Here is a 57,671-nt window from a genome sequence, read left to right as displayed (position 1 = left end):
CCTCAATATCTCGGGGATCGAAGAGGTCGTTCCGAAACCGATCTAACCTCGGCCCGGCCCGGACTTCCTGCTGTGCACGGCCGGACGGGTGTGCCCGACACACGAACGCTGAGAGCAGGCCCGTCTCCACGACATCGTGGACGGCCACTTCCGGTTCAACCTGGATACGGTCGACCTCCTCCCGCAGCCCGCCCACGCGACGAGCGACGAGCGACGAGATCGCACTGTTCCAGCATCCCCACGACCGGACGGCATCCATGATCTCCTCAGCAGCGGCGACACGACAGACCGCCGCTCCCACAGCCTCGTCGACCCTGGGCACGACCAGCGGAACCCCATCCGCAGGCGCGGAGAGACAACAGCTTCTGAGTGCGCTGGTCAGGCGCAACCCGTGAGCTCTGCCACCGGCGCTCCGGCCGGATTGCTCATGGGTTTCGTGAACCCTTCTGTCTCGAATGGCGACTGTCTCTGTGACGGATGGCGCAGAGCAGGGAGGTGCGGTGAGCAAGGACGGGTTGCTGGTCGTGCGCTGTCAGCTTGGGGAACGGGAGGCGTTCCGCGAGCTGGTGGCCATCTGGCACAGGCCGCTGCGGCGCTACCTCCAGGGCATGGTGGACTCTGTGCACCTCGCGGACGATCTCGCTCAGGAGGCCTGGGTCGCCGTGATACGCGGCCTGCCGCGCCTGCGGCAGCCTGAGCGGTTCGCTCCGTGGTTGTTCACCATTGCCCGGCGCACCATCACCGACCATCTGCGGCAGGCGTACAAGGCGCCTGAGACGGCCTTGGACGAATCCGCCACGACAGTCGTTGCCGACGACGAGCTCGGCGGCGTGCTCACCACGATCCAGATCGAGGCAGGTCTGGCCGCTCTGCCGCCCTTTGAGCGCGAGGTGCTGATCCTCTTTTACCTGCAGGATCTGCCACTGACCGCCTGTGCGGAGGTGCTCTCCGTACCGGCCGGCACGGTGAAGAGCAGGCTGCACCGTGCCCGACGCATGCTGCGCAACCACTTTGCCGAGAAGGGATACCAGGCATGAGCGAGCAGAGCCGAGCAGCAGTGGGGGCCGTGCCCGAGCAACTGGAGCGAGTGCTAGCTGCTGAGGTGTCGTGGCACGCCCGACTGCGCCATGTGGCTGTGGGCCTGGTCGGGGGATGCGGCGCGGCACTGATCGCGGTGCTGTGGGCCACCGAGCCGGATGCGCTGCCCGGGCGTACCCAGGCCGCCTTCGCCGGACTGATCACGATAGGGCTGGCCTGGGCCGTCTTCGCCGGCTGGGTGCTGAGCAGGCGCCGGCCGCTGTTCGCCCGGGACCGGGTGCTGTCGGCCAGGATCGCACTCGCGGCCACCATGGTGACCGCTCTGGCGGGGGTGGCATTGGCCGCGGTCCGCGGCAGCGCCGCCGACCTGGTGGCCACCGCCGCGGGCGGGGGCGTCTTCACCGTCGCCGCGGTGCTCGCCCTGGTGCGGGCGCGCCGCCGGCGCCGCGAACTACTGCGACTGTGGGAGGTCTTCCAGCACGACACCCCCTGAGCAACCGCATACCACCGAAGTCATCCGGATCATCAAGGAGACAGCGATCGCGTCGCGTCTCCCAATGAGCGGTCGAGTCGTCGCGGGGCCCCGGGCGGCCAAGTCTCCTGAGCCATCCAACGGCGACGACATGACAGCCATACCCGGGACCCTCGGGCCCCACCGATCTTACGAATGACCAGTTCAGGCCCACATCAAGAAGGTAGGACAGGCATGAACGACAAGAACGCTCCCGTCGGACCGCTGGCCCTCGCCCTGCGCCTCTGCGGTGCAAGCAACCGCACCGTCCTCCTCGTCGCAGGACTGGCCTGCACCGTCATGCTGATCGGCGTCGGCCTGCTACTGACCTGAGACGCCATCCGCTTTCCGCACGTGATCGTTCGGTTCGGGCCGAGTGAGCATGAGCTCTGGTTGATGGCCAGAGAGACGGTGTGATGGTGCCGGGGCCGCCCTTGGCGAAGGTGGCCAGACCGTAGCGCTTGTCCGTGCCCCACTTTCCGCACCCGTCCGTGGATGCAAGCGTCGCGCCCCAGACCGAGTCGTACCTGTTGCCGCTGGAACGGCCCTGCAGCGAGTCACGCAGCAACTGCCACTGCCCGTAACACATCTCCTGCAGCATGACCAGGTCAGCCTCCCAGTAGTCCATGGCACCCGTGATCGAGTCACGCCAGGCAGTCTTGGACCCTGCGTAGATGTCGCACGAAGCGCCGCAAACGTTGTAGGTGACGAATCTCGGCTTCGGCCAGTTGACCGGGTCGGGGGTGTCCGCCTGCGCGGGATTCGAGGCGAAAAACAGGCTCATGGAGAAGAGTGTCGCGAAGAACACTCTGATGGCAGAGCGCATGAATCTGCATCCCGTTTCATGGCTTGAGTGCGGGTGGCGAGAATCTTCCCACAATGGCGGGAAGTGCGGCCCAGCCCGGTGTGTCAACTCAATGGCTGATCCTGGTTGTTGAGCTGTCCGTTGTTGCTCGGGGTCAGGCGCCCTCGAAGGCGATCTGGAACGCGTTCAGGGGTGTCCAAGCCGCGACTCGTTTCCCGGCAGGCCTCATATGAACCGTCCCTGCCGCACAGAATCCGAGGCTGTAGCGCGACCGGCCACGTATGGCCGGTGCGTTGACCTGTGCGGTGAGCGGCATCGGTTCCATGATCGGTGGCTACGCCCGGTCCTTGAGCGACCGGCTCGGGTCGTCCCGCAGGACGCCCGCGACCGAGGCTGCGTCACCGTCACTGCCCGACCGCCCCCCTTATGTCGATGAGGCGGGAGACGGCCCGGGCTGCCGCGATATCCGCGGACCAACTACAGCAACGGAGTCGACATCATGGGAATCGCCATGCCGCTCGCGGTCAGGAGGTTGGCGGCGCTCTGCGCGTTGGCCCTCGCCCTGTCCGTGTTCTGCTTACCCGGCACCGCGCACGCGTCCGAGGTGAACGGACCGATAGGGAGGGGCGAGGCGATGGACCGCTCCTGGTCCTGGATCGCTGAGCGGGTGCCCTACAGCATGGACTCGAACAGTCCTCACACCAACAAGTTCGGCACATACCGAAGGGATTGCTCGGGCTACGTGTCCATGGCCTGGCATCTCGACCGGTCCCGCACGACCTGGTCCCTGTGGGACGTCACCCATGAGATACCAGCGAGCGACCTCCAGCCGGCCGACGCACTTCTCCGCGACTCCGGCGGCGTCGACCACGTCGCGTTGTTCGTGCGGTGGGCCGACGCTGCACACACCCAGCCGGTCGTCCGTGAGGAGTACGACTACGGACATGTCGCAGAGGAACGCGTCTGGAGCAATGGCCTGCGAGGGTTCACCCCGGTCCGGTACGACTCCATCGACGACCTCGTGCCCTACGGCACCATCGGCGCCAAGTACGCGAGTTTGGGCGGGCAGGGCAGCCTCCTCGGTCTGCCGACCACGGGTGAACGCGACGCGTCACTCGGTGGACGCTTCCAGGTGTTCCAGAACGGGATGATCATCTGGCATCCGGATGTGGCCTACGCGGTCCACGGCGACATCCTTGCCAAGTTCTGGGCCACCGATGCCGAGCGCGCCTGGGGATTCCCGGTCATGGACGAGAGCCAGGGCGGGACGGCACAGAACGGCACCACCGGCCGATACCAGAAATTCGAGAACGCGCTCTTCCTCTGGTCGCCCGTCACGGGCACCCACATCGTCCATGGCGCGATCCGGCAGTCGTTCGAGGCAAACGGCAACGAGCGAAAGCTGGGATACCCAACAAGTGACGAGATCCCTTCCGGGGACGGCGGCAGGTACCAGACCTTCCAGAACGCGGTCATCCACTGGCACCCCGACCAGGGCACCTGGATCACCCGTTGAGTGAAACCGATCCAAACCCATTCCCCCAAGCCCCGACACCCCATGCCCATGGAGGATTGACCATGTCCACCGCATCACCCTCGCCTCGTCCCGGAATCACTCGCCGGAACGCACTCAAGACAGGCATCGGCCTGGCCGTCGGAACCGGTGTGCTCGCCAACGCCACTCCCGCCGTCGCCGTCGCGGGAGCCTCGCTGTGCGACCGGCCCGGCGACTCGGCGAGCCACTGGGGAGTGGGCTCCAGCGACCTGGCAATCCCGTACTACCGGGAGCACGACGGCAACTGGGGCTACGTCTTCGGCGACTCATGGACCGGCATCCAGCAGTACGGCGACTACATCGGGTCCCCCGTGATGCTCACCCAGGCACGGTTCGACCCCACCGGCGCGACGCCGATCACCTTCACCGGGACGCAGCCGGCCTCAGGCCCGGCCGGTCAACTGTTCGACTATGTGCCGAGGAGCAACAACGGCCATGGCTACGAGGTCAGCCGGATTCCCAACGACTGTATCGAGTTCGGCGGCCGCACGTACATCCAGTACACCTCCGTCGCGACCTGGACGCCGCCCTCCGGATACGACGGCTCGCTGATGTCCGGCGTCGCGTACTCCGACGACTACGGAGCCACCTGGTACGACTACCCCTACCACTGGGCGGGCGATACCCAGGGGAACAACCAGTCCATGTACGGGATGTGGTCGTTCGCGGGCATCGACGACGGCTGGCTCTACATCTTCTCCAAGCGCTGGAACGGCAGCCACCGCAACACCGCCGACGGCGGAGCCATCCAGTTGTTCCGCATCCGGCCCGACGACTTCCGCGCCGGAAACTTCGGCGCACAGGAGAACTGGGCGTACCTCAACAGCGCCTGGCAATGGACCGGGTCCGTCCCCCCGTCTCCCATCCTGTCCGGGAACAGCATCGGAGAGTTCTCCGTCAAGCGGATCGGCAGCACCTACTGCATGAGCTACTTCGACGTGAGCGACTACTCGATTCGCACCCGCACCGCCGACCGGCCGGACGCCGTGTGGACCTCGCCCAAGACGCAGATCGTCGGCGACAACACATGGCCGATAGGCCACTGGGGAAAGCCCCAGGTCGCCAATCTGTATGGTGGATACATCCACCCGGGCAGCGCCGGCCCCAGCTCCCTGACCCTGATCGTGTCGCAGTGGGACGGCAAGGAGCACTCGGCACCCTACTGGGCCCTGCAGTACGACGGAATCAGGCCGTGATCGGCATCGCCTGATTGAGCAGCGACGGGCTCCGGGGCCCGCGGCCCGACCCGAGCGAGAAGTCCCGGGAACGGCCAGGAGCCCCGGAGCGAGCAGGGCCGAGGACCCGAGCAGTGGCGTGTGACGCTCCTTTCCCAGTCCTCGCCGCATCAACTCGGCGCGGCAGGCCCGGCCGAGTCGCAGGAGGGAGTCAGTGGCGTACGCCCGGCACCGGCGCGCACAGGGCTCCGTCGTTCCCGCGATCGGCCCTCCAAAGCCGGTACGGGCCTGATGACCCAACCGGGCCGTCAGGGTGATGGATCGGCAGACGGACGCGCAGGCTCCGCTCCTGGTGATCACGGAGTGTCGAGTTCGCTGATCACCTCACCAGAAGCCCGTGCCTGCTGCGCCGTCACCGCCCCTCCCCCCGGAACTGGGCCAACTCGCCGGCCCTACCCGTTCCCAGCCGGGTCACCGCAAGATCGCCAATGCAGACTGGAGAACACGACGCACGGTGGCGTGAAGACGCCTATAGGCCATGGCTCGTCGATGGATCAAGTCTCAAAGCTTGAACACAAATTACCTACACACCCTCTCCATAACTGCTGCCAATGGTCTAGATTGACGGTGCTTCAGCCGTTCGAACGCGACACGACCGCTAATGATCTATTGGTGCGGCGCTACGGAAAGCCGGCGTGCGCATCCCCGGCGCCAGACGTGGGGTGATCGTTTCTCGGAGCCCGAGAGTGGGCCTTGGGTGCGGGGAGCACCCGAGGGTTCGACGGTTCCCCGCGCACCTCGAGAGTCTGGCAGGACGTGCGAGCCCGCTGCCGCCAGGTTGGATTGTTCAAACAGCTCTCCATAGCGGTGACGTGCGCGGGGTTGGGGCCCGGGGGGAGGAACAGCGCGACGCGGGGGCGGGGGGCCTCCGGGGGGAGGAGCAGCGCAGTACGGGGGGCGGGGGCCTCCCGAGGGGGGAGGAACAGTGTTAGGCGAGCACGTCGAACCACTGGGGAACCTGGGGGGTCTGTGCAGCAAGGGGGACTAGTCAGACCGTTACCTTCTGCGCGCGGGCGTCTGACGAATGGGGCGATCAGCCAGCCCGCCAACGTCTGGGAGCAGCGGTACCGCCGTACCGTGATCACCAGCGATACCGTGACCACCGCCTTCGTCGTGGCGGCGATCGGCGCGTTCTTCGGGGCACGGGACGCAGCCAACTGGCACGAGAAATGGGGAATTCTCGCATTCGGCACCGAGTTGCTGGTGCTGGGGGCACTGGCGGTGAGCAGGTCGTGGGCTCCGGCCGTACTCGGCCAGGGTGCCGAGGAATTCCGTCGGCTCGGGCGCGCACTGTTCACGGCGACCGTCGCCCTGGCGCTCGGCGGAATCGCCCTGACCTCGCGCAACATCAAGCTCTGGATCTTCGTCGCGATTCCCGCGATCGCGCTCACCACCATGACGGAGCGGTATCTGCTCCGCCTCCGGCTGCACAAGCAACGCAAGGAAGGCCAGTGCCTGAGACCGGTGCTCGCTGCCGGGAGCCCAGCCACCGTGCGCGACCTGATCACCCGAACCCGCAAGTTGCCGCACCTCGGCTGGCGGGTGGAGGCAGTGTGCACCACGGACGGTCGCGGGCCCGACGGCGACCAACTGGACGGAGTGCCGGTCGTCGGCCGGCTGACGGACGTCGCCAAGCACGTCCGCCACGACGGCTACCGTGTCGTTGCGGTCACACCGGACCCGCACTGGTCACCGGACCGGCTGCAACGGCTGGCCTGGAATCTCGAAGGCAGCGATGCCGAGATGGTCGTGGCCCCCGTGCTGATGGAGGTGGCCGGCCCGCGGCTGCACGTCGACGCTGTGCTCGGGATCCCGCTGCTGCGGGTCAGCATGCCGACCTTCACCGGGGGTCGCCGGGCGGTCAAGGAGGTCGTCGACCGGACCGGCGCAGCGATCCTGCTGATGCTGTTCGCGCCGCTGATGGTGTTCGTCGGGCTGCTCGTGCTGGTGGACAGTCGGGGCGGGGCGTTCTACCGCCAGCGCAGGGTCGGCAAGGACGGCCGCGAGTTCACCATCCTCAAGTTCCGGACCATGGTCGCCGGGGCCGACACGGCACGTGCCCAGCTGGCTCACCGCAACGAGGGCGCTGGTCCGCTGTTCAAGCTCCGCCGGGATCCGCGGGTGACCCGGGTCGGAGCGGTGCTGCGCCGGTACTCGATCGACGAGCTCCCGCAGCTGTTCAACGTCCTCACCGGATCGATGTCGCTCGTCGGTCCGCGGCCCCCGCTGCCAGAGGAGTCCGCCGCGTACGGCCCGGACATCCGGCGGCGGTTGCTCGTCAAGCCCGGGCTCACCGGTCTGTGGCAGATAAGCGGACGCAGCGACCTGCCATGGGAGGAGGCGGTCCGCCTCGACCTGCGGTACGTGGAGGACTGGTCGCTCGCCCTGGACACAGTGATCTTGTGGAAGACACTGCGTGCGGTGCTCCACGGGCAGGGGGCGTACTGATGCGCGGGGGCCGTCGTCCGGCCGACGCGTGGACCGCAGGCCACAAGGGCCTGCCTGGGGGGAGGGACGCGTCATGAGAGTCAGCGTTTTCGGGCTGGGCTACGTGGGCTGCGTGTCGGCCGCGTGCCTGGCCAGCATGGGTCACGAGGTCATCGGGGTCGACGTGAACCAGGTGAAGGTCGACCTGGTCAACGACGGCAGGGCCCCGGTGGTCGAGGAGCGGATCGGCGAGCTCATCGCCGAGGTCGTGCGGAGCGGGGCGCTCCGCGCCACCGGCGACGTCCGCAAGGCGATCGTGGACAGCGAGGTGTCACTGGTCTGCGTGGGCACGCCGTCGGAGCCCAACGGCAGTCTGTGCACCGCGTACTTGGAGCGGGTCACCGAAGAGATCGGCGCCGCGCTGGCCGAGCGGGGTGGGCGGCACACCGTCGTGTTCCGCAGCACCATGCTCCCGGGCACCTGCCTGAATCTGCTGGTGCCGATCCTGGAGAAGTACGTCGGCGGGACGGCCGGGGTGGACATCGGGGTCGCGGTCAATCCGGAGTTCCTGCGCGAGGGCACGAGCGTGCGGGACTTCTTCGACCCGCCCAAGACCGTCATCGGCGAGCTCGACCGGGCAAGCGGCGATGCGGTGTTGGCGCTCTACGACGGCTTGCCCGGAGAGGTGTTCCGGGTGCCGGTTCCGACGGCCGAGGCGATCAAGTACGCGGACAACGCGTTCCACGGCCTCAAGATCGGCTTCGCGAACGAGCTGGGCGCGGTGTGCCAGGCGCTCGGGGTGGACTCGCACCAGGTGATGGACGTGTTCCTGGCCGACCGCAAGCTGAACATCAGCCCCGCCTACCTGCGGCCCGGCTTCGCCTTCGGCGGTTCCTGCCTGCCCAAGGATCTGCGCAGCCTGGTCCACGCGGCGCAGCGGGCCGACGTCTCGGTGCCCATCCTCGCCCACGTGCTGCCCTCCAACTCCGACCATCTGCAGCGCGCGGTAGAGCTGGTCGAACGCACCGGCAAGCGCCGGGTGGGTCTGTTCGGGCTGTCCTTCAAACCCGGCACCGACGACCTGCGCGAGAGCCCGCTCGTCGAGTTGGCGGAGAGGCTCTTCGGCAAGGGCTACGACCTGCGGATCCACGACGCCAACGTGGCCCTTTCCCGGCTGGTCGGTGCGAACCGCGAGTACATCGAGACCCGGCTTCCGCACCTCGCGCAGTTACTCGCGGACTCCGTCGACGAGGTGCTCGAGCACGCCGAGGTGTGCCTGGTCGGGACGAGGGATCCGGCCGTGCTGGCGGCGCTGCCCCATGGCGACGCCCCCGTGATCGTCGACCTCATCCGCCTTCCCGACGCCGAGACACGTCGGGCCGAACCGGGGTACATGGGCCTTGCCTGGTGACACGACCAACGGCGACCGGCCGGACCGGCGCGCGCTGATCCTGGTGGAGAACCTGTCGGTGCCGTTCGATCGGCGGGTGTGGCAGGAGTGCACGACGCTGCGCGACGCGGGCTGGGAGGTGCACGTCATCTGCCCGCAGGGGAGCAAACGCGACACGGAGCCGGAGGCGGAGGTCGACGGGGTGCGGATCCACCGCTACCCGTTGCGCGCGGCCACCGGAGGACCGGCCGGCTACCTGCGAGAATACGGATCGGCGTTGTGGCACACGGTCCGGCTGGCCCGCAAAGTCGGCTCGGTCGATGTGGTCCACGCCTGCAACCCGCCCGATCTGCTGTTCCTACCGGCCATGTGGCTGAAGCGGCGCGGGGCTCGGTTCGTCTTCGACCAGCACGACCTGGTACCCGAGCTGTACCTCTCCCGGTTCGGCCGCGGCAAGGATCTGCTCTATCGCGCCGTGTGCGCGCTGGAGCGTCGGACCTACCGGGCCGCGGACATCGTGCTCGCCACGAACGAGAGCTACCGGGACGTCGCCGTATGCCGTGGCGGTCGGCGGCCGGAGGACGTCTTCGTGGTGCGCAGCGCGCCCGCGATCGACCGCTTCCAACCGGTGCCTCCCGAGCCTGAGTTGAAGCGCAGCAAGCCTCATCTACTGTGCTACCTGGGCGTCATGGGCCCTCAGGACGGCGTTGACTACGCCTTGCGGGCCCTTGCGAAGCTGCGTGACGAGCTCGGGCGGACCGACTGGCACGCGGTGTTCGTCGGCTCCGGCGACGCCTTCGACGCGATGGTGGAGCTGTCCCGGAAGCTCGGGCTCTCGGAGCAGGTTCAGTTCACCGGACGGATCACGGACGCCGACCTGGTGCGCTACCTGTCCACCGCTGACGTGTGCCTCTCCCCCGACCCGCGCAATCCGCTCAACGACGTGTCGACCATGAACAAGGTCCTGGAATACATGGCGATGGGCCGACCGATCGTCTCGTTCGACCTCCGGGAGGCGCGCGTCTCCGCCGGCGAGGCCGCCGTCTACGCACCCGCCAACGACGAGGCCGAATTCGCGGGGCTCATCGCGCTGCTCCTGGACGATCCGGAGAAGCGGGCCCGGATGGGCAAGATCGGCCAAGAGCGGATCAGCGGGCCGCTCTCCTGGCGGCACTCGCAAGCGTCGCTGCTCGCCGCCTACGCCGCCGCCTGCCATGACCCTGCTCCGCCGTCGGCGGGCGACTCGGTTCGCACAGGGAAGAGGCAGCACAGTTGAGCGATGACACCATCCGCTTGGTCACGATCGGCCGGATTCTCCGTCAGCGGTGGCGGCTTCTCGCCGCCCTCGCCCTCGCGGGCGCGCTCGTCGGCTGCGGCGCCTCCTTGCTGTTCCCACCGAGATACACGACGTCGGCATCGGTACTGCTGCCGGGGCAGTGGGAGGAACGCGAGCTGTTGACCCAGGTGGACATCGCGACCAGTTCGGCGGTGGTGGACCGCGCGGCCGCCGCGCTCGGCTGGCCCGGCGTCAGCGGCGCGGACCTGCGGGATCGTGTCGACGCCAAGGCCGCCGGCGGGAACATCATCAAGATCTCGGGTACGGCCGACACCCCGGAGCGTGCGCAGCGGCTCTCCGACCAGGCCACCAAGGAGTTCGTCACCTTCGCCGCGCGGATCGCGGGCGGCAGCACCGACCTCGGAGCGGCGACGGGGCCCGAGACGCTGCGGAAGCAGGTGGAGGAGACCAACCGCCGCATCACCGACCTGGCCAACGCGGCCGATCCGGGGCAGACCGTGGAGAGCGTGCAGGCCCGCACCGAGCTCGAGAAACTGCGCACCGCGCTACATGATGCCATGAAGAAACTGGACGAGGCCGACCCGGCCACCACCAAGGCCAGCATGGTCGTCATGGGGCCGTCGGCCCGGCCGACGGGCGAGGCACCACCGACGAGGATGCAGCTCATCGTCGCCGGGGCACTGCTGTTCTTCCTGCTCACGATCGTCGGCCATCTCGCCGCCGCACGGATGAATCGGCGGCTGCGCACCGAACGGGAGATCGCCGCGGCGCTCGGCGCGGCGCTCCTCGGCACCGTCGACGTACCGGTCGAGCAGCCGGCCCACGGGCCGAATGTCCGTGGCTCGCGGGCCGGAATCCGCCGGCTCCTCGGGCTCGACAGACGGTGGGACATACCGACGCCGCGGATGTCCAGCGACGAGGACGGCAGGCGGATCGGCTACCGGCGCGTGTGCGCTCAACTCCGGGACCGAGTGCCGGACCCCCGGCGGCTGCTGGTTGTCGTTCCGGACGGAGACGAGATCGCCCGCCGGGCCGCCGGGCAGCTCTGCACCGAGGCCGGGAGCGATCCTTCCCCAAGCTCTTCGAGCAGGGGATGCCCCGTGCTGCGGCTCGTGGGCGTCTCGGTGGACCGGCCGGTGGTGCCGGACCGCGACACCGAGTCCGGAGTCCTGGTCGTCCTCAGCGCGGGCAGCCGGACCGCGGAGGAACTCGTCGGCATCGCCGGGGCGTGTGCCGACGGCAGGCACGAGGTCGTCGGCATCGTCGTCGCCGACACGGTCCGGTCCCGTCCGAAGCGGTCTGCCGGCCGTCGCCCGGATGAGGCCACCCTGGCGCTCGCGGTGCGCGGCCACGCGACGGGAGGTTCGGAGTGACGACGAGCCCGACGTCCCAGTCGCCGGTTGCCGTTCCGCTCCTGGACCTGCAGGCGCTGGTGGTGGCAGTACGCAGACGTCGCCGGCTCTGGTGCTCCATGGCGCTGCTCGGGCTGCTGATCGGCGCGGCGGTGGCGGTCCTGCTGCCGCCGCCGCCGAGCGCAGTGACCAAGGTGCTGGTCGCCCATCAGCAGGATCAGCCGAACGACACCGGAACGCTGATGCGCACCGATGTCCAGCTGCTGGGGACCACGCGGATCGCCGAACAGGCCCTGCGGTCGCTCAAGTCCGCGGAGAAGCCGGAAGACTTCATGCGGGACTACCGGGGTACCGGCCTGACCAACAACGTGTTGCAGATCGATGTGACAGGTGACACCGACGCGGAAGCGGTGGCCCGGGCCAAGGCACTGGCCGATGCGTTCGTCGCGGACCATGTGAAGCGGATACGGGACACCGCGAACGCCGAGGCCAAGGCCCTGCTCGACCAGCGTGCCCGCATGCAGAACGAACTCACCGACGTCAACAAGGAGATCGGCGGCCGACCGCCGGACAGTGACCCGAGGGCGTCGGCGAGCATCGAGTCGCTCTTCGCCCGCCGGGCCGACCTCACGTCGAGGATCGCCGATTTCGGTCAGCGCGCCGAGGAGGCGCGCATCGGCACGCCCCAGCTCATCGTCGGCACACAGATCGTGGACGCTCCGCGCGCGGTGCGGCACTCCCTGCCCAAGACCGCCGTCATCAACGCCGTGATCGGACTCGTCCTCGGGCTCGTCCTCGGGCTCTCGCTGGCCGCGGTCGGCGCAGTGGTGGCGGACCGCCCTGTGCTGCGCCGGGACGTCGCGGCGAACCTCGGCGCCTCGGTCATCGCCGAGCTGCCCCGCCGGTCGGGCAGGCTGTGGCAGCGCCGACGGACCCGGAGGGCACGGATGAGGCTCATCTCGACTCTGGCCCGCATCGTTCGCGGCTCCGCGGAACCGCTGTCGCTGCTGGAACTGGGTGCCGCGCGCAGCACGAGCGCACTCGCCCTGAACCTGGCCCGGGAACTGGCGGCGGACGGGCCGGTGGTCGTCATCGACGGCCTGCCCGACGCCCAGCTCGCAAAACGCCGTCAGAAACCCGGAGATCCGACCGTGGTCAGTGGTGAACGTGCCGGAGGCGTGTCGCCTCAGGAGCATCGGATCGGCGTCGGCTCGGTCGCGCCCGGCACGGCATGGACCGACCTCCAGTACCTCGGTACCGAGACCGTGCTCGTTGTGCGTGCCGGGCACGGCAGCGCCGCATGGCTGCACACGGTGGCGCGCCGGCTCGCGGACCAGCGCATAGCGGTGATCGGTGTGGTGCTGATCGACCCCGATCCGCGTGACCGGACCGACGGAACGCTGTGGGACGGGCTGCACATCGCGCTGCGCGGCCGGAGCGAGCGCCCGGCCCGGCAGAAGGGGACGGGTCGGCGGCTGACGGCAGAGCTGCCGATGTGGGCCGCACGGGTCCCGGACAACGACCAGGAGGCGCGGTAGGACATGTGTGGCATCGCAGGCGCATACCGCTGGCCGGACGGCAGGACCGTGACCGACCGGCTCACCGACGCCCTCACCCACCGCGGTCCGGACGGAGCGGGCCGGTACAGCCACTCCGTTGGTGACGGCGAAGTGCACCTGGGGCACCGTCGGCTGGCCATCATCGACCTGTCCGAGACCGGCGCCCAGCCGATGGTCTCGGACGGCCTCGTCCTGACGTACAACGGCGAGCTGTACAACGCGCCCGATCTGCGTGCCGAGCTGACAGCCGCCGGGGTGCGCTTCCGCGGTACCTCCGACACCGAGGTGCTGCTCGAGGCCTGGCGGCGCTGGGGCACGGACTGCCTGCCCCGGCTGCGCGGCATGTTCGCGTTCGGCGTCTTCGACGAGCGAACCGGCGAACTGGTCCTCGTCCGGGACCAGTTGGGCATCAAGCCGCTGTTCCTGCTCCGGCGCGGGGAGGGCCTGGTGTTCGCCTCCGAGCTCAAGGCGCTCACCGCCGCGACCGACGGGGCGTTGGAGGTGGACCACGCGGCGCTGGTGGCCTCGCTCCTGTACTACTGGGTGCCGGACTCACGGTGCGCGTTCCGCGAGGCGGAGAAGCTGCCGCCGGGGAGTTGGCTGAGGTGCCGGCCCAACGGGCAGGTGGAGCGCGGCCGGTTCTGGAACCTGCGGGACGTCGCCGCCGAGGGCCGGGAGCGGGCCCGGAGCGGCGCGCGGCCGGACCTGGCTGCCATCGTCGAGGAGGCGACGCGGCAGCACCTGCTCTCCGACGTGCCCGTGGCGACCTTTCTCTCCGGCGGTCTCGACTCCAGCTGGCTGACCGCGCTGGCGGCCCGCCACCGGCCCGGAATCTCCGCTTACACGATCGGGTTCCGCGCCGAGGACGCCAAGTTCGAAGCGATGCCGGACGACCTGCGCTATGCCCGGAAGGTGGCCGAGCGGTTCGACGTCGACCTGCGGGAGATCGAAATCTCCCCGAACGTGCTCGACCTGCTGCCACAGATGACTTACCACCTGGACGAGCCGATCGGCGACCCCGCCGCGATCAACACGTTCCTGATCTGCTCGGCCGCCCGGGAGGCCGGAGTCAAGGTGATGCTCTCGGGGATGGGCGCCGACGAACTGTTCGCCGGGTACCGCAAGCACCTGGCCAACCTGATGGCGGTGCGCTACCAGCGCGTCCCGCGACCGCTGCGGCGCGGCCTGTCCGGGGCGGTGGACCGGCTGCCGGTCGCCACGTCCCGCCGGGGGTACCGGTCGGTGCGCTTCGCGAAGCGGTTCCTCTCCTTCGCCGATCTACCGGAGGAGACCGCGTTCCGACGCAGTTACACCATGTACGACCGGGGCGAGCTGCTCGACCTGATCGATCCGGACCTGGCCGGTTCGGTGGACGACGTGCTGACCGAACACGCGGACGTCTACCGGGACAACGACCTCGACGACTTCGTCAACCGCATGTGCCTGGGTGACGCCCGGATGTTCCTGCCGGGCCTGAACCTCACCTACACGGACCGCTCGAGCATGGCGGCGTCGACCGAGGTGCGCGTGCCGTACGTGGACGTCGAAGTGGTCAAGGCGGCATTCGCCGTGCCCGGCGAGCGCAAGATCGTCGGACGGCAGGGCAAGGCCGTGCTCAAGGAGGCGGCCACGTCGATCCTGCCCGGCGAGATCGTGTACCGGCCCAAGGGCCTGTTCAGCGCCCCGCTGCGCGCCTGGATGAGCCGGGATCTGGCACCGCTGGTGCGCGAGGTGGTCAACGACGGCGAACTGGTCCGTTCCGGGTTCCTGCGCCGTGACGCGCTGGCCCGGATGGTCGCCGAGGACGCCGCCGGGCAGCAGGACTTCTCCAAACATCTGTGGCATGTCCTGACCCTCGAGTACTGGTATCGCAGCGCGACCTCCCGGTCCGGCCAGAGCACTCGGATAACAGCTTAGGAATCAGAGGAGTTCGGGTGAAGCAGGTTGTACAGAACTACAAGCGCGGCGAGCTGGCGGTGCTCGATGTTCCGGTGCCGGGGTGCAAGCCGGGCGGTGTGCTGGTCCGGAGCGCCTACTCGCTGATATCCACCGGGACCGAGCTCATGAAGGTGTCCGAGGCCGGCATGTCGATGCTGGGCAAGGCCCGCTCCCGGCCGGACCAGGTGGCCAAGGTCATGCAGAGCGTCACCACCAACGGAGTACCCGCCACCTACCGCAAGGTGATGGGCAAGCTGGACTCCTACACACCCCTGGGCTACTCGCTGTGCGGGGTGGTCGAGCAGGTCGGCACCGGGATCGATGACGTGGCGGTCGGCGACCTCGTGGCCTGCGCCGGCAACGAGCATGCGTTGCACGCCGAGCTGAACTGGGTGCCGAAGAACCTCTACGCCCCGGTGCCGGACGGCCTCCCTGCGCAGCACGCCGCCTTCGGCACGGTCGGGTCGATCGCGTTGCAGGGCGTGCGTCGAGGCGAGCCGCTGCTGGGCGACGTGGCCTTGGTCATCGGCCTCGGACTGATCGGGCAGTTGGTCGTGCAGCTCCTCACCGCCTCGGGAGTCCGTGTCGTCGGCGTCGACCCCGATCCCGTGCGCTGCGAGCTTGCCGAGCGGCTGGGCGCCGCGGCCTGCGGCGATCCCGCGTCCACCGCCGTGGAAGCCGCCGTCGCCGAACTCAGCGGCGGTCACGGCGTCGACCAGGTGTACCTGGCCGCCGGCGGCGGCAGCAACGAACCCGTCGAGCTGGCCGCCCGGCTCTGCAGGGACCGCGGCCGGGTCGTCGACATCGGGAAGTGCCGCCTGGACCTGCCGTGGAACGCGTACTACGAGAAGGAGCTCGACGTCCGGTTCTCCCGCAGTTACGGCCCCGGTCGATACGACCCGGAGTACGAACTCGAGGGGCGGGACTACCCGATCGGCTACGTGCGCTGGACCGAACGCCGCAACCTGGCGTGCTTCCTCGATCTCGCGGCCCGTGGCCGCGTCGACGTGGAACCGCTGGTCTCCCACATCGCCGATTTCGATGACGCGGTCGACACGTACCAGCGCCTGCAGGACGGGGACCTGAAGGCCGTGGCCGTGCTGTTCCGCTACCCCGGCCACGCGGGAGAAGCGGAGGAAGCTGGGGAAGCGGGGCAAGCGGCGGCGCCGACGATGGCCGTGCCCGCGGTGAACGTGGGGCGGAGTCCCGCCAGGGCCGCCCAGACACCGGTACGCCTTGCCTTCGTCGGCGCGGGAAACTACGCGACGTCGATGCTCCTGCCGCACCTGGCACAGCGTGACGGAATCGAGCTGTCCGCGGTCGTCACCACGACGGCCCTGTCCGCGGCCAACGCACAGCGGAAGTTCGGCTTCGCCGAGGCGACCACCGATCTCGACGCCGTGCTCGGCGACAAGTCCATCGACGCGGTGTTCGTGGTCACCCGCCACAGCTCGCACGCCGAACTGACCCGGCAGGCACTGCTGGCCGGCAAGGCCGTGTTCGTGGAGAAGCCCATGGCCCTCACCGAGGACGAACTGGCCGACGTGCTCACGGCGGTGGAGGAATCCGGCAACGACCGGCTGCAGGTGGGCTTCAACCGCCGGTTCGCGCCGCTGCTGCAGGAGGCGAAGAAGCGGTTCGGCACCCAGAGCGGTCCGGCGAGCCTGCGCTACCTCGTCAACGCGGGCCGGCTGCAGCACGGCAGCTGGTACCTCCAGCAGGGCACGGAGGGCTCGCGGTTCGCCGGCGAGGGAGGACACTTCATCGACACGGCGAGCTGGCTGCTCGAAGCCGACCCGGTCTCGGTGTACGCGGTCGCCCCGTCGGGCAACGACGACCTGCAGGTCGTGCTGCGCTACCCGGACGGTTCCACCGCCACCATCAGCTACGTCACCACCGGAGCATCCGGCTTCCCCAAGGAGACGCTGGACCTGGTCGCGGACGGCAAGGTGCTGCGGCTCGACGACTTCGCCCGTGCCGCTGTCTACGATGGCCGACGCAAGCGCTGGGTCAGTTCGCGGCTGCCCAAGGCCCGGGACAAGGGCCAGAACGCCGAGCTGGCCGCGTTCGTCAAGGCCGTGCGGACCGGTGCGCCGATGCCGGTGCCGCTGGAGTCGCTGGTCGCCACCACGGCGGCCACCCTCGCCGTGCGGGCCGGACTGGCCAGCGGCGCGCCGGTGACATTGGCGAGGGCGCGATGACCATGAGCGCGGGCTGGTACCTGCGGCGGCTGTCCCGGATGGGGCCGCGGGAGGTCGGCGGCCGGGCGAGCGACGCGGTGCGCAGACGGCGGTGGAGGTCCGCGCGGGCGGACTGTCCGAGCGTGACCGGCGCCCGGTTCACTGCGGTGCTGCCCGCCGGGACGATCGCCGCAATACCTCCGGACGCCGCGAAACGCCTCATCGCCGAGGCGGACCGTCTGATGTGCGGGCACATCGAGTACTTCGGGGTGGTCCGCGACGACCTCACCGATCCGGACTGGTGCTGGGACCCGAAGACCGGGCGCCGGGCCCCGTCGGGCTACGCCTTCGACGTGCCGTACCGGAACGAGGACGCGGTCGGGGACATCAAGCAGATCTGGGAACTGTCCCGGCACCAGTACCTCACCGTGCTCGCCGCCGCCTACGCGGTCACCGGGAACGAGCAGTACGCCGAGCGGGTAGCCGAACACCTGCGGTCGTGGTGGACGGCCAACCCACCGCTGCGCGGCGTGCACTGGATCAGTGGCATCGAGCTGGGCGTCCGGCTCCTCTCCTGGGTGTGGATCCGCCGGCTACTCGACGGCTGGCCGGGAGCGACCGGGCTGTTCGAGGACAACCCGGTGGCCCTGAAACAGATCTGGCACCACCAGCGCTGGCTGGCCGCCTTCCCCAGCCGGGGATCCTCGGCGAACAACCACGTCATCGCGGAGGCCGGCGGGCAGTTGGCAGCCGCTTGCGCGTTCGGATGGTTCCCTTCCTCGGTGCGCTGGCGCGCCGGCGCGCTGCGGTCGCTGGAGCAGCACCTGCGCGCCAACACCTTCGCCTCCGGCCTCAACCGGGAGCTGGCCAGCGAGTATCACGGACTCGTGCTGGAAATCGGCCTGGCTGCCCTAGCCGAGGCAGATGCGGCCGGAGTGCCGGTCCCCGCGTCCGTCCGGCTGGTGCTGCTGCGGATGACCGACGCGCTCGCAGCCGTCGTGGACAACCGGCTGAGGCCACCCCGCCAGGGGGACTCGGACGACGGGCACGGTCTGGTCCTGGACGGTGCGGGCACCGACCGCTGGGCCTCGCTGCTGGCCACCGGAGACACCGTGTTCGGTCGGCTCGACTGGTGGCCGACGGTCTCCGGCACCGATGCGCGCACTCCGCTGCTGTCCGCGCTCATCCGGCCGTACCCGAACAGCGAAACGGCACCGGCTGCGCGTCGTCCGGCAACTCGACCGGGCCACTTCGCCGATGCGGGCATGACCATCCTGCGCGGTCCGGAGGAGATCTGGTGCCGCTGCGACGGTGGTCCGCACGGCTTCCTGTCCATCGCCGCACATGCCCACGCGGACGCGCTGTCCGTGGAGGTCCGGCACGACGGGGTCGATGTGCTCGCCGACCCGGGAACGTACTGCTACCACGGACAGCCCGAGTGGCGGCAGTACTTCCGTTCGACCCTCGGCCACAACACCCTGCAGCTGGACGGCAGTGACCAGTCGGTCTCCGGCGGCCCGTTCCTGTGGACCCGGCACGCCGAGAGCCGGGTCCTGGTCTCGGACCCATCCGGTGAGGGGGTGGCCCGGTGGTGTGCCGAGCACGACGGCTACCAGGGCTCCGTGCACCGCCGCCGAGTGGAACTGACCGCCACGAGCCAGGAGCTGAAGGTGGTCGACGAGGTACGCGGCCCGCGCCGGGCCGTTCAGCTGGCGTTCCACCTCGGCCCGGCGATCACCGCGGACCTGGTGGGGAACCGGGCAGCACTCACCTGGGTCCGGGACGGCGAAGGGCGCTCCGCGGTGCTCGACCTGCCAGCGCAGCTGCGCTGGCGGACGCACCGCGGCGAGACCGACCCGCCGCTGGGCTGGTACTCCCCCGGATTCGGGCGCAAGGAACCCACCACCACGCTGGTCGGCACCGGCGTCGCCGGCGGTACGGCGGGCTTCACCACCGTGCTCAGGTTCGGCGGCTAGGGGGACGCGTGGGAAACTCGAGACGGCACTGGGCGTTGGCAGCGGCACCGCTGGCACTGGCCCTGCTTGCGGCGACCGGCTGCGAGAGCGCGCCGGGTACCGGGGCCGAGCCGGCCGCAGCGCCGTCCTCGTCCGGGGCGCGGTCCACGCCCGTGGCCCGGGTGTGCGCCCATCCCACGGCCGGGCCGGCCAAGGCGCCGGCGGGTGCGGTGTCGGTCGACCCTGCGGTGGTCGATGATCTGGCGGCGAAGACCAGGAACAGCCCCCCGCACACCACGTTCTGGCTTCGACCGGGCAAGCACCGGCTCGATCCTGACCGCTACGCCCAGGTCATCCCCAAGGAGGGGAACAGGTACCTCGGCGCGCCGGGCGCGGTGCTCGACGGCCGGAGAACCAACCAGTACGCGTTCGGCGGCACCTCCCGCAACGTCACCATCCGCTATCTGACCGTGCAGGGTTTCGTCGCGCCGCAGGACGAGGGCGTGGTCAACCATGACTCGGCCGACGGGTGGGTGATCGAACACGCAACGATTCAGGACAACTCCGGCGCCGGGCTGATGGCCGGTAGCCGTCAGGGGGTCCGCGCCAGCTGCCTGCGCGGTAACGGCCAGTACGGCATGAACGCCTACAAGGCCACTGGCCGTATCAGCGGACTGGTGGTCGAGGGCAACGAGATCGTGGGCAACAACACCGGCGATTGGGAACGGCGCCGGAAGGGTTGCGGCTGCACCGGAGGCGTCAAGTTCTGGGCCGTCGACGGCGCCGACGTACGCGGCAACTGGGTGCACGACAACCGCGGAACGGGGTTGTGGGCGGACACCAACAACAACGACTTCCGCATCGAGAACAATACGCTCGAGGCCAACGACGGTGCCGCGCTGATCTACGAGACCAGCTACAACGCGGTCATCCGGGACAACGCGATCCGGCGGAACAACTGGGTCGAGGGCCGCAGGGCAGCCGACAGCGGCGACAGCTTCCCGTTCGCGACCGTCTACCTGTCCGAGTCCGGCGGTGAACCACGGCTCAAAGCCCGCACCGACAAGATAGAAATCTACCGGAACGTGCTGGAGAACAACTGGTCCGGGATCACCTTGTGGGAAAACGCCGACCGGTTCTGCAACAGCCCGGCCAACACCTCGTCCGGTGACTGCACCCTGCTGGTGCGAGACACCGGCCGCTGCGCGAAGCCCGCGATCTCCAAGGCGCCGCTCTACGCCGACTGCCGGTGGAAGACCCAGCGGGTGGACATCCACGGGAACCGCTTCGTGCTCGACAAATCCGCCGTCAGGTGCGCGGCGATGTGCGACCGCATGGCACTCCTTGCCAACTACGGCACCTATCCGCACTGGTCGCCGTACCAGGGCGAAGGAGTGGCCGACGCGATCACCGAGAGGCAGCACAACCGCTGGCACGACAACGTCTACCTCGGACCGTGGCAGTTCGTCGCCCACGACCCGAGCCGGGTACTCGACTTCGGGCAGTGGCAGAGCACGCCGTACCAGCAGGACGCGGGCAGCACCCTCGACCCACGGGCCGGTGGTTGAGATGGGCGGGGACCTGATGCGCGACGGGCTGCCAGGCGGACCGAACTCGGCGGGAACGCAGCCCGGCGCCGAACCGGGTCCTGCAGGCCCGCCGAAGATCGTCGGGATCGTCTGGGGACTACTGGTCCTCAACACGCTCGGCTCCGCCGGGGCAAAGACCATCATCACGCTGCCGCGCTCCCTCATCCAGATGGTCACCATGGGTGCGCTGGTCGCCGCGTTCGCGCTGGCCCTCGCGGTGAATCTCCGGCTGCGCATCCGGGCCAACGCCTACGTGTTCCTGCTCACCCTGCTGCTGGTGCCGAGCCTGGTCTCCAGCGCTTACCTGGAGTCCGGGTTCGGCGCGCTGTTCCGCTGTGCCCGGCTGACTCTCTTCGTCGGCACGCTGTGGCTGCTCAGCCGCTGGTGGAACGGCGGCCTGACGTTCGTCCGGTACCACATCCGGACGTATTTCGCGGTGCTCGGATCGGTGGCCGCCGGCCTGGTCATCTCACCGGGCGCGGCCCTGCCCGACCTTTACGGCGGGCGGCTGGTCGGGGCGTTGTGGCCACTCACCCCGCCGCAGATCGGACAGTACGCCGCGGTGATCACCGGGCTCACCGTGCTGCTCGTACTGGGCCGCCGGACCGACAGGGCCAGCGCCGCAGTGATCATCCTGCCTTCACTCATCCTGCTCGCGCTGACCCATACCCGGACGGCGACGCTCGGCCTGCTCATCGGGCTGGCGTCGGCAATCGGCTCGCTCATCCTGACCAGCGCCGCCGCCCGCCGGTTCTTCACCTGGGCGGTGCTGTGCGCCACGGTGGCCGCGGTGGGATTCGCCTCCGCGCTGCAGGCATGGTTCCTGCGCGGACAGAGCAAGGAGAACTTCTCCAACCTCACCGGTCGGGCCAAGGTCTGGGACGCCCTGCTGGCTGCGCCCCGGTCGGCCTCCGAGAAGTTGTTCGGCGTGGGCCTGGGCGACAAGTCGTTCGACGGGCTGCCGATCGACAACAGCTGGCTGGCCGTCTACAACGAGCAGGGTCTGATGGGCGTCACCCTCGTCGCGGCGATCATCATCGTGCTGGGCGGAATCGCGTTGCTGCGGCCACCGTCGCTGCAGAGGGCCTGCGCGATCTTCCTGATCAGCTACTGCGCGATCGCCTCGTACACCGAAGCCGGCCTTGGCGACGCCTCGCCGTATCTGCTGCATCTGGCCCTGGCCGCCTCGCTGCTGGCAGCACCCGCCGAAGCCGTGCCCCTGCCGACACTCGAAGCCCCTCGGCTCTCGACGGCCGAAGCCCCCCGACGGCGCATCCCGCGATGGGCCCGGAAATCGGAGGTGACCTGAGCATGCACGTCCTCGTGGTGCACAACCGCTACGCCTCGGCTCAGCCGAGCGGGGAGAACAAGGTCGTCGACCAGGAGGTGGAGTTGCTGCGCACGGCCGGCCATCGGGTCGAGGTGTTCGAACGGCGCAGTGACGACATCGCCGCCAAGTCCGCACTCGGCAAGGCCGCGTTGCCACTCCTCGTACCGTGGAACCCGGCGGTCCGCACCGAACTCGCCGCCCGGTTGCGCACCGACCGGCCGGACGTGGTCCACGTCCACAACGTCTTCCCACTCCTGTCGCCCGCGGTCCTTGCCGCCTGCGCCGACGCCGACGTACCCGCCGTCGCCACGCTGCACAACTACACCCAGATCTGCCCGCCCGGCACGCTGCAGCGGGACGGCCGGCCATGCACCGAGTGCGTCGGCTCGACGCCGCTGCCCGCCGTCCGGCACGGCTGCTACCGGAACTCCCGGCTTGCGACGGTGCCGCTCGCGGTCAGCCTGTCGGTCAACCGGCGGCGTTGGTGGTCCGGCGTGGAGCGGTTCTTCTGCATCTCCGCAGCGCAGCGCGAGGTCCTGGTGCGGGCCGGCATGCCGGCTGAGCGGCTGGCGGTGAAGCACAACTTCGTACCGGAGCCGGGCGCCTGCCGAACGGGCCCCGGAGAGCAACTGCTCTACCTCGGCCGGCTCGCGGAGGCCAAGGGCGTACGGCTGCTCATGGCCGCGTGGGAGGAGATCGCCGCGGACGGCGGTGTGGGCGTGCCGCTCGTGATCGCCGGCGCAGGGCCGTTGGAGCGAGAGGTGACCGCCTGGGCGGCGGGCCGGGACGACGTGCGCTACGTCGGCCTGTACGACCCGGCGCGGTGTCGCCAGGCCATCGCACGGTCGGTCGCCGTGGTGGCTCCTTCGACATGGCTGGAGGCGTTCGGCCTGGTGGTGGTGGAGGCGATGGCGGCGGGGGTCCCGGTCGTCGCCGCCGGCCACGGCGCCTTCGTCGAACTCGTCGAGGACGGGGTCACGGGGCTGCTGCACCGGCCGGGCGAGCCCGCATCGCTCGCGTCCTGCCTACGCCGGATCACAGCCGAGTCGACCCGCAACGGGGAGATGGGACACGCGGCCCGGCGCCGTTACGAACAGGGTTTCAGCCCGGCGGTCGGCCTTGACCGCCTGGTTGACGAGTACCGCACCGCGATCGCGGGTCGATCAGCACTGTCTCGCGGCGGGGACACCCGCGCGAGCAGGGGGGATGGGGACAGTAGATGACACGATGCCGACTGTGCGGCTCGGAAGCGATGGCGAGCGTTGTCGACCTCGGGGCGACGCCACCGTGTGAGAGCTTTCTCGCCGCGGACCAACTGGATCAACCGGAGCCCGCGTACCCGCTGCACCTGCGGGTCTGCACCGACTGCTGGCTCGCGCAGCTACCTCCGCTGATCACGCCGGAGGAGACGTTCAAGGAGTATGCGTACTTTTCCTCGTACTCGACCTCCTGGGTGGAGCACGCGCGCACGTTCGTCGCCGACGCCGTACAGCGCCTCTCTCTCGGCCACGACGCCTTCGTGGTAGAGGTCGCGAGCAACGACGGGTATCTCCTGAAGCACGTGGTAGACCGCGGGATGCGCTGCCTCGGCATCGAGCCCTCGGTGAACGTCAGCGCCGTGGCGCGGGAGGCGGGCGTACCCACGCTCACCGAGTTCCTGAGCCCGGACACCGCCGCGGCCGCCCGCGCCGAGCACGGCCCGGCGAACCTGGTCGTGGCCAACAACGTGTATGCGCACATCCCCGACGTGGTCGGGTTCACCCAGGGGCTGCGCACCCTGGTAGCCGACGACGGCTGGGTCTCCATCGAGGTCCAGCACCTGCTGACGCTGATCGAGGAGAACCAGTACGACACGATCTACCACGAGCACTTCCAGTACTACACGGTCGCGTCCGCGATCCGGGCGCTTGCGAGCGGTGGACTCGCGCTCGTGGACGTGGAGTTGCTGCCCACGCACGGCGGCTCCATCCGGCTGTGGGCCCGGCCGACCGAGGTGGCCGGCGAGCCGGGCAACGGGGTCTCCCCTGCACGAGCGAAGTCGAGCGCTCGGAGCAGGGTGGCCGACGTGCTGGGCCGCGAGAAGGCCGCGGGGCTGCAGGAGTTGTCCGGGTACACCGAGTTCGCCGCCCGGGTGGCCAAGGTGCGCCGGGACCTCCTCACGTTCCTCATCGAGGTGACCGAGCGCGGCGAGACGGTCGTCGGCTACGGAGCCCCGGGCAAGGGCAACACCCTGCTCAACCACTGCGGCATCCGGCCCGACCTGCTCCCCTACACGGTCGACCGCAACCCCTACAAGCACGGCAGGTTCACCCCGGGCACCCGCATCCCGATCCTGCCACCCGAGCAGATAGCCACCGACAAACCGGACTACGTCCTCGTCCTCCCGTGGAACCTACGGACCGAGCTGGTCGAGCAGCTGTCCTTCGTGCACGACTGGGGCGGCCGACTCGTCTTTCCCATCCCGGAACTGAGCATTGTCGAGGTCGCGTCTTGAAAGAGGTCACAGCATGAAGGTCGTTCTGTTCTGCGGTGGTTACGGGATGCGGATGCGCAACGGTGCCTCCGACGACGTGCCCAAGCCGATGGCGATGGTCGGCCCGCGACCGCTGATCTGGCACGTCATGCGCTACTACGCGCACTTCGGGCACACCGAGTTCATTCTCTGCCTCGGGTACGGAGCGCACCACATCAAGGACTTCTTCCTCAACTACGAGGAGACGACGTCCAACGACTTCGTGCTGCGCAAAGGGCAGACCGAGCTGCTGTCCACCGACATAGCCGACTGGACGATCACGTTCGCGCAGACCGGCGTCGAGTCGCCGATCGGAGAGCGGCTGCGCCGGGTGCGTCACCACCTGGACGGCGACGAGATGTTCCTCGCCAACTACGCCGACGTGCTCACCGACGCCCCGCTGCCGAAGATGATCGAGAACTTCGCCCGGCGCGACGCCGGTGCGTCCATGATGGTGGTGCCACCGCAGTCCTCGTTCCACTGCGTGGACCTGGGCGAGGACGGCCTGGTGGGGGGCGTCACCGCGGTGAGCGAACTGCCGCTGTGGGAGAACGGCGGCTACTTCGTGCTCCGCCAGGAAGTCTTCGACCACATCCCGGAGAACGGCGATCTCGTTGCCGACGGATGCGCCCGACTGGCCAAGCGCGGACGGCTGGTAGCGCACCGGCACCGCGGCTTCTGGAAGCCGACCGACACGGTGAAGGAGCGGGCCGCGCTCGACGACGCATACGCCCGGGGCGACCGTCCGTGGGCCGTGTGGGAACGGGACGGCGCGGGTGCGAGCACGGTCGGAGCGAGGTCGTGATCCGTCTTGGGGCCGGGCCGCTGGATCGGATCGTCGCAGCGGGCGCACACTGCGACGACATCGCCATCGGCGCCGGCGGCACGCTGCTGACCCTGTGCCTGGCGCGACCGGGGATCCGTGTCGACGCACTGGTGCTCTCCGGCGGCGGCAGCGAGCGCGAGCAGGAGGAGCAGGCTGCGCTCGCCGCCTTCTGCCCGGGCGCCGACCTGCGGCTGACCGTGCACAAGCTGCCGGACGGACGGCTGCCCGCGCACTGGGAGGAGGCCAAGGCCGCGGTCGAGGAGCTGCGTCTGCGGACCGAGCCGGATCTCGTGCTGGCCCCGCGCACCGATGACGCGCACCAAGACCACCGTGGCCTGGCGCAGCTGATACCCACCGCTTTTCGCGACCACCTCGTACTCGGCTACGAAATCGTCAAGTGGGACGGAGATCTCGGCCGTCCCGCGGCATACCAGCCGTTGTCGCCGGAGATCGCCGAACGGAAGGTGCGGCTGCTGCAGGAGCACTACCCCTCGCAGCGGCACCGGCCCTGGTACGACCGGGAAGCCTTCCTCGGGCTCGCGCGGATCCGCGGCATCGAGTGCCACGAGCGGTACGCCGAGGCGTTCGCCGTCACCAAACTCACGCTCAATCTGGGGGGTTGAACCATGCGCGTACTACTGACCGGACACCAGGGATACCTGGGCACCGTCATGGCCCCGGTCCTCGCTGCCGCCGGACACGAGGTCGTCGGCCTCGACGCCGGCCTGTTCGCCGACTGCGTCCTCGGCCCGACGCCCATGGACCCTCCACCAGTCGGCGCTGGCGCGCCTGTGGGCGGTGCCCCCACGGGGACGAGGGTGGACCTGCGCGACGTCACGGCCGAACACGTGGCGGGGATCGACGCCGTGATCCACCTGGCCGCGCTGTCCAACGACCCGCTGGGATCGTTGGCGCCGGAACTCACCTACGACATCAACCACCACGCGTCCGTCCGCCTCGCCCGACTGGCCCGCGACGCCGGAGTGCGACGTTTCCTGTACGCGTCGACCTGCTCGGTCTACGGCGCCGCCGGCGGCGACGACCTGGTGGCCGAGGACGCCCCGCTGCGCCCGGTGACGCCGTACGCTGAGTCAAAGGTGCGGGTTGAGGACGACCTGCACGTGCTCGCCGACGGCGACTTCACCCCGGTGTTCATGCGCAACGCCACCGCCTTCGGCTACTCTCCCCGGCTGCGCGCCGACATCGTGCTGAACAACCTGGTAGGCCACGCGCTGCTGTCCGGCGAGGTGTTGGTGCTCTCCGACGGCACTCCCTGGCGCCCGCTGGTGCACGCCGCCGACATCGCACGGGCCTTCGCGGCCGCGTTGACCGCGCCGCGGGAAGCGGTTCACGACCGGGCGTTCAACATCGGCAGCGAGATCAACAACGTCACGGTCGGCGAGATCGCCGAGCAGGTCGCTGAGGCGGTGTCCGGCGCGAAGGTGGTGATCACCGGGGAGACCGGTGCGGATCCGCGGTCGTACCGGGTGGACTTCTCCCGCTTCCGCGCCGCGGTGACCGACTTCGACTGCGAGTGGACGGTGAAGCAGGGCGCGCTCGAACTCGCCGACGCCTACCGGAACCACGGGCTGACCCGGGAGGGCTTCGAACGACGCTTCACCCGCCTTGCCGTGCTGCGCGCGGCGTCCGACGCCGGCACGGTCGACGAGACCCTGCGGTGGCGCCGATGACCGACGCCGGCGAAGAGATGTACGCGCTGGTGGAGCGGCTGTACCCGCTGTGCCGGAGCATCACCGGAGACGGTGTGCGCGCCACCCTGGACATCGTCGGCGAATACGTCCCGATGCAGGTGCACGAGGTGCCCACCGGCACTCAGGTACTCGACTGGACGGTGCCGCAGGAGTGGAACATACGGGACGCGTACATCGCCGACGCCGCCGGTAACCGGGTCGTCGACTTCGCCGCGTCCAGCCTGCACGTGCTCGGTTACAGCGTGCCGGTGTCGGCGACCATGCCCCTGGCCGACCTGCGCGACCACCTGCACACCCTGCCCGACCACCCGACCTGGGTGCCGTACCGCACCAGCTACTACAAGCCGGAATGGGGGTTCTGCCTGGCCCAGGAGACACTGGACGCGATGCCGGACGGCGAGTACGAGGTGCGCATCGACTCCACCCTCGCGGACGGCCACCTCACCTACGCCGAGCACGTGGTCCCCGGGCAGGTCCCCGACGAGGTGATCGTCTCCTGCCACGTCTGCCACCCGTCGCTGGCCAACGACAACCTGGCCGGCATCGCGGTGGCGACGTTCCTGGCCCGGGCGCTGGCCGAGCAGACGCCGTACTACACCTACCGGTTCATCTTCGCCCCCGGCACCATCGGGGCGATCACCTGGCTGGCCCGCAACGCGGAGCGGGTGCATGGGATATCCCCTGATCACGGGGATCCCCCCGCGCGAGCGAAGCCGAGCGTGGGGGATGAGCCGAGAACCGGGGGGAGGGTCAAGCACGGGCTGGTGCTGGCCTGCGCCGGCGACCCGGGGTCGTTGACGTACAAGCAGAGTAGGCGCGGTGACGCAGAGATCGACCGGGTGATGCGGCATGTGCTGGCTGCCTCCGGACGTCCGCACCACGTCGCCGAGTTCACGCCGTACGGCTACGACGAGCGGCAGTTCTGTTCGCCCGGGTTCGATCTCGGCGTGGGCTCGCTCAGCCGAACCCCGTACGCCGGCTACCCCGAGTACCACACCTCGGCGGACGACCTGGACCTCGTCTCCCCGGATGCGATGGCGGACACGCTCGCCGTCTGCCGCGAGGCGTTCGCCGTCCTCGACCGCAACCGGCGGTACCTCAACCTCAGTCCCTACGGCGAACCACAGCTGGGCCGACGCGGGTTGTACGACGCGCTCGGCGGCCGCAGCGACACCAAACAGGCCCAGATGGCCATGCTCTGGGTGCTCAACCTCTCCGACGGCCGACACAGTCTGCTGGACGTCGCCGAACGGTCCGGACTCCCGTTCGACACCGTCGCCGCCGCGGCCGATGCCCTGCACGGCGCCGGGCTGATCAAGGCATGACGCCGATGACCGCCGAAGGGATGAAGACGACGAGACCGGCCGGATCCGCCAAGCGGGCCCTCGTCGGCCGACTGTCCTGGGGGCTGGCCGACCAGGCGGCCTCCAGCATGTCCAACTTCGCGGTGGGGATCTACGTGGCCCGCTCGCTGGGGCTGACGGCGTTCGGCGTGTTCAGCCTCGCCTGGGTGACCTACGGCGTGGTGCTCAACGTCTCCCGCGGTCTTGCCACCGACCCACTCGTGGTGCGCTTCAGCGGAGTCCCGGAGGCGTCCTGGCGCGAGGCGGTGGCCCGGTCGTCGGGTACCGCGCTCGCCGTCGGTGCAGCCATCGGCGCGGCGTGCCTGGTGGTCGGGCTCGGTCTCGGCGGCAGCGTGGGGCCCGCGTTCGCCTGCCTCGGCGTCATGCTGCCCGGGCTGTTGCTGCAGGACGCCTGGCGGTTCGCGTTCTTCGCCGCGGGCACCGGGCGGAAGTCGTTCGTCAACGACGTCGTGTGGGGCGTCGCGCTCGTCCCGGCCATGGTCGTGGCGGCCCGGGTGGGTAGCGTGGCCGCCTTCGTGCTCGCCTGGGGCGCATCCGCCACGGTGGCCGCGGGGTACGGCTACTTCCAGTCCGGCATCACGCCCCGGGTGGCCGAGGCACGCGGATGGCTTCGCGAGCAGCGCGATCTCGGCTACCGGTACCTGGTCGAGAACATCTGCCTCAGTGGAGCCAGCCAGCTGCGGGCGTACGGACTCGGCGCGATCGTCGGGGTCGGCGCGGTGGGCGCGGTGCGGGGCGCCGAGCTCCTGCTCGGCCCGTTCCTCGCCGTGCTGATGGGTCTCTCGCTGGTCACCGTCCCCGAGGCGGCACGGGTGGTGCGGCAGGCCCCGCACCGGCTCGGCGCGTTCTGCCTCGTGCTGGGCGGTGGGCAGACCGCCGCCGCGATTCTCTGGGGCGGGGCCATGCTGCTGATGCCGGACCGGCTCGGCGAGCTGGTGCTCGGCGGCGTCTGGCACTCCGCCGCACAGCTCATCGTGCCGGTCACTCTCGGCGTCGCGGGCGCCGGCCTCGGCACCGGCGCGGCGGCCGGGCTGCGCGCGCTCGGGGCGGCGCGGCGAAGCCTGCGCTGCCAACTGTTCGCCTCCGCCTGTTACGTCGGCGGCGGGCTCGGTGGGGCGGCCGCGGCTGGCACGGTCGGCTCGGCCTGGGGCGTCGCCGCCGCGACCGTCAGCGGATCGGCGGTGTGGTGGCTGCACTTGCGGTCCGCCCTGCGCGAGCACCACCCCAACACCGTTTCCGAAGTGAGGACTCCATGACCGCGCAACCCAGGCTGAGCATCGGCCTGCCCGTCTACAACGGTGAGGAGTACCTCGCCGAGTCGCTCGACGCTCTCCTCGGCCAGACCTACGAGGATTTCGAACTGATCATCTCCGACAACGCCTCGACCGACGGGACGCAGGACATCTGCCGCAGGTACGCCACGCGGGACTCCCGCATCCGATACCTCCGGCTGCCCCGGAACATCGGCGCCACGCCGAACCACAACCGCGTGCTCGCCGAGTCCCGCGGCGAGTTGTTCAAGTGGGCCTCGCACGACGACCTGTACGGTCGCGACCTGCTGCGGCGTTGCGTGGAGTCCCTGGACGAGCGGCCGGACGTGATCCTCGCGCACACCGACCAGGCGGTCATCGACGGCGACGGCCAAGTGAAGGTCCCCTACGAGTACGGGCTCGCAACCGACTCGCCGCACGCACCGGAGCGCTTCCGCAGTCTGCTGTTCGAGCCGGGGGGCGACGACTTCTACGGGGTGATGCGGGCCGACATGCTGCGCCGGGTGAAACCCATGGGCAGCTACCACCACGCGGACCGCACGTACGTCGCAGAGATCACCCTGCACGGGTCCTTCCACCAGGTGCCGGAGCTGCTGTACTTCCGCCGCGACCACCCCAACCGCGCCGAGCGGGCGAACCCTTCCAAGCGCTCCCGGTGCGTCAACCTGGACCCGCGCCGGGCAGGCCCGCTACACCCGACGCCCCGGCTGCTCGCCGAGTACGTCTGGGGCTTCGTCTCGGCGATCCGGCGGGCGCCGCTGTCCCCGGCCGGCCGGCGCGAGTGCTACCGCCACCTGACCGCCTGGATGACCAGTCGGGTCCGGCCGGGAGCCGGCGAGCGGGTCGAGGACCGTGCCCCGGTCGACCCGGCCCTGCTGACGGTCTCCGTCGACGCCCTCGTCGCGGGCCGCGAGGGGAGGCAGGCGTGAGGACGACGACACGTGTGGGGGTGTTCGGCCTGCTCGGCTCCGGCAACCTCGGCAACGACGGGTCACTTGAGGCAGTCCTCGGCTACCTCCGCGCCGAGCATCCGGAAGCCGTCGTGGACGCCCTGTGCGGCGGACCCGAGACCGTGACGACCCGGTTCGGGATCCCCGCTACACGGCTGCACTGGAACCGTGGGGAGTACCGGACCGCCTCGCGTGCGGGCGCGGTCGCGGCGAAGGGCCTGGGCAAACTCGTCGACGTCTTCCGCACCGCCTCCTGGGTGCGCCGGCACGACGTGGTGATCGTGCCCGGCATGGGCGTCCTGGAGGCCACGCTGCCACTGCGGCCGTGGGGCTTCCCGTACTCGCTGTTCCTGCTCTGCGCGAGTGGCCGGCTGCTGCGCACCCGCGTCGCGCTGGTCAGCGTCGGCGCCGCCGAGATCGGCAACCGGCCGACCCGGGCCCTGGTGCGCTGGTCGGCACGGCTGGCCGCGTACCGGTCGTACCGGGACGCCCAGTCCCGCGACGCCATGCGGGCGATGGGCGTGGACACCGCGCGCGACGAGGTCTACCCGGACTTCGCGTTCGCCCTGCCGACGCCGCGGGCGAGCGCGCCCTCGGCTTCACCCGGCCCGGTCTGCGTCGGTGTCATGGACTTCCACGGCGGCAACGACGACCGTCCCCGGGCCGAGGAGATCTACCGGCGCTATCTCGACGGGACGATCCGGTTCGTCCGCGCGCTGGTCGAGGAGGACAGGCCGGTGCGGCTGCTCACCGGCGACGCGTGCGACGCGTCGGTGGTCACCGCGATCCTCGACGCGGTGGACTCGCCGCTGGTCACCGCCGCCGAGGCGGCCTCACTGGCCGACCTGATGAAGGAGACGGCGGCCGCCGACACCGTGGTGGCGGTCCGCTACCACAACCTGATCTGCGCGCTGAAGACCGGCACGCCGGTACTCGCCCTCAGCTACGCGACGAAGAGCGACGCGCTCATGGACCGGATGGGCCTGGGCGCGTACTGCCACCCGGCACGCGAGGTCGACGCCGACCGTCTGCTCCAGCAGTTCCGGGCCCTGGAGAAGCGCTCGCCGGAGCTGCGGCAGACCCTCGCCGAGCGGAACCGGGCCGTCGCCCGGCAACTCAAGGACCAGTTCACGGCCTTGACCACGGCCCTGTTCCCTGCGGCCGACCACACCCACACCCTGCGGAAGGCTTCATGAAGGCGACCGAAGTCCCTCAGATCGCCGGTGCGTACCTGTTCGAGCCGACACCCTACGCCGATGAACGCGGCTTCTTCTGCCGCACCTTCGACGCCGACGTGGTCCGCTCGGTGGGCCTGGCCCCGGAGGCCTTCGTCCAGGACAGCGTGTCCCGCTCGGCCCGGGGTGTGCTGCGCGGCCTCCACCTGCGCTCCGGCTCGGGCGAAGCCAAGCTGGTGCGGTGCTCGTACGGAAGGATCTTCGACGCCGTCGTGGACCTGCGTACGGACTCGCCGACCTACCTGGGCCGGGCCTTCTTCGAGCTGTCCGGCGAGACGCAGGCGACCCTGTACATCCCGGCGGGGTGCGCGCACGGCTTCCAGGCGCTGACCGAGACCGCCGACACCTCGTACCGGATCGACCGCCCGCACGATCCGGCCGAGGACGTGACGATCGCCTTCGACGACCCGCAACTCGCCATACCCTGGCCGCTGCCGGTCACATCGATGTCTGAGCGGGACCGGGAGGCGCCGCGCCTCGCGGAGGCCCTGAAGCAAAAAGAGAGTTGAGGTCGGGGTGCACACCGAACACACGGAGAAGGCAACGGAGTTCACCCTGCCCCGGTCGCGGGTGGCGAACGAACGGCTGCACGCCATGGTCCCCGGAGGAGCGCACACCTACGCCAAGGGCGACGACCAGTACCCCGAGGATCTGGCCCCGGTCATCAGCCACGGCCGCGGTGCCCACGTGTGGGACATCGACGGCAACCGCTATGTCGAGTACGGCTCCGGCCTGCGGTCGGTCAGCCTCGGCCACGCCCACCCACGCGTGATCGAAGCAGTGCGGCGGGAACTCGACCGCGGCAGCAACTTCGTCCGGCCGTCCATCGTGGAGGTCGAAGCCGCGGAACGCTTCCTGGCCACGGTGCCGACCGCAGAGATGGTGAAGTTCGCGAAGAACGGCTCCGACGCCACCACCGCCGCGGTGCGCCTCGCCCGTGCCGCCACCGGGCGCCCACGGGTGGCCATCTGCTCCGACCATCCGTTCTTCTCCGTCGACGACTGGTTCATCGGCACCACACCGATGTCCGCCGGTGTTCCGGCAGCAACCACCGAGCTCACCGTGACGTTCCCCTACGGGGACCTGGCCGCCACGGAGGAGCTGCTCTCCCGGTACCAGGACGAAGTCGCCTGCCTGATCCTCGAGCCCGTTACCCACACCGAGCCTTCCCCAAGCGATCCGCGTCGTTCGAGCAGGGAAGACCCCACTCCCGGATACCTCGCCGGCCTGCGCGAGCTGGCCGACCGGCACGGTTGCGTACTGATCTTCGATGAGATGATCAGCGGATTCCGCTGGTCCGAGGCGGGCGCCCAGGGCCTGTACGGGGTCGTACCCGACCTCTCCACATTCGGCAAGGCACTGGGCAACGGGTTCGCCGTCTCCGCACTGGCCGGACGCCGTGAACTGATGGAGCGGGGCGGGCTGCGCCACTCCGACGACCGGGTGTTCCTGCTGTCCACCACGCACGGGGCGGAAACACACTCCCTGGCAGCCGCGATGGCCGTGCTCACCACCTACGTCGAGGAGGGCATCACCGCGCGGCTGCACGCCCTCGGCGAACGGTTGGCCGCCGGTGTCCGCGACGCCGCGGCCGGCATGGGCGTCGGCGATCACGTCGTCGTCCGGGGCCGCGCCAGCAACCTGGTCTTCGCCACCCTCGACGAGAACCGGCAGCCGTCGCAGCAATACCGCACCCTGTTCCTGCGCCGGCTCCTCGCCGGCGGCGTGCTAGCCCCGTCGTTCGTGGTGAGCAGCGCGCTCACCGACGCCGACATCGACCACACCGTCGACGTGGTGGCTCAGGCATGTGCGGTGTACCGGAAGGCACTGGACGCCGCTGATCCCACGCCCTGGCTGGCCGGACGACCCGTGAAGCCCGTGTTTCGCCGCTTGGCGTGACATGGCGTCAGCGACGCGACCGCAGACCGGTAGCGGTCACCCGGTCGGCCAGCTGGTCGACCAGCCACGCGGCCGCCGGAATCACCGCCAGCGCGGTGCACCAGCCGCCGAGGACATCGGTCGGATAGTGCGCACCCAGGGCGACCTGCGCCCATCCCATCGCGGCACCGGCAGCAAACGCCGCGGCGAGCACGAGTGATGTGCGGGCCGTCCTGCGAAGGCCGAGCCGTCCGGTCGCGAGCAGCGCCACCACGAGGGCGAGCGCAGTGAGGAAGGCGGTGTGCCCACTCGGATAGGACAGGTTGCCGTCGCCGTGGATGGTGCGTCCCACCATGTGCTTGATCAGCCTCGTAGTCCCCACGGTCGTGGCGGCACCGACCACGACGAGCACCGCTGCGCGAGAACGCCGAAGCAGCAGGCAGCCCGTCACGATGGCCACGACCAGCACCGCCGATCCGGCAGGCTCCCCCAAGGTGTCCACGGCCAGCGCGACGCCTCGCCACGGCGACCGCACGGTGTCCGCCGTCGGCTGGGTGATCCACTGGTCCACCCTGCTGGGCTCGCTGTGGCCTGCGTACACGACCCCGAGCACGACGACCACCAGCGCAGCGAGGGCCGCGATCAGCAGCCACGGGCGCCGCGACGGGGGCAGCACCGGTGGTGCGGACCGGCCGGTCACCCGCCCACCACGTCCGGTCGACCCGCGGTGCTCTGCCGTGATCGGTAGTTGGTGGGGGGGACCTTGACTACTTGACGCAGAGTCAGGGTCCGGCCCTGCCTGCACTTCATCCCGGCGGATGCGATGCACCTCCCCCAGCCGTTGGCACGACGTCACCCTAACCAACCATGCTCTACTGGCGCAGGAGAGCGGCCGTGTGGGCGGTCCGCCAGACCGCCGGTGCGAAGTTCCCCGTCCGGGCATGCGGTTCACCGAGCCTCGGTCTTACCGTCAGCGCAGATCCCCAAGACCACGTTCGCGGAGATCGGCTACCGGCTGGTCCGGGGCAAACCGACAGCCGGCGTGTCGGGATGCTCGTTGTCTGCCCGAGCGCGAAGGCGCTCCGCGATCTGCGCCGCGGACTCGGCAACGCACCGGTGAAGTCCCCTGTCATCACGGAAGTCGGCCACCGTGTCGTTCGGTCGGGCGCCTGCGAAGCTGGGGGCTAGAAACCGATGGACCGTGAACCGGCAGGGTTCGTCGAACGGTCCCGCGGACGCAGGTGAACCCACAGATGCCAACCGGCCAGCGCCGCACCAGGGAACCTGTGCACCGGCAGGGGCGGCGCATGCATGAATCGCTTGTACGAGCGTGTGAGCGAAAAGTCGGGAAAGCACTGACGTACCGTGCGCGAGTCGTACACGCGGGCGTAGGGGTTGTCGGGGCCGTCGGTGTTGTGGTGAATGAACTTCCCCATGCGCAGATACTCGAACAGCCCGTTTGCACGAGCATTCCTCACATGAGCGGCGACGATCCCGGTCGGTTTCAGCAGGCCGAACCGGGCCAGCGGAAAGGTGACTGCCAGTGCCATGCGCCGGACGAGACCGATGGAGATGAGGTAGTTCAGTGACCAGCGGGCGTAGAGCATGGCCACCAACTCGCCTCCCGGCACCAGAACACGATGGATTTCCCGCTGTGCGGCAATGATGTCCGGTACGTGATGCAATACGCCGTGGCTGAACACCATGTCAAAGGATTCCGCCTCGAACGGCAGGTCGAGCACGCTGGCACGGTGCAACCCGTCGAAGGGCAGATTGCGCTGCGTGAGACGGGTTCTCACACGCTCCAGGGACGCCTCGGTGAGGTCAACGCCCGTCCATTTCGCACCGCGCCGGATGAGTTGTTCGGACTCTGCTCCCTGACCGAGCCCGATTTCGAGTACGCGTCGGCCCGCTACATCAAGGCCGTCAAGACATCGCGGGATGTGCGATTCCAACTCGTACTTGAACGCGTCGTAGTGGGTGAAGAATGCTACGTAGTCGCCCTGTTCCGCCCCTGCCGGACCGCCTGCCAACTGCTCGCCGCAGGGATGTGAGGACCAGAACGCGGCGATATCCGTCTCGCGCATTTACCCTCCTGTGGTGATGTCACGACAGAAGAAGAGCCGCGACTCGGGCGCGCCGGCTCTTGCCGCCAGAGCTTCGCTGCGGGGCGCGTCGGACAAGCGGAGTTATAGCGGACAGCTTCGGGGGGAGGGAAACCAGTAGGCGCGCCCGAACGGAGGATTCCTTACACGGGCGGCCCATCCCGACGCGATATTCAACAGCCTGCCGAGTGCGTCGCCTGGCACGGCGGACGGGCTTCCCTACTAACCTGGCCTTTCGTGTATCACGGCGTGAAAAGCGCCCGGCATGGAATTCTCGGAGGGCGCGTGGTCTGGAAGAGCAGCGTAGTTGCGGAACCCGGATCCGGCCCTGCCGCGCTGAGGGACGAGGAGCTCGAGGGGCATGCCGATCGTCTTTTCGGAGCCACATACTGTTTCAACCGCTTGATCGACGGCCCGCTGCTCCGCTCCTACGCCGACGAGCGGCCCCGCCTCGTGCTCCCCGACAGGCACGATCCGAACAATGATGCGACGACCGCTCGTACGGCCGTATGGGCGGCAGAGCGTGGCGATGTTCCCCGTGGCTTCGCCGGCGACGTACCGGTCGCCGTCGTCGACCCCTGCTGTGGACGCATTCCGGAGCGGCGGCCTTCCGTCAGGACGCGGCACCCGGCCCGCTTGTCGCCCCGGTGGGGTCTCACGCCCTTCCTGGACGCACTGACCGCATTGCGCACGACCCGACGCAACGGGTGAGCGGAGCGCATCGATGACCACGACCCTGATCTTCGCGGCGGCGCTGCTGACGGCGATCGGCCTCCTGGCCGCACTCAACCTGTACTTCGCCGGCATGGCGTGGCTGGTCCTGTCGCCCGTCCTCTATCCGTTCGCCCGCTACCCGGAGTCGGGCACGCTGCTCACCTTCGACCGGGTGTGTGTGGGAGCCCTCGCGCTGGCGCTCCTGATGGGCAAGATCCGCCGACCGCCCCGCGCGCCGAGTGTGCGCTCCTTCGCCGTCGCAGGAGTGGTCTTCGCGGCGCTCTTCCTGGCCCGCTGCCTGACGACCAGCCCCGACGTGCTCAGCGCGCTTCAGACATTCATCGACGCCGTGCTGCTGCCCTGCATCGTCTTCGCCGTCTGCCGCAACACGGCGGACACCCGCAGGAGACTCCGCGCATGGGCAGCCGGGCTGATGGTGTGCGGAACGCTCGTCGCCTTGCTCGGCATCACCGAGCGGCTCTTCGCCTACGAACTCGCCTCGCGCAGCGGAGGATCCGCGCGGGTGGACCACGAGATCGGCGGGATCGTCAGGGTCTCCGGCCCCTACTCGGTGCCGGAGGTCTACGCACTCGTCCTGGCGCTGACACTCGCCGCGACCGTGTTCTGGTGGACGAGCGGACGGGTTCGCGACAACCGCCGAAGGGGCCTTGTCGATCTCGTGGGTCCCGTGCTCGCCGCCGTACAGATCACGGGCATGGCCATCTCGCTCTTCCGCGCGGCCTGGGCCTGTGCCCTGTTGATCCTGGTGCTCGGATTCGGTCTGCGGAGCAGACGCCGGATCAGGCTTGCGGTCGCCGGTGTCGTCGTGGCCTTCGGGGTGTCGATCCTGCTGATGCCCCTGCAGAGCAGTGACATGTTCCGCGAACGTGTGGGCAACACGGACAACGTCGCCGGACGGTTGGCCACCCACAAGGTGGGAATCGAGATCTGGCGCTCCGCCCCGGTCACGGGCGTGGGAATCCACCAGTTCATCGCTGCCCAGCGACAGACGAGCCAGCAGCAGGTGTGGGGCGTCAGGTCGGTGGACTCGCCGCACAGCTCGTTCCTCGCCACCCTGGCGGAACAGGGAATCGTCGGTTTCACGGCTCTGATCGCCCTGTGCGCGTACGGTGTCCGGATGCTGCGGCGACTCGGCGAGACGTCCCGCGGTGATCCGGTGCTCGAGGCGCTGCGCGCCGCTGTCCTCGCCGGTGCATCCGCATACCTGCTCTTCTCCGTCGAGTTGACCATGCTTCCGCTGGGTCCGAGCAATGCCGTTCTCGCGGTGCTGCTCGGACTGGGAGCCGCGGCGATCGAGCACGGCCGCGCACCCACCGGGCCGGACAAGCGCACGGCGGCCACTGAGCACGGAGCGGTCGGACCCGTGCCCGTCGAGGCCGTGCATTGACCACCGATCCCGCCCCTGTCGTCCTCGCACCGGGGCTGAGGTCGAAGGTACGGGCTGCCTGCTCGTCCACGACGGTCCGCCAGGCTGCGAGCTTCGCCCTGTCGAGCATGGTTCTCGGCGGTCTGGGCATGGCCACATCCGCCGTGCTGGCCAGAGCGCTCACGGTCGACGACTACGCGAGTTACTCGTTCAGCAAGCAGGTGCTGCTGTTCACCGCGATGTTCTTCGAGTTCGGGCTCTTCCTGCCCGCGGCACGCCGAGCCGCGGCGGCAGGTACGGACGTGACGGAACGCCGCAGGGTCACCGGCGCGGCCGCCATGCTGTTCGTACCGGTGGCGGTCGCCTTCGCGCTCACCGTCCATGTGCTGTCCTGGGGTGTCGACGCCTTCTTCGGCGTTCAGGCGGGGCCGAGCCTGAGGCTGGTGGCTCTCGCCTCCATGGGTTACCCCTTGGACTTCGTCTGTCTGCAACTGGCACAGGGGCTCGGACGACTGCACAGCTACTCGGTGGCCGCGGTGTCCTCGAAGGTGTGCTGTCTCGTTGTGCTGGCGACCATGGTGGCGTCGGGGGTACGTCTCACCTCGTCAGGGGTCCTTCTGGCGGAGGCTCTCTTCCTGCTGGCCGGATGGGTGACGCTGCTGGCGTACCTGAGGCCGCTGTTCGGCGGACTCCGTGACGCGTTGACGTGCTTGGTCCGCGACGCTCGCGACTACGCGTTCTCCGCGTACGTGGGCCGGGTGCTGAGCATGGGCACGTACCACATGGACACGCTCATGCTCGGCGCGCTCAGCGATCCTCGCTCCTTCGCCTGCTACATGATCGCCCTGTCGCTCGCGTACACGGTCGGACTACCCGGCTCGGGCCTGGCCACGGCGCTGTTCGCTCGGCTGGCCGTGCAGCCGTGTCTGCAGGCACGCTGGATTGCCGCTGTCCTGGCGGTGAGTGCCCTGCCGGCCTTGGTCCTGAGCGCGGCGGCCGAGCCGTTGGTCCGGCTGGTCTTCTCGAGCGCGTTCCTGCCGGCGGCGCACCTCATTCCCGTTGTCGCCGCCGCACAGTTGATCAACGCCGTCACCCGACTGTTCAACACCTTCCTCGCGGCGCACGCTCTCGGCAAGGACCTGCGCGCCGCGGCGATCGCGCTCACGGTGTCGAACCTCGTCCTCAACGTGATCCTCATCCCGTGGTTCGGAGCCGCGGGCGCGGCATGGGCGAGCGTCGTCGCACTGTCTGTCAACCTCTTCGTCCACGTCGTGCGGTATCGGCGGGCTGTTACAGGGAGGGCGGGTACGGTCCTGGCCGGCGAGGTCGCCGCTGCCGCCGGCGGCACCGCCGGCCGATGTCAGGACGAGACCACCGGCCGGTAGTCACGCAGTGCCGCGCCCACCTGTGCGTCACCTCCGGCATTCTGCTCCCACCACACGGCCGCGCAGAACAGCCCGAAGACCGCCAACCCGCGCTCGCGTTCACCCTGAAGATGTTCCGACACGAATCGGTCCGCCACCGACCGGTCGAAGAGTTCGTCGAACAGTGCGGAACGCCGGACGTGCGGCCACAGCCGTGCTCCGTGCTCCCGGAGCAGGGAGCGGACCGGCGCGCCGAATCCAGTCTTCGAGCGGCGTGCCACGAAGTCGGGAACTCCGGCCGCCCGTGCCGCTGATCTGAATCGGGCCTTGCCGTCACCGAGCCGCAGTTGATCTTCCGGTCGCGTGGCGAGTGCGGTGGCGACGACCGGTTCGCCGAGGAAGGGCACACGCAGTTCCACACTGGCCCGCATGGACGCGCGGTCGCCGTAGAGCAGGTTCAGTCCCGGCAGGAAGAGTTTCCGATCGCATTCCGCGACGGCTCCGAGAGGACTGGCTCCTGCCGCGAGCAACGGATCCGCGATGGCGTGATGAGCGCCCGTGACCTCGTCGAGCTCCACCTTGGGTGCCAGGTCCCGCCATTCTGAGGCGGTGAAATAGGCCTGTCCGGCCCACGTCCAGTCCCGCGGGCTCAACGCGCACATCCGGCCGAACTTGTCCGCCCGTTCACGGAACCTGGGTGAGACCGGCCGGAGTGCGGCCCGTCCGAGAAGACGCCGGCCGGACTCCGGAATCCGCTGCAGCAGTCGCACCGCCTGGTAGCGCTCGTATCCAAGGAACAACTCCTCCACGCCGAGCCCGGACAGCAGCACCGTCGCTTCGCGTCCGGCGGCGCGAGCGAGGCGCATGAGAGCAATGGCGGCAGGATCGCCGAACGGCAGCTCCATGGCCTCCACCAGCTCCGGGATCCGCTGCAGCACGTCGACGTCGAGGTCGACGTGCTGCAACGTCATACCGAGGTGCCGGGCAACCCGCTCGGCGTACGGGGCATCGTGCTCGAACGGCTCCGCCGAGCCGCGGCGCGGCGCGCGATCACGCGCGGTGAGGACGGGACCGCTGAAGCCGATCCGGGACAGCTCCACACCCAGCCAGGTGCTGTCCAGTCCCCCGCTGAGGAGCAGCCCGACGGGAACGTCAGCCCTGACCTGCCGCTCCACCGACTCGCGGACCGCCAGGGCGATGTCGGCGGCGGGCTTGGGCGGTCCGGCGAGCCACAGCGGACGGGGCTGCCCGTATGCGGGTGCCCGGAGGCTGTGAACGGTGCCTGCCGGTGCCGCCCGCACGCCTCGCCAGCCTGTCCTCGGTGGAGGAGTCCACAAGAACATCGCTCCTTGGGCGACCGCCACCGGATCGACCTCGTCCAGCAGACCGATGCTGCGGAGCGGCGCGATCTCACTGGACAGGGCGACGACGCGGGACGAGGTGTCCGACGCGACGTACAGGGGTTTGATTCCCAGCCGGTCGCGTCCGTACCGCACGCGTCCGTCGGGCAGGATCTGGGTGAATGCGAACATGCCGTCGACGTGGTCGAGCAGTTGGAAGGCGTCCGGCTGGAGCAGCAGCTCGTGGAGGATCTCGGTGTCTCCGGCGGTCGTGAACCGGACGCCGCGGGAGCAGAGGATCTCACGCAGTTCGGGAGCGTTGTAGAGCTCCCCGTTGTAGACGAGGACGCCCCGGTCCGCGGTGCCGAACGGCTGGTCGCTGCGCGGGTCGACGTCGACGATCGCCAGTCGGCGAAAGTGCAGCGACGCATGCCAGTTCGCTCCGGAGAGATCCAGGTGTCCACACGAGTCCGGGCCTCGGTGCGCGATCGCCTCGCACGGGTCGCAGCTCTCGGCGCCGCGGTTCAGAACGACCACGAACCCGCACATCGCGCGTCCTCCTTCGGGCTCGTCGCCGGAAGTGCCGGCAAGGCGACCGTGCTGTGTTCACTCATGCGTGGTGCGGTCCGGCCGTACCGACGGGCTCCTGACGCGCGGCGGCTTCTCCGTCCGCGCACACCTCCTCGGGCCCGGGCTGCCTGCCGGCCGGCAGCGCACACCCGAGGGCCGCGGCGAGCGCGCGGGTCGCGGGAGCGATCTCGGCCCGCCCGTCCCGGGTCATGGCCTCCGCGGCCCGGCAGGCAGCGAGGGAGCTCCACAGGGCGAGCCGGAAGTCGGCATCGGGCACGTTCTCGCCCCGGAGCAGCCGGGCCAGAGCCGCCATTTCGGCGGCGTGCCCCTTGGAGGCGCCACGGAACACGGACTTCGACTCCTTTCCGCGCTTCCACAGCGTCAGGGAGGCGAAGTCCTCGATCCTCGCGGCCAGACCGTCACAGGCAACCTCGATCAACTCCTTGGGTGCCCCGGGCGGCGTGGAGCCGCCGTACACGATCGACGCGGTCGACGCGTCCGAGTAGACGAGATGCAGGGTGATGCTCTGGGCACGTACCGGGTCCCGGGTGTCGGCTCCGACCGCCGACACGCTCACGGGAAGGCCCGGCGCGAGGAAGCCCGCTGTGTCGATGAAGTGGCAGACCTCACCGAGCAGCCGACCGCCCTGCCGGGGATCGAAGTACCAGTGGTCGTCCGGAAGCCGGCCGGCGAAGACGCGGTACACGATCTGCAGCGGCGCCCCTTGCGGAAGCGCGGCGCGCAGTTCCTGCACGGCCGGGGCGAACCGGCGGTTGAATCCGGCGAGTGCGGGCGCACCGGACCGTGACCAGGCATCCGCCACGCTTTCCAACTCGTCCTCCGTCAGGCCCAAGGGCTTCTCGCAGTACAGCGCGATTCCGCGACGCAGCACCTCCGCCGCGTAGTGCCCATGGCTGTCGTGGCGGGACAGCACCATGACGCAATCGGCGTCTTTCGACCCGAGGCCGTGCTCGGCACTCTCCGCGACAGTGTCGAACCGCCAACGCCTGGCCTGCTGGACGGCGGTCAGGCCCCGGGCGCTCGCCAGCCAGGAGAAGGCGACGCCGGGCTGCCTGCGCACGTGAGGAAACAGCATCTTGGTGGCGAAGTTGCCCGCGCCGATCGCGGCGATCCTCGCTGTTCCGGAAGGACGCGACCACTGTGCGGGCTCAGGTGGAGCCGGTGGCGGGTCGGTCACCTCCGCTGTCCCCGGATAGCGCAGCAGCAGGGCGACGCGGCGCTCCGGCCGCCCGGTGTGAAGGGCGCGGTACGCTTCGGCGGCGTCGTCGACGGCGAAGACGTGCGGCTGGAGACTCTCCAGGTCCAGTGAGGGCGCGAGCCTCAGTACCTCCGCCAGATTGCGACGTTCCGTCCAGGGCACATAGCCCTCCGGGTACGGCTGGCCGGCTTCCTCGAAGCGGGGGTCGTAGCGCCCGGGGCCGTACGAGCGGGAATATCGGACCGTCAGTTCCTTGTGGTAATAACTCGACCGCGGCGGGGCGACCTTGACGTCCCCGACGACCACGACGGTGGCCCTGTCACGCGCCAGGCTTCCGGCCAGTTCCACCGGATCGGTGCTGGTTGTCGCCGCTGTCACGAGAACCGCGTCCGCCTTGACGCCGCCCCAGTGACGCGCGACGGTCCCGGCGAGGTCCTCAGTGTCCCGCGTATGGGCGGCGATCCCGATGCTGCGGGTGGCCTCGACTGCTTCAGGATCCCGGTCGACACCGACCGTGTCGTAACCGTAGGAACGCAGGAGCCGGACGGTGAGCTGGCCCACGAGTCCCAGGCCGATCACCACGATCCGGGAGCCGGGAACCGCTTCGGCCTGGTGGATGCCCTGGAGGGCGATCGCCCCCACGGTCGCGAACGCCGCCCAGCGGTCCTCCACGCCGTCCGGTACGGGGACGACGAGGTTGCGCGGCACGGCGACGATCTCCGCGTGGGAGGCGTAACCGGCACCGCCTGCGGCGACACGCATCCCGGGGGCGATGTCGTCGGCCCCTTCCCCGACCGCGATGACCTCGCCCGCGCAGGAATAGCCCAGTGTCATCGGCCGGTCGAGCCGGTCCTGGACCATCCGGTAGGTCTCGGCCACACCCAACTTCCGCGCTGTGTCGAGGACCTGTCTCACCTGGTCGGGTCGCTGGCGGGCCTTTCCCACGATGCCGCTGGCGCCCGTTTGGACTGTCGCCCGTTCGGTGCCCGCACTGATCAGCGAGTACCTGTTGCGGATGAGTACCGCTCCCGGCTGGATGACGGGAGGCGGAATATCGGCCACGCTGATCGAACCGTCCCGGGCCGATAGCAGTACTGCCTTCACTTCAAGCACCTTTCGGTGGAGGGGACGGTCTACCGGCCCGCCCGAGTTCGGTGTCGTCCGGTGCGGCACCCGCCGCGGCGAGTGCCCGGTACAGGTCCGTCAACGTCCTGCTCTCGGCCTCCCAGGAGTACTCGCCGCGTACCTTCTCGGCGTTCCTTCGGAACGTCGCCAGCTCATCGGCGGCTTCTCGCAGGGCGGTGGCGACCGACGCAGGACTTGCCGGGTCGAACAGTGCCCCGACCGGACCGACGGAGTTGTCGAGGACGACCCGTCGGACCTCTGGAAAGTCACTCCCCACCACGGCGAGGCCCGCCATCAGGTACTCGAAGAGTTTGTTGGTGTCCCCGAGATAGCAGTTCAGATGAGCGTTGGTGAGTGCCACGACGCCCACGTCGGCGCCTGCGGTCCAGGAGAGGAGGTCGTCGACCGGAACCGGGGGCAGGATGTGGGTCCGTTTCCCGATCCCGGAGGCGTGAACCAGGTCCCGGAGTTTCCCGACCGTCGTCTCGCTGCCGAAACCGATGATCACCCAGTGCCAGTCCGGCAGACCGCGCAATGCGGCGGCGACCGTGTCGAAACAGCGGGAATCCAGGTAGAACCCCCCTTGGAAGATCAGGACGAGCCGGTCCCGAGGAATGCCCAGGCGTGCTCGCAGATCCTTCCGTTCCGTGTGCGAGTCCGGTGTCCGGGGATAGTTCCCGATGACAACGGGACGTCCGCCGTGCAGTTCGTCGAGATACTGCGCGCGCGAGGGGTTGGTGGTGATCCTGGCCTGCGCGCGTCGCCAGACCAACCGCTCCCACGCTTCCACCAACCACCGCACGGGGCCCTGGTGCATGCAAGCCTCGAGTTCGTGCGCGTCGTACACCAGCGCGGCACGGTGGCGGGCGGCGACGAGCAGTCCGGGCAGACTGAGATGGAGGTTGTGGCAGTGCACGACGTCCGGCCGTGCCCGAGCAATGAGCAGCGAGGCGCGCACGAGGCCGAGGACGGCATGGGCCAACCGCAGCGGCTTGGGGAGATTCCGGGCGGGGAACGGAAGTACGTCGTAGTGGACGCCTTCCTCCACCCTTCTGTCCCGGCGGCGGATTCCGGAGTCGAAGCCGACGACGAGCACGGTGTGCCCGTCCGCCGCAAGCGCGGCGGCCTCCCGTTGCACACGCGCATCGCTCCGGATGTCCGACACGACGGCCATGAGGACCCTCATTCCGCGTCCTCCAACCGCCGGAACCGCAACTCCCATCGGCACGGGCCTTCGACGAACAACGTGGCCCGCAGGACCTGCGTGTCGAGGACACGGCCGTACGCGGGTGACCACGGCATCTCCTCGACACGGAAGGACAGTTCGGGGCCGGCGGTCTGGACCAGGCTCACCGCCGCTCCGTCGTCGGCGTACAGCCGGATCACACCGTCGCACGGCTGCGCCCGAACGCCTGGCGCGAGGGGAAAGCTGATCACGAGCGTGTGCGGAGCACCGCAGCCGATGTCGTCGGAGACGATCAGCCCGTCGCGGTCCAGGGCGAACCGGCGCCGGTGCAGGACCGGATCGGCGAGCCTGCGGTAACCCTCGTGGACCGCTTCGACGACCTGACGGCCCCGGGCGTCTTCGGAGCGGGCCACCACCCGAGCACGGTCCTCGTCCCGCATGGTGAAGAGAAGTCCGGGGTCGAAGCGGTTCTGCTCCTCACCGTCCACCTCCACCGTGGCGTGCGAGCGGGTGGCCCGCAGCCGGTTCCGCAGACCGGGATCCGGCGTGTACACCCCGGTACCCGGATCTGTGACGAACTCCCGGCCGTCCACGCAGAGCACGAACGACAACGTGTCATTGTGTCCGTGGCCTCCGTTGCCCAGCTGTCCCACTCCTCCGCACTCCGCAAGGCACCAGTACCCGCCGCACGTCAGCACGTACCAGCCGCCTGCCGGGAAGGACGCGGCGGGCGGCCGGGCGGGGGCCCGCCGCCCCGCCGCCCCGCACCACTGCGCCATCTCGTGCGCGGCCGTCTCCTCGGGTGTGCTCGGGTCGCTCACGGCCGGGGCGGCGGCGATGACCGGCGAAGCGTCCCGCGCGTCCCGGGCGGACTGCAGGCCGACCACGAGACCGCCGTCGTCGTCCCCCACAGCGGGGAGCAGCCCGTCCGGTTTGGTGAGTACGGCCAGGGCCTCGACCGCCGAGAGGAAGCGGGCTCCGGTGTCGGGCCGGACAGGAATGCCGAGGCGCCGCAGCGCGAGCAGGCCGATGAGGGCCAGCTCGGTCGAGAGGCGGTGGTAGCCGATGGACGCCTCGAAGTTGGACCCGTCCTCGTGGAACTGTTTGAGGATCTCCCGCTGCAGTTGCCTGCTGCCGAGGCGGAGCCAGAACCGGCCTGTGCGGCTGTGGCGCAGCGCCCCCCCGATGTGAACCAGCCCGACGAGGTCCGCGAGGTAGTGGTTGCTGGTCAGCCGCGGGGTGTATTCCAGGTTCGCGAGGATGAACCAACCGTGGTCACGGAGTGTGCCGCCGACCAGCTCCGTGAATTCCGGGTCGTCGAGGATCTCGGCAGCCCAGACCAGATTGGTGGCGCGGATCCCGGCCTCCATCGCGTTCGTCCAGTTCGGTCCCGAGCCGACCGGATTGGCATCGGCCCAGGAGCGCAGCAGCCTCGTCGCGCCGTTCCTGTACCGGGAGTCGTCGGTGTAGGTGTACGCGCGCGCCAGGGCCACCAGCCACTGGAGACGGCTCACCTCCCACGGGACCTTGATGTCCGCCCGTCCTGGCACAGGGCCGAGGGACCGGTGGTGACAAGCGGGCCAGGTGAAGTCGTGCACCGGGTCGTGCTGCCAGCCCGGGCCGTCCGTATCGACCGTCAACGTTCCGTACCCGAGCACGGTGAACCTGCCGTCGAGCGCGGCGTCCGCCTCGCGCAGACACGCCTCGAGTTCCAGACCCGTCGGCGCCGGCTTGGGCCGGGCCGATCTGTCCGGTCCGAGTACGAACGGCCGCCACGGCTCGGAAGGTGCCGGACGCGGTCTGGTCATCCGGTCCCGTCCGTCGGCGAGTACGCGGCATCCCGTGCGCAGGAGCCGCCAGCCCGCCTCGGCGGCCAGTACGCCGGCGGGAAGTCCGGCCGCGACGGCGGTTCGCCGCCGTAGCCGTGCCAGGCGCGGAGACCGGGGTTCGAGGCGGTCGGCGTGGTCAGCCCGCTTCAACGGTGCACCTGCCCAGCATCCGGTCGGTCAGCTCGTCCGGCGGAACTCCTTCGATCCAGACGCGGTGCCACAGGGCGAAGTTGAGGATCGTCCACAGAGCCCACTCGTTGCGCGCACGCCCCGCCTGGTGGTCGGCGACCATGCCGACGAGAGTCTCGGCACGGAAGTAGCGCCGCATCGCCGGGGCGGAGAGGAGCTCGAGGAGCACCTGCCCCATGGGCCCTCGCAGCCAATCCCCGATCGGCGCTCCGAAGCCCTGCTTGGCGCGGTTGGTCACGCGCTCGGGTACCACGTCGGCGAGCGCCCGGCGCAGCACCACCTTGGTCCTGCCCTCATCCAGTTTGTGCTCAACGGGCAGCCGGTAGGCGAATTCCACCAGCTCCGGGGCGAGGAACGGCACACGGGCTTCCACGGAGTGCGCCATCGAGAAGCGGTCGATCCGCATGAGCAGCAGTTCGGGCAGACGCACGGAGAACTCGTGGTGCTGGGTGTCGAACGCCAGGGTCTGCGTCGGCGTCTCGTCGTCCTTCGCCTCTGCCGGTGTCCACGGGGAGTCGTACCGGCCCGGCACGAGCAGTGACGAGCGCAGCGACGCGGGCAGCCCCAGCGGGTAGTGCATCGGAAGCTGTCTGCCGCGCGCGGCTCCGACGAGGGCGTCGAAACTCCGTCCGCGACGGGACGCGGGTACCAGTCGGGGAAGCATCCGGCGGGCCGGACCGGGCAACCTTTGGAACGCCCGCAGCTCGCGCTGCCGCCGCAGGGATCGAACATATGCGGGATATCCCCAGAACAGCTCGTCGGCCCCTTCACCTGCCAGGACGACGGGGACATCACGCTGCCGCGCCAGTTCGCAGACGAAGCCCAGCGGCATACAGACAGGGTCCGCGAGCGGTTCGTCCTGGTGGTGGACCATGGCCGCGAGCGCCTGAAGCGCGTCCTCGACCGACACCGTCACCTCATGGTGATCCGTGCCGAAGTGCCGGGCCACCCAGCGTGCCTCACGTCTCTCGTCGAGTGCGTGTGCTCCGTCGAAGCCGACCGAGAACGTGGACGGGCGGGCGACCTGGTCCCGCATCAGGGCGACGAGCGCGGTGGAGTCGAACCCCCCGCTCAGCAGCACGCCCACGGGCACATCGCTCATCAGGCGGGCCTGCACCGACTGTGCCAGCAGGTCCCGCACGCGTGACGCGGCCTCCCGCAGCGACACGTCGAGGAACGTTCGGGGCTCGGTGACGTTCCGGAACCGCCAGGTGCGGACCCCGGTCGCGTCGCACGACCCGGCCGTCCCCGGGGGCAGCTTGCAGATGTCACGGTAGAGAGTGTTCGGCGACGGCACGACAAGGTGAGCGAGGTAACTGTCCAGGACGCCGGTGTTCACCTCCGCCGTGACCCGCGGATGCGCCAGGATCGCCTTCGTCTCCGAGGCGAACAGAAAAGTGCCGTCCTTGACGGTCCAGTAGAAGGGCTTCTCGCCGAGCGGATCCCGGGCGAAGAGCAGACGTTCCCGTTCCGGATCCCACAGAGCAAAGGCGAACATGCCGGTCAGATGCTTCACGCACTCATCGCCGTAGTGCCGGTAGGCGTGGATGATCACCTCGGTGTCGCAGTTGGTGCGGAAGCGTGCCCCGCGGCACTCGAGACGCCGGCGCAGGACCCTGTAGTTGTAGATCTCTCCGTTGAACACCAGGCACTCACCGCGCTCGCCGGACATCGGCTGCGCGCCTTGGGCAAGATCGATGATCGCCAGGCGCCGGTGCCCCAGGCCGACCCTGCCGTCCTGCGTCACGTGAACCCCTGCGCCGTCCGGGCCGCGATGACCGAGCATGTCACGCATCCGCGTGACCGTTTCGGGCAGGACGTTCCCCACCGCACGCCCGTACTCGAATACGCCGGTGATGCCACACACGGTCAGTTCCCTTCCGCCGCCGCACAGGAGGCAGGCAGCGGCAGCCGTGCGAGAATCTGCTCGGCGCGCCTTTCCCAGGTGTGGTTCTCCAGGGCGTCCCTTCGGGCCCTGACGCCCAGCTCCGCCCCACGGTCCGGCATGGCCAGCACCTGCGCGACTCCGCGGGCGAGGTCCGCCGGATCGCCCGGCTCGGTGAGCACCGCGGTGACGCCGTCCTGAAGGATCTCGCCGATCTGGCCCAGCCTGCTGGCTACGATCGGTCTTCCCAGCGCCATGTACTCGAACAGCTTCGTCGGCGAGCCGAAGAACGGGCCGCTTCCCGCCCACTGGTGGGGAGAGACCAGGACGTCACAATCGGAGAGGACGCGAAGGGCTTGTGGACGGGGCAGGCTGCCGGACCACGTGATGCGGTCGTGGACGCCCAGCCGGCGGGCGAGCCGCTCGCAGTCGGCCCGCTGATCCCCGTCGCCGACCAGGACGAACTCGACGTTCGCCGGCAGATGCTGCAGGCTCCTGACGGCCGTCTCGACACCGTGCCACGGACCGAAGCTGCCGATCCATCCCACCACGGCCCGTTCGCGGGGCGGCACCGGTGTAGGTGCGGGGACGGAGTCAGGATCCACGGCGTTGGGCATCACCGCCACGGTGGCCGAGTCCGCTCCCATGTCCATGGCCATCTGTGCCGCCCCATGGGACACCGCGGCAACGAGGGAGGCACTCCGGACGGAATACCGCTCCACGCGGGTGCCGATCGTCTGGAACAGCCGGCTCAGCGGAGCGTGCCGATACCAGTTCCGGTTCACCCAGACGTCGGAGGCGTTCCACTCGAGCACCATGGGGACGCCCAGTTCACGGCTCACATCGGCGCCGGCACGGCTCAGGAAGGCGTTGCGCTCGTACACGAAGGCGGGCGGCATGCGACGCGCGGCGGCAAGGGCCGCACGGCGCATGGGTTCGTTGGCCGCGATCCGGGCGGACTCCCTGGTGAACCGGGCGCCGCGGGGCAACGGCGCCGCGACCTCAACCACGTTCACCGCGGATCGAAGCTGCTGAGGCGGTTCAGTGCTGGTCACCAGGACCACATGCCAGCCGAGCCGCCGGAAGCCGGAGAGGATCCCCGACACATGGCTGACCGCACCCCCGACCTTGCTCGCCCCCCCGTCCCGCCACAGCGCAAGCAGGCACCGGGACCCGGACGCCCGGCGCGGGAGGGGGACGGTCCCCTGGTAGATCCGGCTGGCCCTGAATTCGCGCAGGACGTAACCGCCGGCAGTCACGGCGTCCGCGGCACACCGGAACGTCAGCGATGCCAGGCCACCGACGCGCTCCTGCGACCCACCGCCGCTCGTGTCGATGAGGGTGCGCCGGCGCGCGGGTGCCAGCGCCACCACCAGCTCGTAGGGCGTCGCGTAGGGCCGCCGTGCCGCGTCGCTGCTGAGCAGAGCGACGCCGGACACTTCCTGCTCACGGAGTCGTGCACGGTATGCGGGGATGTTCCGGACTGCGTCGGACGCGGCCATGACGAGGACGGGTTCCTGCCCGAGCACTGACGCCGCGGTGTTCCCGGCTCCGGGCAACTGGTAACGCGACTCGGTCAGCACCGCCCACCGCTGTCGCCCGCTCGGGTCGACTCGACGGTCAAATTGTGCAGTCAGCGGAACCTCCAGTGGGCGACCTCTTGTGCAATCCGGCATACGTCAAGGTATGTGCTGAAAGGCTTTGTCTGACCGCGCAACACCGTTGGCCGGATGAATCACTGTCAGATGCAGCGAGGTGGTGATCCGCTCGGGTGACTGAGGGTATTGCCTGCCTCTGCGATCGCCTTCCGCGAGTTACGTGCGGCGGAGCGCACCGTGCAGGCCATCGGGTCCTGGTTGGGACTGTGCGACGCACCAGCCGAGTTCTGCTGGGAGCCGGTGCAGGAGGCCTTGTCCGGCGACGGTGGACTCGCCCCGCAGAGTGGCCCGGTCCGACACGACGGAAGACGCACTCCGCCTGACCCACGTCGGCGAGTGACGTGTCGGCCACGGCGGAAGCCCGACCTCTCGACGGGATCTGACTCCGTGCACGGAAGGAGACTCGCCGAAGGACAATTCCTTTCCCGAATCACCGGGCCCGGGAATTAAGCCGGTCGGCTTCCGGTCGCTAGTATCGAACTCATGGAGAACCACGCACGCGTCGCGGCAGGAACGCAGTGGCAGGAAAATCCCGCGGGCACGAATCACGCATCAGCCGCCCAAGGCACACCGGATTTCTACGAGCAGATGACTCGAACCCGGTATGCCCTGCAACCGTGGCTACCCGCGCGTTTGCGGTCATGGGCGCCTTCTGGCCGTGTCCTCGAGATTGGTTGCGGCGCCGGGACGGACCACTCGGTGATCGCGAGCATGGCCGACGAAACAGCCGCCATCGACCTGGCGCCTCGTGGCGCGTGGCTCACCCAGCGACGCCTGGATCTGGAAGGGCGACGGGGACTCGCGCAGGTGGCCGACGCCGAGAGCATGCCATTTCCGGCACAGACCTTTGACGCCGTATATTCCTTCGGCGTTCTGCATCACACCGATCATCCGGAACGGGCGGTGGCGGAGATGTGGCGGGTGATGCGGCCCGGAGGGAAGTTCATGGTCGCGCTCTACCACAAGCACAGCCTGTTCGCGGCACACAAAGCCATTGAATACGTCGTCAGGCTGCGCCGGCGTTCACAGAGCTGGCGGGACTTCCTGGCTGAACTCGAATTCGGCGCTGCTGAGATGACGCACCGCCCGCTCGTGCGCCTCTACAGTCGCCGGTCCGCCAAGGAGCTGTTCTCACGGTTTGACCAGGTGCAGGTGACTGTCGACCATCCGGCATTCCGCGGCAGTCTCCTGCCGAGATGGCTCCGGCCCTTCGGCTGGTATGTCATCGTGACCGGACGCCGGTGACCCGCTCGGGGTGCCGCTGGATGGGGTGCCGGTCCCGCAGGTGGCCCGGCAGACCGGTGCCTCGCGACGGTCCGTGTGCAAGTGGGCCGACCGGTATCACGCCGGTGGACTGGACGCGCCGGTGGACAGATCCCGACGGCCGTTTGTCTCGTCTCACCAGGTGCCGCCGAGGTCAAGGCCGTGGTAAGCGAGTTGCGCCGGTCGAGGGATGAGACGGCGGCGCATCTCCTCGGGGTACGGCGAGTACGTGCTGCGCGCTTCGGAGTGGGTGCCGTAGGAGGCCGTGATCCGCTTAACGTTTCGCCTCCGGCTCGGGGTCGCGCACTGGTGCATCCGAAACCTGGTTGTCGCGCGGTTCGGCGGGCACCGTGCAGGTGGCGTGCGGGTCAGCCGGCCGGATGCAGGAATCGCCCTTTCGGGTCGTCCCGGCTCTTCCCCGTGTGGCGCGCGCGGATAGCACGTGATCACGAGGACCATGGCGGGCGCAAACACAACAGTGAGGCCCCCGGAGGGCATGAGCTCCGCATGCTCGCGCGCGCCGTGCAGTGGCGTCTTCCATCCGAGTTGCATCGGAGTTGTGGGCGCTGCCGTGCCGCTTCTCCTCGCCCTGTGTGGACTATCGTGCCCGGTAACTGTCTCTGACCAGGCGGAGCACATGGAGTCCAGCTGTGGTCCTGTTCCTGCCGTGCCCTGCAATCGCGCGCGGGATCCAGCGACGACGGTGACGGCACGCCGTGAAGGGGAGCCGATGTGGGGGTGGTGCACCAAGTGACATCGCCCCGGGTCAGGGGGGTGGATACGGTGGGCTGCCGGATAGCGGGCGAGGAGCACGCTGTCGCAGTGGCGGTCCGTCATGACCGGTCGCTCCAGCTGCGTCAGGCACCGCGTCGGATCTCCGCACGACACCAGAGCGCCAAAGCTCGGTTCATTGCGCTGACGGTTCGTCATGTGATGTGACAGCGGAAGGGACACGGGCTGCAGGCGACCTGACATCCCAAGAGGGCCGTTGCCACGGGAACCGATCAGAGCTGTGCTCCAGGACAACGGCCCTTTCACCAGCGGGTATGGAGAGGATCAGCATGTTCAACACTGTCTCCGTCGTCGGTCTCGGATACATCGGGCTGCCGACCGCAGCCGCTTTGTCCACCAAGGGAGTCGACGTCGTCGGTGTTGACGTCGACTCGTCGACCGTCGACTTGATCAATGCCGGTCGGGCCCCCTTCGTGGAGCCCGACCTGGCTGTTGCCGTCAGTGGGGCGGTCGCGATGGGCCGCTTGCGAGCGACGCTCCATCCAGAGCCGGCCGAAGCCTACATCATCGCCGTTCCCACCCCCATCGGTGACGGTCGCGAGCCGGACCTCTCGTACGTCCGAGCGGCCGCGGAGGCGGTAGCGGGAGTACTTCAGCCAGGCGCTCTGGTGGTGCTCGAGTCGACGTCACCGCCGGGAACGACCGTTCAGTTGTCACGCTGGCTGGCTGAACACCGCTCTGATCTGACCTTTCCGCACAGCGCGGGCAACGCTGCAGACGTGCGGGTGGCACATTGCCCGGAACGGGTCCTGCCGGGCCGGATCATGATCGAGATGGTCACCAACGACCGTCTGATCGGAGGAGTGAGCGAAGCCTGCGGGACACGGGCCAAGGCCCTCTATGAGGTGTTCACCCAAGGCCAGTGCCATGTCACCGACGCCACCACGGCCGAGATGGCGAAGCTGAGCGAGAACGCTTTCCGCGACGTCAACATCGCCTTCGCCAACGAGCTGTCAGTGATCTGCGACCAACTCGGCATCGACACCGCGGATGTGATCGCGCTGGCCAACCGCCATCCACGGGTCAACATCCTGCAGCCCGGGCCGGGAGTGGGAGGGCACTGCATCGCGGTCGACCCGTGGTTCATCGTTTCCGCCGCCCCTGAACAGGCTCAGCTGATCAGAACCGCGAGGAACGTCAACGACGGAAAACCCGCCCACGTGATCGCTGAAGTGACCCGTACCTCAGCCCGGTTCAGGGATCCGGTGATCGCCTGTCTGGGACTGACGTTCAAGGCCAATGTGGACGATCTGCGAGAGAGTCCCGCCCTGCAGATCGTGACCGAACTCGCCGCCGGCGATGTCGGTCGGCTGCTCGTGGTCGAGCCGCACATCACCGAACTCCCTGGACAGCTGGCAGGGACCGGGCAGGCCAAGCTCTGCGACATGGAGTCCGCCCTGCACGAAGCGGACGTCATCGTCCTCCTCGTCGATCACGATGCATTCCGCCCGGTCAAACGGACGACACTGCGCGGCAAGGTCGTCTTCGACACCCGCGGGCTGTGGCACTGACCCACGGTACGGAGAGGGTCTACTGAACGCCAAGCTCATCAGCCGGGGCCGGCACGTGGTACGCGCTTCCGACCTCCACAACCCCTCATCGCCGCGCGTCACCTGACCTCGCGGCCCTCGGCCACCCGTTGAAGGTACTTCCGACGGGCTCGAGTCCCAGCGATCCGTCGGCCCTCACCGGGCGACGCGTGCGTCCGCGTCGCCCCCCATCGCACCCCGGAAGGGAGCCCACTCCACGGCGGGTCGGAACAGAGCGGACAACATGGCCACCGGCAACGCCACCCGACGGACCGGCAGTCGCGACAGAGGCCGTGGCGGACATCGTGCCGGCCTTCCGGCCGCCCCACGAGAACGGCCGGATCCGACACCGGTCCGACGCTTCCGGCACCGTGCGCAACCGCCGGCGGACACACCGCCCACGCGCGCGGACATCACCCTGGAGGCTTCCCCGGACCATCGCACCGGCCTCCTGAGGCCAGGGCTGCGCACCACACGGTGGCTTCCCGCCGGTGTCGCGGCGTTCACACGGTCGAGGCCACGAACTCCTCGGGGGATGCACACAGACCCATCCAGTGACCGATCGCGCTCACCACGCGGTCCGCGGCCCGGCCGTCGCCGTAGGGGTTGACCGCGTTGGCCATGGACCCGTACGCGGCCCTGTCGTGCAGCAGATGACGCACTTGTTTGACGATGCGGTCGCAGTCCGTGCCCACCAGGCGTGCGGTGCCGGCGCTGACAGCTTCCGGACGTTCGGTGGTGTCCCGCATGACCAGCACGGGTTTGCCGAGGCTGGGCCCTTCCTCCTGGATTCCGCCGCTGTCGGTCAGGATGAGGTGCGCGCGGTGCATCAGCCGGGCGAAAGCACCGTATCCGAGCGGTTCCACCAGTCGGACACTGTCCATTCCGCTCACCCACGGCAGGATCGCTGCCCGCACGACCGGATTGGGGTGCAGCGGAAGGACGATGAGCAGTTCGGGCTCCTGGCGAGCCAGGTCAGCCAGGGCCTGGCCGATGGCGTCCATGCCGCCCGCCCACGACTCACGGCGGTGCGCGGTCACCAGCAGCACCGGACGTGCGGTGTCATCCAGGTCGGCGAGGGCCCTGTCCTCGTAGCCTGCGCCGAGCGCCACCGCCCAATGCAGTGCGTCGATCACCGTGTTCCCGGTGACGACCACACGTGCCGGGTCGATCCCCTCGCGCAGCAGGTTCCCCCGCGCCTGCACGGTGGGCGCCAGGTGGATGGTGGCCAGCTGGGCTGCCAGGCGACGGTTGATCTCCTCCGGGAACGGCGCGTACCTGTCTTCGGTGCGCAGCCCGGCTTCCAGATGGACCACCGGGATCTGGTGGTAGAAGGCGGCCAGAGCTCCGGCGAAGGCCGTGGTGGTGTCTCCCTGGACGAGGACCGCATCCGGCTGCTCCTGTTCCAGCACCGGACACAATCGCTCCACCACCCTCACGGTGATGTCCGCCAGCGACTGGTGCGTGGTGAGGACGTCCAGGTCCTGATCCGGCTGGATCCCGAACAGGGCGTGGACCTGGTCGAGTAGTATCCGGTGCTGGGCGGTGACCGTGACCTTCGCTTCGAAGTCGGGTGACCTGCGCAAGCTCTCGATGACGGGAGCGACCTTGATGGCCTCGGGCCTCGTTCCGTAGACAACCATTACCTGCTTCACCCGAGTCTCCTCAACTCATCAGGTGTGCCATCAGTGCCCACTTCGCGGCCGGCCCGCCGGTCGTGCCGGTGTCGCACCACTTGCCGCCGTCGCGCCGACAGCACCGCAGAGACGCGGGCAGTGGCATGACGGTCGATGGCAAGCGACTTTCACACCGGTACCAACCCGACCGGCGATCCACACGGCCGGCGGGCGCAGCCACCCCGTCATTCACCCTGCCGCACGCAGATCTTGAGCCGTCCGGGGCGATGTTCGATCACACTGCCCCGCCACGGCACACCGCGGTTCGTACAGTGCGCTGTGGAAGCTGCCCGCGCTGGCCGACGAAGGCGAACCGGATGAAGACCGTGCTCCTGTCCCCCCGCACAGGATCCATCAGCGTCGAGGGCATCCCCGCTCCCTGTGTGGCCCCGCTCCCTGTGTGACGCCCGGGGCGGTCCTCGTCAGGAACGACTACTCACCCATCAGCGCGTGAACCGAACGAGTGACCGTCTCCACCGGCGCACAGAGCCTGATCCGCAAAGCCAGAGCCCACCTCGAACAGGTCAAGGCTGTTCTCGACACGCCGAAGAAGACGGGACTGGTCGATACCTGTCGCATGGTCCAAGACCATCTGGACCGTCCGATGCAACTCGGATACTCCTGTGCAGGCGTCATCCTGCAATCCGGTGTCGGCGTGGACGACCTGCGTTCCGGCCTGCGCGTGGCAGCGGCCCGGGCCCGGTACGCCACACACGCCGAAAGCGTCGCGGTCCCCCGCAACCTCGTCGTGCGGTACCCGACGCCGTGGAGAACCAGTGGGCCGCGTTCGCCACCGTGGGTGCGCTCGCACTCCAGGGCATCCACCAGACAGGGGCCCAACCCGGCTCCCGGATCGCGATCACCGGACTCGGCCCGGTCGGGCACATCGCGTTGCAGCTACTGCGTGCCTACGGTCATGACGGGGTCGGCATCGACAGCGACCCCCGCATGGTCGACCTGGCCGCAGCGGCCCAGCTCACCGCGTACCCGCGCGACACTGACGGTCTGCACGGACGCCTCACACGGCACTGGGGCGGCACCGGCGCCGACGCCGTCATCATCACTGCTGCGACCAGTAGCGCCGACCCGGTCGACTTCGCCGGACACCTCGCCCGCGACCGTGCCTGCATCGTCGTCGTCGGCGACGTCAACGTCCAGCCGCCGCGATCGTCCTATTACCACAAGGAGCTCACCATTCGTTACGCCCGGTCCTACGGGCCGGGCAGGTACGATCCCCGCTTCGAGGAAGACGGGCACCCCTACCCCGAGGGATACGTTCCTTGGACCGAGCGACGCAACCTCGCCGAGATCCTGCGCCTGACGGCGCGCGGCACCCTCGACCTCACCCAATTGAAACCACGTGTCTTTCCCATCGACCGGGCCCCCGACGCCTACCAGATGCTCAAGGCGTCCAGCGATACCGAACGCAGCGTGGCCCTGCTCCTGAAGTACCCCGGCACCGCCCGACTCCCCCACCAACCCACTACGGCCAGCACTGCCGCCGCCCCCTGGAGCACTCCCGGCGGCCGGGTGAGGATCGCCGCCATCGGAGCGGGAAACTTCGCCACCAAGATGCTCTTCCCTCACCTCAAACGCCACCAGGCCACCACCTTCTCGTGGATCGCCACGGCCCGGGGCTTGTCCGCCGCCCACCAAGGCCCACGCTGGGGCTTCACCACCGTCGCCGACACCCCGGACACGGGGATCGCCTCCCGCGACGCCGACTGTGTCATGGTCCTCAGTCGCCACGACAGCCACGGCCGCTACGCCGCACGCGTCCTGAGGTCCGGCACCGCCCTGTACTGCGAAAAGCCGCTCGCCCTGACCGAAGCCGAACTAGGGTGCGTTTCAGAAGTGGATCTTGATGTGTCAAGATCCACTTTGTGGGGCGGCATGATCTGACGAATGCGCAGTGGGCGAAGCTGGAGCCC

44 protein-coding genes (1 of these 44 running past the window's edge) are annotated in these 57,671 nt (G+C 69.3%); 33 read left to right on the top strand and 11 right to left on the bottom strand.

The window, feature by feature from the left end; genetic code table 11:
* Positions 1-322 carry the 5' portion of a hypothetical protein gene (locus ACFXOM_RS31285; RefSeq protein ID WP_384936379.1) on the bottom strand. Its footprint begins 11 nt before the window's first position, so the window shows 322 of its 333 coding nt (coding positions 1-322); the start codon lies at positions 320-322; its stop codon lies off the left edge, out of view.
* A 178-nt stretch (positions 323-500) separates the two neighbouring features.
* Here ACFXOM_RS31285 and ACFXOM_RS31280 point away from each other — a divergent pair, with 178 nt between their 5' ends.
* From ACFXOM_RS31280 to ACFXOM_RS31270, 3 genes are all read left to right on the top strand, one after another.
* A complete protein-coding gene (locus tag ACFXOM_RS31280; RefSeq protein ID WP_384936380.1) occupies positions 501-1,037 on the top strand; it encodes an RNA polymerase sigma factor in 537 nt (178 codons plus the stop codon).
* Entirely contained in the window at positions 1,034-1,531 is a 498-nt protein-coding gene (locus tag ACFXOM_RS31275; protein ID WP_385040648.1) for a transmembrane transport protein, read from the top strand. The genes ACFXOM_RS31280 and ACFXOM_RS31275 overlap by 4 nt, the downstream gene beginning before the upstream one ends.
* A 213-nt stretch (positions 1,532-1,744) precedes the next feature.
* Positions 1,745-1,882, top strand: coding sequence for a hypothetical protein (locus ACFXOM_RS31270; protein ID WP_384948082.1), 138 nt, complete (start codon positions 1,745-1,747; stop codon positions 1,880-1,882).
* On the opposite strand, the gene ACFXOM_RS31265 is transcribed toward ACFXOM_RS31270, so the two are convergent.
* Entirely contained in the window at positions 1,848-2,333 is a 486-nt protein-coding gene (locus ACFXOM_RS31265) for a hypothetical protein (RefSeq protein WP_384936388.1), read from the bottom strand. The two genes, ACFXOM_RS31270 and ACFXOM_RS31265, sit on opposite strands and share 35 nt — an antisense overlap.
* Before the next feature lie 520 nt (positions 2,334-2,853).
* On the opposite strand from ACFXOM_RS31265, the gene ACFXOM_RS31260 reads away from it, so the two are divergent.
* From ACFXOM_RS31260 to ACFXOM_RS31150, 23 genes are all read left to right on the top strand, one after another.
* Entirely contained in the window at positions 2,854-3,870 is a 1,017-nt protein-coding gene (locus tag ACFXOM_RS31260) for a hypothetical protein (protein ID WP_384936391.1), read from the top strand.
* Positions 3,871-3,932: 62 nt separating this feature from the next.
* Positions 3,933-5,105 carry a DUF4185 domain-containing protein gene (locus ACFXOM_RS31255; protein WP_384936394.1) on the top strand — a complete coding sequence of 391 codons (1,173 nt, stop codon included), beginning with the start codon at positions 3,933-3,935 and terminating at the stop codon, positions 5,103-5,105.
* A gap of 1,008 nt (positions 5,106-6,113) precedes the next feature.
* Positions 6,114-7,592: a sugar transferase gene (locus ACFXOM_RS31250; protein WP_384936397.1), complete on the top strand. Its 1,479-nt coding sequence runs from the start codon at positions 6,114-6,116 to the stop codon at positions 7,590-7,592.
* Positions 7,593-7,665: 73 nt separating this feature from the next.
* Positions 7,666-8,982 (top strand): nucleotide sugar dehydrogenase, encoded by a 1,317-nt coding sequence (locus ACFXOM_RS31245; RefSeq protein WP_384936400.1) that lies wholly within the window; start codon positions 7,666-7,668, stop codon positions 8,980-8,982.
* Positions 8,972-10,237: a glycosyltransferase family 4 protein gene (locus ACFXOM_RS31240; protein ID WP_384948076.1), complete on the top strand. Its 1,266-nt coding sequence runs from the start codon at positions 8,972-8,974 to the stop codon at positions 10,235-10,237. Before ACFXOM_RS31245 ends, ACFXOM_RS31240 begins: the two co-directional genes overlap by 11 nt.
* Positions 10,234-11,631: a Wzz/FepE/Etk N-terminal domain-containing protein gene (locus tag ACFXOM_RS31235; RefSeq protein ID WP_384936406.1), complete on the top strand. Its 1,398-nt coding sequence runs from the start codon at positions 10,234-10,236 to the stop codon at positions 11,629-11,631. Before ACFXOM_RS31240 ends, ACFXOM_RS31235 begins: the two co-directional genes overlap by 4 nt.
* Positions 11,628-13,148: a Wzz/FepE/Etk N-terminal domain-containing protein gene (locus ACFXOM_RS31230; protein WP_384948070.1), complete on the top strand. Its 1,521-nt coding sequence runs from the start codon at positions 11,628-11,630 to the stop codon at positions 13,146-13,148. The genes ACFXOM_RS31235 and ACFXOM_RS31230 overlap by 4 nt, the downstream gene beginning before the upstream one ends.
* 3 nt (positions 13,149-13,151) lie before the next feature.
* On the top strand, positions 13,152-15,086 hold the full coding sequence (asnB, locus tag ACFXOM_RS31225) for an asparagine synthase (glutamine-hydrolyzing) (RefSeq protein WP_384948068.1): 1,935 nt from the start codon (positions 13,152-13,154) through the stop codon (positions 15,084-15,086).
* A 17-nt stretch (positions 15,087-15,103) separates the two neighbouring features.
* On the top strand, positions 15,104-17,308 hold the full coding sequence (locus ACFXOM_RS31220) for a bi-domain-containing oxidoreductase (RefSeq protein WP_385040645.1): 2,205 nt from the start codon (positions 15,104-15,106) through the stop codon (positions 17,306-17,308).
* On the top strand, positions 17,305-19,263 hold the full coding sequence (locus tag ACFXOM_RS31215) for an alginate lyase family protein (RefSeq protein ID WP_384936414.1): 1,959 nt from the start codon (positions 17,305-17,307) through the stop codon (positions 19,261-19,263). The genes ACFXOM_RS31220 and ACFXOM_RS31215 overlap by 4 nt, the downstream gene beginning before the upstream one ends.
* Before the next feature lie 8 nt (positions 19,264-19,271).
* The gene (locus ACFXOM_RS31210) at positions 19,272-20,810 is read left to right on the top strand and encodes a right-handed parallel beta-helix repeat-containing protein (RefSeq protein ID WP_385040642.1); all 1,539 of its coding nucleotides are present in this window, start codon (positions 19,272-19,274) and stop codon (positions 20,808-20,810) included.
* Position 20,811: 1 nt separating this feature from the next.
* A complete protein-coding gene (locus ACFXOM_RS31205) occupies positions 20,812-22,140 on the top strand; it encodes an O-antigen ligase domain-containing protein (protein WP_384936599.1) in 1,329 nt (442 codons plus the stop codon).
* Between the two features lie 2 nt (positions 22,141-22,142).
* Complete coding sequence (locus ACFXOM_RS31200) at positions 22,143-23,384, top strand: glycosyltransferase (protein WP_384936419.1); 1,242 nt, start codon at positions 22,143-22,145, stop codon at positions 23,382-23,384.
* A complete protein-coding gene (locus ACFXOM_RS31195; RefSeq protein WP_384948059.1) occupies positions 23,381-24,655 on the top strand; it encodes a class I SAM-dependent methyltransferase in 1,275 nt (424 codons plus the stop codon). Before ACFXOM_RS31200 ends, ACFXOM_RS31195 begins: the two co-directional genes overlap by 4 nt.
* Before the next feature lie 13 nt (positions 24,656-24,668).
* A complete protein-coding gene (locus ACFXOM_RS31190) occupies positions 24,669-25,478 on the top strand; it encodes a glucose-1-phosphate cytidylyltransferase (protein ID WP_384936424.1) in 810 nt (269 codons plus the stop codon).
* Positions 25,475-26,122: a PIG-L deacetylase family protein gene (locus ACFXOM_RS31185; RefSeq protein WP_384948057.1), complete on the top strand. Its 648-nt coding sequence runs from the start codon at positions 25,475-25,477 to the stop codon at positions 26,120-26,122. The genes ACFXOM_RS31190 and ACFXOM_RS31185 overlap by 4 nt, the downstream gene beginning before the upstream one ends.
* Positions 26,123-26,125: 3 nt before the next feature.
* Positions 26,126-27,190, top strand: coding sequence for an NAD-dependent epimerase/dehydratase family protein (locus ACFXOM_RS31180; RefSeq protein WP_384936429.1), 1,065 nt, complete (start codon positions 26,126-26,128; stop codon positions 27,188-27,190).
* Positions 27,187-28,536, top strand: a complete 1,350-nt coding sequence (locus ACFXOM_RS31175) for a DUF4910 domain-containing protein (protein WP_385040639.1) — start codon at positions 27,187-27,189, stop codon at positions 28,534-28,536. Before ACFXOM_RS31180 ends, ACFXOM_RS31175 begins: the two co-directional genes overlap by 4 nt.
* 5 nt (positions 28,537-28,541) lie before the next feature.
* Entirely contained in the window at positions 28,542-29,831 is a 1,290-nt protein-coding gene (locus ACFXOM_RS31170) for a hypothetical protein (RefSeq protein ID WP_384936601.1), read from the top strand.
* Complete coding sequence (locus ACFXOM_RS31165; protein WP_385040636.1) at positions 29,828-30,775, top strand: glycosyltransferase family 2 protein; 948 nt, start codon at positions 29,828-29,830, stop codon at positions 30,773-30,775. Before ACFXOM_RS31170 ends, ACFXOM_RS31165 begins: the two co-directional genes overlap by 4 nt.
* 14 nt (positions 30,776-30,789) lie before the next feature.
* Complete coding sequence (locus ACFXOM_RS31160; RefSeq protein ID WP_384936604.1) at positions 30,790-31,992, top strand: polysaccharide pyruvyl transferase family protein; 1,203 nt, start codon at positions 30,790-30,792, stop codon at positions 31,990-31,992.
* Positions 31,989-32,540: a dTDP-4-dehydrorhamnose 3,5-epimerase family protein gene (locus ACFXOM_RS31155; protein ID WP_384948052.1), complete on the top strand. Its 552-nt coding sequence runs from the start codon at positions 31,989-31,991 to the stop codon at positions 32,538-32,540. The genes ACFXOM_RS31160 and ACFXOM_RS31155 overlap by 4 nt, the downstream gene beginning before the upstream one ends.
* Positions 32,541-32,625: 85 nt before the next feature.
* Positions 32,626-33,930, top strand: a complete 1,305-nt coding sequence (locus ACFXOM_RS31150; RefSeq protein WP_384948089.1) for a glutamate-1-semialdehyde 2,1-aminomutase — start codon at positions 32,626-32,628, stop codon at positions 33,928-33,930.
* A 7-nt stretch (positions 33,931-33,937) separates the two neighbouring features.
* Here ACFXOM_RS31150 and ACFXOM_RS31145 read toward each other — a convergent pair whose 3' ends face one another.
* Positions 33,938-34,609 (bottom strand): phosphatase PAP2 family protein, encoded by a 672-nt coding sequence (locus ACFXOM_RS31145; protein ID WP_384948050.1) that lies wholly within the window; start codon positions 34,607-34,609, stop codon positions 33,938-33,940.
* 484 nt (positions 34,610-35,093) lie between these two features.
* Entirely contained in the window at positions 35,094-35,996 is a 903-nt protein-coding gene (locus tag ACFXOM_RS31140; RefSeq protein WP_384936439.1) for a class I SAM-dependent methyltransferase, read from the bottom strand.
* Between the two features lie 420 nt (positions 35,997-36,416).
* Here ACFXOM_RS31140 and ACFXOM_RS31135 point away from each other — a divergent pair, with 420 nt between their 5' ends.
* The 3 genes from ACFXOM_RS31135 to ACFXOM_RS31125 are packed head-to-tail and all read left to right on the top strand — an operon-like array spanning position 36,417 to position 39,500.
* Positions 36,417-36,725: a hypothetical protein gene (locus ACFXOM_RS31135; protein ID WP_384936442.1), complete on the top strand. Its 309-nt coding sequence runs from the start codon at positions 36,417-36,419 to the stop codon at positions 36,723-36,725.
* Between the two features lie 13 nt (positions 36,726-36,738).
* Positions 36,739-38,136 carry an O-antigen ligase family protein gene (locus ACFXOM_RS31130; protein ID WP_384936444.1) on the top strand — a complete coding sequence of 466 codons (1,398 nt, stop codon included), beginning with the start codon at positions 36,739-36,741 and terminating at the stop codon, positions 38,134-38,136.
* Positions 38,133-39,500 carry a lipopolysaccharide biosynthesis protein gene (locus ACFXOM_RS31125; RefSeq protein WP_384936447.1) on the top strand — a complete coding sequence of 456 codons (1,368 nt, stop codon included), beginning with the start codon at positions 38,133-38,135 and terminating at the stop codon, positions 39,498-39,500. Before ACFXOM_RS31130 ends, ACFXOM_RS31125 begins: the two co-directional genes overlap by 4 nt.
* Here the strand turns inward: ACFXOM_RS31125 and asnB (ACFXOM_RS31120) are convergent.
* From asnB (ACFXOM_RS31120) to ACFXOM_RS31095, 6 genes are all read right to left on the bottom strand, one after another.
* Positions 39,476-41,368, bottom strand: a complete 1,893-nt coding sequence (gene asnB / locus ACFXOM_RS31120) for an asparagine synthase (glutamine-hydrolyzing) (RefSeq protein ID WP_384948047.1) — start codon at positions 41,366-41,368, stop codon at positions 39,476-39,478. The two genes, ACFXOM_RS31125 and asnB (ACFXOM_RS31120), sit on opposite strands and share 25 nt — an antisense overlap.
* A 61-nt stretch (positions 41,369-41,429) precedes the next feature.
* Positions 41,430-43,712, bottom strand: a complete 2,283-nt coding sequence (locus ACFXOM_RS31115) for a bi-domain-containing oxidoreductase (protein ID WP_384936453.1) — start codon at positions 43,710-43,712, stop codon at positions 41,430-41,432.
* A gap of 1 nt (position 43,713) precedes the next feature.
* Positions 43,714-44,907 (bottom strand): glycosyltransferase, encoded by a 1,194-nt coding sequence (locus ACFXOM_RS31110; RefSeq protein ID WP_384936455.1) that lies wholly within the window; start codon positions 44,905-44,907, stop codon positions 43,714-43,716.
* An 8-nt stretch (positions 44,908-44,915) separates the two neighbouring features.
* Positions 44,916-46,898, bottom strand: a complete 1,983-nt coding sequence (locus ACFXOM_RS31105; protein WP_384948045.1) for a heparinase II/III family protein — start codon at positions 46,896-46,898, stop codon at positions 44,916-44,918.
* A complete protein-coding gene (gene asnB / locus ACFXOM_RS31100; protein ID WP_384948042.1) occupies positions 46,885-48,804 on the bottom strand; it encodes an asparagine synthase (glutamine-hydrolyzing) in 1,920 nt (639 codons plus the stop codon). The genes ACFXOM_RS31105 and asnB (ACFXOM_RS31100) overlap by 14 nt, the downstream gene beginning before the upstream one ends.
* A 2-nt stretch (positions 48,805-48,806) precedes the next feature.
* Entirely contained in the window at positions 48,807-50,405 is a 1,599-nt protein-coding gene (locus ACFXOM_RS31095; protein ID WP_384948039.1) for a glycosyltransferase family 4 protein, read from the bottom strand.
* A gap of 558 nt (positions 50,406-50,963) precedes the next feature.
* On the opposite strand from ACFXOM_RS31095, the gene ACFXOM_RS31090 reads away from it, so the two are divergent.
* From ACFXOM_RS31090 to wecC, 3 genes are all read left to right on the top strand, one after another.
* Positions 50,964-51,725, top strand: a complete 762-nt coding sequence (locus ACFXOM_RS31090; protein ID WP_384936465.1) for a class I SAM-dependent methyltransferase — start codon at positions 50,964-50,966, stop codon at positions 51,723-51,725.
* 10 nt (positions 51,726-51,735) lie between these two features.
* Complete coding sequence (locus tag ACFXOM_RS31085; protein ID WP_384948038.1) at positions 51,736-51,912, top strand: helix-turn-helix domain-containing protein; 177 nt, start codon at positions 51,736-51,738, stop codon at positions 51,910-51,912.
* A gap of 892 nt (positions 51,913-52,804) precedes the next feature.
* Complete coding sequence (gene wecC, locus ACFXOM_RS31080; RefSeq protein ID WP_384936470.1) at positions 52,805-54,046, top strand: UDP-N-acetyl-D-mannosamine dehydrogenase; 1,242 nt, start codon at positions 52,805-52,807, stop codon at positions 54,044-54,046.
* Between the two features lie 521 nt (positions 54,047-54,567).
* On the opposite strand, the gene wecB is transcribed toward wecC, so the two are convergent.
* Entirely contained in the window at positions 54,568-55,719 is a 1,152-nt protein-coding gene (wecB, locus tag ACFXOM_RS31075; protein ID WP_384936473.1) for a non-hydrolyzing UDP-N-acetylglucosamine 2-epimerase, read from the bottom strand.
* A 786-nt stretch (positions 55,720-56,505) separates the two neighbouring features.
* Between wecB and ACFXOM_RS31070 the strand changes: the two genes are divergently transcribed.
* Positions 56,506-57,642, top strand: a complete 1,137-nt coding sequence (locus ACFXOM_RS31070; RefSeq protein WP_385040633.1) for a Gfo/Idh/MocA family oxidoreductase — start codon at positions 56,506-56,508, stop codon at positions 57,640-57,642.
* Positions 57,643-57,671 lie beyond the last annotated feature (29 nt).

The sequence above is a fragment of the Streptomyces sp. NPDC059169 genome (genome assembly GCF_042755225.1).
GTDB lineage: Bacteria > Actinomycetota > Actinomycetes > Streptomycetales > Streptomycetaceae > Streptomyces.
The sequence above is the reverse complement of the archived record's forward strand: the minus strand, read 5'-3'. Positions and strand labels throughout refer to the sequence as shown.

Bases quoted from the DNA above. Each gene is read 5' to 3' on its own strand.
- ACFXOM_RS31175 (WP_385040639.1), top strand. From the start codon at position 27,187: ATGACCGACGCCGGCGAAGAGATGTACGCGCTGGTGGAGCGGCTGTAC.
- ACFXOM_RS31245 (WP_384936400.1), top strand. From the start codon at position 7,666: ATGAGAGTCAGCGTTTTCGGGCTGGGCTACGTGGGCTGCGTGTCGGCC.
- ACFXOM_RS31255 (WP_384936394.1), top strand. From the start codon at position 3,933: ATGTCCACCGCATCACCCTCGCCTCGTCCCGGAATCACTCGCCGGAAC.
- asnB (WP_384948047.1), bottom strand. From the start codon at position 41,368: ATGTGCGGGTTCGTGGTCGTTCTGAACCGCGGCGCCGAGAGCTGCGAC.
- ACFXOM_RS31110 (WP_384936455.1), bottom strand. From the start codon at position 44,907: ATGGCCGTCGTGTCGGACATCCGGAGCGATGCGCGTGTGCAACGGGAG.
- wecC (WP_384936470.1), top strand. From the start codon at position 52,805: ATGTTCAACACTGTCTCCGTCGTCGGTCTCGGATACATCGGGCTGCCG.
- ACFXOM_RS31155 (WP_384948052.1), top strand. From the start codon at position 31,989: ATGAAGGCGACCGAAGTCCCTCAGATCGCCGGTGCGTACCTGTTCGAG.
- ACFXOM_RS31265 (WP_384936388.1), bottom strand. From the start codon at position 2,333: ATGAGCCTGTTTTTCGCCTCGAATCCCGCGCAGGCGGACACCCCCGAC.
- ACFXOM_RS31165 (WP_385040636.1), top strand. From the start codon at position 29,828: ATGACCGCGCAACCCAGGCTGAGCATCGGCCTGCCCGTCTACAACGGT.
- ACFXOM_RS31200 (WP_384936419.1), top strand. From the start codon at position 22,143: ATGCACGTCCTCGTGGTGCACAACCGCTACGCCTCGGCTCAGCCGAGC.
- ACFXOM_RS31130 (WP_384936444.1), top strand. From the start codon at position 36,739: ATGACCACGACCCTGATCTTCGCGGCGGCGCTGCTGACGGCGATCGGC.
- ACFXOM_RS31170 (WP_384936601.1), top strand. From the start codon at position 28,542: ATGACCGCCGAAGGGATGAAGACGACGAGACCGGCCGGATCCGCCAAG.
- ACFXOM_RS31215 (WP_384936414.1), top strand. From the start codon at position 17,305: ATGACCATGAGCGCGGGCTGGTACCTGCGGCGGCTGTCCCGGATGGGG.
- ACFXOM_RS31205 (WP_384936599.1), top strand. From the start codon at position 20,812: ATGGGCGGGGACCTGATGCGCGACGGGCTGCCAGGCGGACCGAACTCG.
- asnB (WP_384948068.1), top strand. From the start codon at position 13,152: ATGTGTGGCATCGCAGGCGCATACCGCTGGCCGGACGGCAGGACCGTG.
- ACFXOM_RS31180 (WP_384936429.1), top strand. From the start codon at position 26,126: ATGCGCGTACTACTGACCGGACACCAGGGATACCTGGGCACCGTCATG.
- ACFXOM_RS31275 (WP_385040648.1), top strand. From the start codon at position 1,034: ATGAGCGAGCAGAGCCGAGCAGCAGTGGGGGCCGTGCCCGAGCAACTG.
- ACFXOM_RS31090 (WP_384936465.1), top strand. From the start codon at position 50,964: ATGGAGAACCACGCACGCGTCGCGGCAGGAACGCAGTGGCAGGAAAAT.
- ACFXOM_RS31260 (WP_384936391.1), top strand. From the start codon at position 2,854: ATGGGAATCGCCATGCCGCTCGCGGTCAGGAGGTTGGCGGCGCTCTGC.
- ACFXOM_RS31150 (WP_384948089.1), top strand. From the start codon at position 32,626: ATGGTCCCCGGAGGAGCGCACACCTACGCCAAGGGCGACGACCAGTAC.
- ACFXOM_RS31270 (WP_384948082.1), top strand. From the start codon at position 1,745: ATGAACGACAAGAACGCTCCCGTCGGACCGCTGGCCCTCGCCCTGCGC.
- ACFXOM_RS31190 (WP_384936424.1), top strand. From the start codon at position 24,669: ATGAAGGTCGTTCTGTTCTGCGGTGGTTACGGGATGCGGATGCGCAAC.
- ACFXOM_RS31195 (WP_384948059.1), top strand. From the start codon at position 23,381: ATGACACGATGCCGACTGTGCGGCTCGGAAGCGATGGCGAGCGTTGTC.
- ACFXOM_RS31140 (WP_384936439.1), bottom strand. From the start codon at position 35,996: ATGCGCGAGACGGATATCGCCGCGTTCTGGTCCTCACATCCCTGCGGC.